The following is a 57,671-nucleotide window of genomic DNA, read 5'->3' on the forward strand; positions in this document are numbered from 1 at the left end:
CGACATTTGAGACTTCCCAGATGGCTTTAAAAGCTACCCGCAAAATTAGAGTAAAGTCAGCCAGAAATATGCTGTCATTTGCTCACTATCGATTTCAACAATTTCTTAAGCATAAAGCTTTTGAGACTGGTAAATTAGTCCTTGATGTCTGTGAAGCCTACACCAGTAAAACAGTTAGCTGGACTGGAGAAATTGTCAACGTGGGTGGTTCTAAGTTAATCAAATCAAAAATAGATGGTCGTGTGATGGACAGAGACATAAATGGCGCACGAGGTATTTTTCTTCGTGCTTTGGTAGATATACCCTGGATGCAACAACATCTTGCATTTGTTAATGAAAGTTAGCAAAAAAGTATCGGCAACTATATAATGTAAAAGACAATTGATAGTACACTTGCACTCAATCAGCCATCGTGTTTGTTCTTCCTGGCTATGAATACTTTCTAGGCTTCCTGATTATCTGTAGCCTAGTTCCCGTTCTCGCTCTTGGTACATCCAAGCTCGTCCGTCCCAAAAGCCGAAGTGGCGCCCGACGCACCACCTATGAGTCGGGTTGTGAACCCATCGGAGGGGCTTGGATTCAGTTCAATATTCGCTACTATATGTTTGCCCTGGTGTTTGTCATTTTTGACGTAGAGACGGTGTTTCTTTACCCCTGGGCTGTAGCCTTCCACAAGTTGGGATTATTAGCGTTTATCGAGGCTTTGATTTTTATCACCATTCTTGTGATTGCCTTAGTTTATGCGTGGCGTAAAGGCGCGTTGGAATGGTCTTAAGTCGTTAGAATCACACAGAAATTATGACAAGCCAGAGTATTACCCCGGAAACCGGAAAAATCATTAATCCCATTGAGCGACCCCAAGTTACTCAAGAACTGTCAGAAAACGTTGTCTTAACGACCGTTGATGACTTGTACAACTGGGCGAGACTGTCGAGTTTGTGGCCGTTGCTATATGGTACGGCTTGCTGCTTTATCGAATTTGCTGCTTTAATTGGTTCTCGCTTCGACTTTGATCGCTTTGGTTTGGTGCCGCGTTCGAGTCCTCGTCAAGCGGATCTGTTGATCACTGCCGGAACCATCACGATGAAATATGCCCCTGTGTTAGTGCGGTTGTACGAACAAATGCCCGAACCCAAGTATGTAATTGCAATGGGGGCTTGCACCATTACGGGCGGGATGTTTAGTATGGACTCGACGACGGCGGTGAGGGGTGTAGATAAATTAATCCCGGTAGATGTCTATATTCCCGGTTGTCCTCCTCGTCCAGAAGCCATCATTGATGCGATCATCAAACTGCGGAAGAAAATTGCCAATGATTCCCTACAAGAACGGGGAAACCTCCAACAAACTCATCGCTACTATACCCGTTCTCATCAGATGAAGGTGGTTGAACCGATTTTGACGGGTCAATATTTACAATCTCAAACTCGTCAAGTTCCACCCAAACAATTAACGGAAGCAATGGGAATGCCCGTACCCCCGGCAATGCTAATCGAACAAACCAAGGAGGAACAGCGTGGCTGAGACGGAAGAAGCAGCAATTGTTGAAGCTGGCCCAATTTCTCAATGGCTGAGTCAAAATGGATTTGAACATGAATCGTTAGAACGAAATCACTCGGGAGTAGAGATCATTAAGGTCAGTCGAGATTACTTGATTCCCTTATCTACAGCCCTCTACGCCAAAGGATTTAACTGTCTACGATGTCAATGTGCCTATGACCTTGGCCCGGGCGAAGATCTCGTCAGTGTCTATCATTTGGTAAAAATTGACGATGATGTGGAACAACCCGAGGAAGTTTGCGTCAAGGTATTCGTTCCAAGAGATGATCCCAGGGTTCCGTCAGTGTACTGGATTTGGAAGGCTGCCGACTACCAAGAACGGGAGTCTTATGATATGTACGGTATCGTTTACGAAGGTCATCCTAATCTGAAGCGAATTTTAATGCCAGAAGATTGGGTGGGCTGGCCGTTGCGAAAAGACTATATCTCTCCTGATTTCCATGAGTTGCAAGATGCCTATTAATGATTGTCGGGTCAGATTGATGACTGATTAATACAAACGGCACTCCTGTCAATTTGAGGGAGTGCTGATTACAATCTAAAGAAAATAGGCAAAAGCAATCTACGCTGGGATGGAGGCAGCCCAAACGCATTGCCAGATTTCGGAAAAGTCTGGTATAGTTGCCTACGATTAGGTAGCATTTATGTCTAGCCTAAGCTTCGTTATTTTTAGCCGCAGGGCTTGCGGTGTCAGCCTGTGGAGCGAGTGTAAGACCTGAAAGATTTCTAAGTCTAGAGGGCATCTGCATTGAAGCAGGAACCTAAATCGTCAGGTTTAGGAATCTTCTCCCTTCAGGGAGGAAAGGATGCCAAGAGAGCGCATATGTACGATACCATTTAGGTTGCAACATTATACAGTCCTGCGGGACTTGTCTTCGTACAATACTTTGGTGGAGGAGTTTAATTGTGAGTACTATTCGAGGATCAGTATTTCAGGATCTTAACGGTAACGCTATTTTTGATTTGGGAGAAGGTCTTCCCAACGTTACTGTATTTTTGGATGATAATGGGGATGGTTTACCCACCGATCTCGAACAGGTCAGGCTGACCGATTTCAACGGTGAATACACATTTGCTGATTTACCCGCAGGAACCTTTGTTCTCGATCAGGTTACACCCCCAGGCTTCAATGAACCTCTAGGAGTTCCCATCTCCCTAGCAACAACGGGCGATGTAAACGAACGGATTGATGTCAACATCCTTAATGTCAATCCCGTCCCACCTGTCAATCCGGTTCCAACAACCACAACTCTTAGCGGTGCGGTTTATATAGATAACAACAGAAATGGAATCTACGAACCGTTTGGAGAATTGGGTGAACCCACGTTAGCGGAAGGGTTTCCCAACGCAGCTATCTACATTGACCTCAACAACAGTGGTTTCTTTGAACTCAGCGAACCCTCAGCAATCCCGAACGAAGCTGGATTCTATATCTTTGAGGGCTTACCCCCGGGTTCCTATCTGCTGAGAGCTGATCTCCCGAGTGGATTTGAGTTAATCGATGACGATAGCTCGATTGACGATAACTCAATTGTTGCTAATGTCAATTTTGGTATCAATCAATTTGATATCGGGGTGATTAACCCGAACAGTGTCTACGGTCGTGTAATCCGTGATCTCAATGGTGATGGTATACCCAATCCTAATGAACCTCCACAGGAGAATATAGACGTTACAATCGTTAACCGGAACACCGATGACATTGAAACAGCTACGACAGATAATAACGGGTTTTACATCATTGATGGTTTAGATACCGCGATTGACGGAGAAGATGATCCCCAAAACCCCTTTGCAAACTACATTGCCAGAACTGAACCTGAACGGTTTGCCAACGCATTTGAGATAGAGTTTGGTACGCCTTCAAGTAGTTATGTGTTTACTTCTCCGGTTCCTCCCGTGGGTGCGTTTCCAGGGGAAATCGGCCTCACACTCGTTCAAGGGGAGAGCCTGCAAGTCAACGCTACACTGGTGTTTAATCCTGCGGGATCGTCTTTATTGCTGCCCAATAGTATTGCCGGTGTCGTCTTTAATGACCGCAATGCCAACTCCCTGCTTGACTTTGACCCAGTGACGGGTCTAGCAGATGATCTGGTCACAGATGCGACCCTGTTTATTGATCTCGATGATGATGGTGTCCGTGGGGACGATGAACCGACCACCACAACGGACTTTAACGGAAACTTTGCCTTTACCAATTTACTACCCACACCGAATATTGATCCGATCACAGGTCTTGCTGCGATCGAAGATACCTATGTCGTTCGAGTTGAGCCAACAGACGATCTGGGGAACTTAACCACTCCAATTGCTGCGATCACTCTAGGTGCTGGCGAAGCTGCTCAATTAACCTTCGGACTTTCGGGTGTAGTTCCCTTCCCGCCCGAAAACCAATTTGCTCAAGTGGGCGGTGGTATCGACGCCGATGCTCTGATTCCCGTCAGAGGCTTCACTCCCACAGTCGCGACATTCCCAGTTGTCTAATTCGGATTTACAACTCGACGGTTTAATGAGAAGTCGTTAAGTTTTTTGTATTGAGTCATCCCTAGAAAGATCAAGGTGAATTTGATCAACCTTCATCCTTTTCTGGGGTGATTTTTTTTGTAGATTTTCAGCATTATATCAAAAAATGTATCAAGATACTCAGATCATCAACAGAGAAAACGATATTATGAAATAATTAGGAAAAAATTAAGTTAAGTTTAACTTCAATCAAATTGTATCAACAGCAAACGGCTTTAAAGTTTCCTGCCAGTATCTTTCGATTAGACAACGGATTAACCATTATTCATCAGGAGATCTCTGCAACTCCAGTGGTCGTAGTCGATGTTTGGGTTAGAGCTGGAGCTGTGCAGGAGCCTGATCATTGGTCAGGTATGGCTCATTTCCTAGAACACATGATTTTTAAAGGGACAGACAAAATCGCTCCCGGAATCTTTGACCAAGTGATCGAAAGTCGAGGGGGAGTCACGAATGCCGCTACAAGTCACGACTACGCCCACTTCTACATCACAACCGCCGAGCAGTACCTCGAAGATACCCTAACCCCTTTGGGAGAATTGCTCTTACAAGCGAAGATTCCTGATGATGAATTTATCCGAGAGCGGGATGTAGTCCTCGAAGAAATTCGTCAAGCGCAAGATGATGTAGACTCCATTGAGTTTCAGTTGATAATGGAAAATATCTATAGTCATCATCCCTACGGGCGTCCGGTGCTGGGAACTCCTGAGAAATTAATGCAGCGATCGCCAGAAGAAATGCGCTGTTTTCATCAATGTCATTACCAACCGGACAATATGGCGGTTGTGATCGTTGGGGGAGTCAAACAAAATCGGGCGATTAATGCGATCAAACAGGCTTTTGATTCCTTTCCCTCTCCTCAAAACTGTCCTTGTATCGGGTTAACGCCTGAACCAAAAATTAGAGAAATTCGTCGCCAGGAACTGCAATTACCAAATGCTGAACAAGCCCGATTAACTTTAGCTTGGCTTGGCCCGGATGTCAAACAGTTGCGAGAGGCCTATGGCTTAGATTTGCTTTCGGTGATCCTCGCCGAAGGACGAACTTCTCGTTTAGTGCGGATGTTGCGGGAGGAATTGCAACTGGTTGATCATGTGATGAGTAACTTTTCTTTGCAACAACAATCGAGCTTGCTGACGATTAGTGCTTTGTTAGATACACAGCATATTGAAACCGTTGAAACGCTAATTCGTGATTGTATTTCCTCACTGCAAAGCGAACCGATTTCTGAACTCGAACTGAAACGGAGTCAACGTTTACTCTGTAATGATTACGCTTTTTCCACAGAAACACCCGATCAGTTAGCGGGTTTGTATGGCTATTACTTTACGGTTGCCGAACCCGAGTTATCGATGATTTATCCCACTGAAATTCAATCTTTTGAACCTGATGATTTGCAAGAACTAGCGCGAAAATACTTAAGTTTAGATTGCCATGCCGTGACGGTGATTCTACCGGGTTAGAAATACAGATTCAATCACACAGACAGGTCATGGCACTTCTCTAAAGTTAGGACTCTAGACGATAAACATCCGCCAGCAATTCATTCGCTTTGAGCCTTCTTTCTGGAGCGGGAGCATCATAGATAATCAATATAGAATTAGATTCTCCTAAACAGGGAAAATGAGCAATACCTTCGGCGTTATCGGCTCCTACTTTAATCGGCAAATCAAACATCACTTCTAAATGTTTGGAGTCCTGCCAATAAATCATTTCTTCAGTTCGCTTCTCAATATTTTTTAAGCGAAAGATTCGCATTGCCCCATTTAGATCCATTGTGGGGCCGGCGAGAATAATTAAATCTCCATCATGTAAATAAAGTTCTCGAATTCCTAATCCATCCAAGTCAATAAAATGTTTTCGATAGAGTTCTCCCTCTTTTTCCATCGGTTTAAGCATGAGAACACCCGGTTTTTTTTCGGCAACTTCGATCTCTAAAATAATCGCTAAACCTCGCAAAACAGGCCCTCTTAACCCTAAGAAAATCCGATCACCATGAATGGCTAACCCCTCAATATCAAGTCCGTTATCTTTTGAGGGTAAACCACTGGAAACAATGGCACCAATATGAGGATCTTTTTTGAGACTTTCAACTAAAATATTACCTTCTTTTGTTGTTTCTAAACGAGCGGCTGTCAGTTTTTTCTCAGGATCATCTTTCAACGTACAAGACTTAACCAAATTTCCATCAATAACAGGAATACGAGCAATTAAATAACGATTCGCCTCCGATGTCACCTGAGATAACCGCTCAACATCTTTTTGGGGATCTTTTCCCTTGGGTTTTTTGCGTTTGGTACTGTGAGAACCCATCACCCATAAGTAACCCTGAGAATAATCTAAACCTTCGATATCAATTTCATCCTCAGTATTGGGGAGTTCAAGAAAATCCGAAAGAGGAAAATGCTGATGATTGCCAAAAACCAACGGTTCAACTGGGGAAAGTCGCTCGACTCCCAACAACTCATCAGAACCCACCCACAAACTACCATCGGGTGTCATCACTGCGGCTGAGAGTTCACCGACTAAATCATCGGAACCATTTTCAAAGCGTAGTAATACTCGACTCAGTAAAAAACCTTCTGACATTGGCTTGATTAATCACAGTTGTCTTTGATGTTGTGATCTTACTCGATTTTTGGCTTAGGTGGTTTTAAACTGACAATAACGAGCTTGTACAATCATATAAATTCCATAGGCAACCAAACCTAAAGCCACTATTGCCAGTAAAATTTTACCATAGGGCTGCTGTGCTAAGGTTTGTAACGCTCCCTCGAGTCCCTCAACTTGACTGGGATCAAATTGTCGAGCGGCTTGAATTAAAAAGAAACCTAACATCATAAAAATAACGCCTCTCGCGGCAATTCCAAAGCGACAGACGTTTATAATTAATTTTTTTTGTTTATAATCAAGTTCTGCTAAATTCAACTTCTTCTGAAACTTCGTCTGATAGGCTTGATAAATAAAATATAAACCTAGTCCCATAATAAGCAGACCCAGAGTTCCGACTAACCACTGACCAAAGGGTTGTGAGAGTACACGAGCCGTCCAAGTTTGTTGGCTATTACCTCCACCAATACTCGATCCAATTGCTAATAAAGCGGCATTGAAGGCTAAACTGGCATAGATTAAACCACTAAGAATATAACCCAGCCTTGTGGCAATTCCTTTAGCATCTGTCCCTTTATTTTCAGGATCTTTGATGGCTTCTACAAATCGCCAGATGACATATCCTACTAAACCAACTGCGACTAAAATTAATAAAATTTGTCCAAAAGGTTGAGCAGCAATGGTTCGGAAAGCACCGTTGATATCGGTTGTTTTTCCGTTGGAATTACCAAAGGCTGCCATGACTGCTAATAAACCAATCAACCCATAAACAGCTCCTTTTGTTGCATATCCAAAACGAGCTAATCTTTCCACCCACATGATTCATTTACTCCACCAATTAAAAAGAGTTATAAAAACCAGTAACTAGAAGTTAGTACAGCGATCAAAGAGTTCTTGATACTGTTGCTGATGTTGGGGATTATCGAGAACTAATTCAACTCTCACTTTAGCGCATCCATGATCATCTTCTAGAGCAATCGTTTGTAATAAATCACTGGCTGCTTTTAAAGAAGCAAATTCCCCTTTAACGCTGACTTGATGAGGTCTAAGTTTGGTTGATTCTAGTTCAACTCCCGTTATTTTTCCTTGTGATAAATCAATTTCAGCTAGGGGTTTTCCAGGCGATCCAACTTGTTCTACAATTAATTTTTCTCGTCGAACTGGAACTTCAACGATTTCAGTTTCCACTGTTTTACGAACGATCACTTCACCAATTTTTCGCCGTTCGTGCTTCACCGATAATCGTTCAGAAAGTAGACGAATTGTTTCATGATCTAGGGTCTTTGTAAAGGATTCATCTGCCCAATTAGTAAGATCATCGTTATCATCATTTTCTGAATCATCAACCGATTCAATCTTTTTCTCTTCGGTTACATTTTCAATCAAATGAGCTGAATATTGATTCAACTTTTCTCGCATTTTATCCGTTAATTCGATAAAAAATCGATGATCATCTAAATCTACTTTTAGGATCGACTTTTGATGAACTCTAAACAAAGGCTTTGATTGTCCAGGCAGAGAAAAAAGAATCTGAATTGGGTCAGACTCATTTTTTAATACTCGTTCGACTTGACCGATTAATTCTCCTTGTTCATCGACAACCGAATAGGTCTGAACATCTTGAAGATTTAATGAATTATCAGGAGAAGAAACAGTAGGATAACGCTCTTGAGTAGTCATATTATGATGTTGATATAAGTTGATTCGCTAAAAAATTAAGTTTTTATTGAGTTAAAATTGAATAGAGGCGTTAGGTGGCTGGTGTTAGAAATAATCTAAGACCAGAAAAACCACCTAAGACCCAAACTCAACCTAACTATCACGGCTTTTGATCAACCCGGTTTTATCGTTTAACAACGGGTTTTCCATCTTTATCAACCCGCAATTCTTCACGACGGAGGGTTTCTTCAGCCGTTACAATATCGCGATCAACTTCTTTGCGGACATTCACTTCTTCACGCACATAAGCTTCCTTGTGAATATCTGCGGTTTCTTCGTAAATATCCATACGAGCGACTTCACCTTCTTTAAAATTCGCAGTACCCGGTGTTACCACTTCTCCGGCATTTGAAGGAGTCGTTCGTTCAATAACTACACGCTCTTTTTCAATCGGAACAGAAGCCTGAGCTTTCTCTGTTTCTACGGTTTTTCCGATAACAACTTCTCCCGCTTTATGACGATCTTTATTCGCAATTAAGCGTTCTTCATAGAGCTTGAGTGTACCATGATCGCGCTCGTTGAGCTCAAATAATTCTTGATCGTTATCATCGCGGTAGTTAGTACCATTACCATTCGCTACAGGTTGACGAGTGCGATAACTTTGGCGAACCCGTTCTTCGTAGTCATAGTCTACAGTCATATTGCCATCATACTGTGGTAAAGCCTCAGCTTGTTCTCTGCTGGTTAAACCCAAAGCATATAGCTTACGATCATTAAAATCAATCCGAGAACGACCGACAGGTAATAAGACCTTCTTACCAAAAATCCAGAAACCTGTGTCAATTACAAAATAACGAATTCGACCTGCTTCATCAACTAAAGCATCATCAACTGAACCGATTTTTTCGTTACTGGTTCCCGCATAAACGGTATAACCTTTGAAGTCGTTTCCTTTAAACAACTCATCCACGTAGTTGGGATAGTATTCTTTAATTCTTACTAATGTCATAATTTATTGTGTTTTTGTTTCAACTACACTTACCATATTAGAAAATGAGCGAGTGTAATCAATCCCCCCACCGGGAGATTTAAAAGCTATGTCGGGGGATGGATGATAAAAATAGAGAAAAATTTAGATACTTAAGAAAACAAAGATAAAAATTATCTTAACCTTTCTAAAGATTCAAGAAAGGGCTATTGAAATTGAGAAAATTAGAGAGTAAGAGGGTAAAAATATGACAAGAGCAGCAACAGACTACAAACGAGGAGTTGGAGTTTTTCAAACACGGAGACAGGTAGAACAAGCACTGGATCAATTACGCGATCGCAATTTTGATCTCAAACAAGTTTCTGTGATTGCGCCGGACTCCGATAGAGACTCAGAAGTTGAAGTTTATACTCATTCTCAAGGAAATCACGCGGATACAGGGGCGGTTTCCGGTGCGATCGCCGGAGGGACGCTCGGTATCATCACTGGATTATTAGTCGGTTTGGGAGCGGTGGCAATTCCCGGAATTGGGCCGATTTTATTAGCAGGTGCCGAAGCAACCGCGTTGGCGACAACCTTAGCGGGAACGGCGATAGGTGGCACATCCGGCGGAATTATCGGGGCTTTAATTGGTTTAGGGATACCTGAAGATCAGGCGAAAGTTTATAATGATCGACTCTCCCAACATCAATATATTGTCATCGTAACCGGAACACCCCGAACGGTTGATCAAGCAGAAGACATCCTTCGCCATCAAGGAATGGAACAATGGCACGTTTATGATGCTTTGCAAGTCGAAGTTACACCGATGATCGATGATGAGGTTTCCAGTTCTTCCTTTGAAGATCAAGAAAGAGCGATCATTACTCCCCCCGAAATCCAACGAAAAGTCGGACATCCAGAACATTCTGAACGGATCGAACGAGAAGAAAGAACAATTATTACCCCTCGTGTTGAGACAAAAAACTCTATTGAATACGATGGCAGACCGGAAGTGATTGAGTATCAACAACGTCAACAAACCGTCACTACCACTCCGTCAGAAGTCAAACAAAACGTTGTACATCAAGGAGATCCCAAAATGATGAAACGTCAAGAAAGATCCAATGTAAACCCTCGCGTCGAGGCTAAAAACTCTGTTGAATATGAGCAGCCACTAGAGATAGAAAATCCTGTTGAATCTAATCGACGAGTTGAGACACAACATCCTGTTGAATACGATCAACAACGTCAAGAAAGAGTGAATTCACTGGAGAATCTCAAAAAAGAGGATCGCCAAACGATGGAGGGTAAAAAACTATCAGATAATCCAGAAGTCATCGTAGTAATTGATCGACGGGATGCTCAATACAAATCCCCGGAAAAACGTCAGTAAAAACTTCATATTATTCAAAAATTAAATAGGAGTAAACAACATGAAAAAGTTAACATCTTTAATGATTGGGAGCCTAGTTTTATTAGGTGCGGCTGGATGTGATGTTGCTCGTACCAGTGCTGACGCTCCCACCTCTATCGACGGTGAAGTTAAAAATCCCCGAATGATAGAAGAAACAAAACAAGACGCGGATAAAAATATTCGTCAAGCGCAATTAAACTCAGATATTCGGGCGCGAGAAGAACGTAATAATTGGTCTGGAGATCGACAAGAACGTTCGGATTCGGATCTTGAAAGCGAAGTTCGTGCTAAATTAGAAGCGAATATTCAGGGAAGTAAACTAACCGTTCAAGCCGAAGATGGTGCAGTAATAATCGCTGGAACCGTACCCACTCAACGAGCATATGAAACGATTGAACCGTTATCCAAAGAAATTCTTGGGGTTGATTCGGTTGATATTAGTAGGGTCGAAGTCGTAGAACCTATAGAATCTTAGTAAGCGGTTCACTCAACTCAGTTAAGAGCAACTTTTGATGTAAAAAAGATGGGTTTTGAAACCTTCTCAATTTTCGGGCTTGATCGGGGTGGCTTGGGTGTTTTATTAACGGGTAGTTGATTGAGTCGATGGAAAATTTGAGTCACTAGCTTGTATAATCAGAACGAAGTCTGTTTAACAGCGATTACTGATTTTACTTCAACATCTCCCATGAGTCGTTCTCCAAAAACGGGTACAAAAATTGTCTTATTTACGATGGGAATTGCCCTGATTATTATCGCCGTGATTGTGGTCTTAAGGGGTTTAGGTATTTTATCCGCTATTCCCGACTTTATCATTTGGGCGTTGGTTCTTCTAACGCTGGGGATAGGCATCATAGGAGGGCTATTAAGCCAGGGAAATTAAGCATTAGATTGAAGCACAATTGCTCACTGTTAGTGTATCTGAGTCCGAATAATAATGGACTCTACCCAAAGGTAGAGTTAAAAATTATATCTCTCAGCAGAAGCCATTTGCTTTGTATCGTGTTATCCTATTAGTCTCGATCCTAAAGGGAAACCGAAATAAACGTAATGTTAGAGCGAACAGCCCAGTTAAAACAGGCGTTAGTTGATTTTGTCTATGATGCAGAGGGAGACTTAGCGGTTGCCTTTGAACAGTATGTCGCCACTCATGGGAGTCGAGATCGTCAAGATATTCGTCTGCAAAACTTGGTTGTAGATATGTTTTTAAATGCAGGCGAAGTTAGGGATCAGACTCCCATTGATCTATTCTTGGCGAGTCAGTCTGACTTGACTGCAAGCGATCGCGATCTGCTAAAAAATTGGCAGCAAACCTTCACAGGCTTATTTGAAATCATAGAGATTCAGCCCGAAAGTTTCAAGTTAATGAACTGGTTAACAGCTAAATATTATACTGTTTTTCCGAGTCCAGAAATTTCTCAGTCAGACATGGATAAATGGAAACCGGGTGATATTTTGCTGAGTCGTATTGCTCCTTTACCGGATGGAAACTGGATGTTTTCTGGGGCTTGTATTCCCAAAGGGAAACTGGGTAAACCTAAACTTGCTGTTGTTATTGGTGAATTTAAGGATAACTATCCAAATCAACTCTATGGAGATGCACCTGATCTTTTAGAAAAAGCCTGGGAGTCTGTGCTTAAATATCATCAAGAATTTGTTGATTGTTTGGGGAGTGATCGTATTTTATTACCGGGATATCAGCTTAACAAAAAAATTACTGAATTGCAAGAAAGATTAAGCAAAAAACAATTAGAAGCGGCAGGAATTGATAGTTCAAAATCTCTCAAACAGATTATTCAAGAAGCGGGAGTCGATGAGACTGAAATCAAAGCTTCAGCCACAGAAGCGGGTGTCGATGAGAAATCAGTTGAACAAGTGTTAGGAAATAATGACTCTCCGATGCTTTTTCCCAAAGTACAACTTCCCGATGAAATCAAACGGGCGGAACAAGTCATGGCTTTTTCTCATCCTCGTTGGGGTCAAATGTTCGTTCCAACTTATCCTAAATTTGTGAGTGTACTTGAAGCAGAAGATCCGGTTACTCAACCCAATTCTGATAAATTGGTGCGAAAGTATTTAGAAGATAAAGAGATTAATACTTTTATTTGGCAACAACTGAAAGAAGAATATCCAACTCAACTAGAAACTCTCTTAAAAGCAGTATTAGAACGTCCCGATTTTAACTTAGAACGAGATTTTGAACCGATGCTCAAACAATACAATAAATCTCTAGAACCTCAACTTCCAGAAATTGCGAGTGTTCCTCAACATCTGCATCAGTTATTTGAGGAAGCCGTTGCTCAGGTACAGTCCAAATCTAAAAGTAGTAAGAAGAAAAAGAAAGGCAAGGGTTTTCAAGAAGCTTAAGGAATGGTGATTTATAGAGGAGTTGTAATAGAATTCTGTTTGCTCATCATAAAAAACAGAGCCTATTACAGCTCCGCTCAAGAATCGTTCTACTGTCTTACCTGTCCCTATGCACCTTGTTCATACAGTCAAACTCTGAAAAAAAAGAGTTTAGTTTAATTTTTGTATTTAGTTCAGTTTAGGCGTGTCTTGCAACTAATCCCCAGATAAAGATCAAAAGCATTGCACCTAATACTGCAAAGATAATACTTGGAATTGTTAATGCTCCGGCTGAGGCGGCGGCGGCACCGCTACTTCCCAATAAAGTTTTACCCAGATAACCACCAACCAATGCACCTAAGATTCCTAGTCCTAATGTGGCAAAAATACCGCCTCCTTGATTACCCGGGTAAATTAGTTTTGCAAGCGCACCTGCAATCAAACCCAAAGCTAACCAAGCTAAAATACCCATAATTTTTTTCCTCAAATTTTTTTCTTGATGTTCTTATCCTATCGCTTTCAGCAGTAGAGCGTCTTCTACCAATAGAAGGAACATATTTAGAGTCCATAGAAAGAGGAAGTGTTAATAATTCTCTATCTGGAGAAATAGCTTTTTATTCACAAGCTCATCACTCAGAGAGATGATTTAACGTCTCATTTAATTCTATATTTAAGTCTAATGAAGTTCCCAATGAACAGGAATAAAAGAGATGAATTTACTGATGAATGCTGGCATAGATGCCGCTCCTCATTTTCCAGTTTCAGCCGTAGTTGTAGGAGTTGTTGGCTTTCTTGCAGCCACTTCAATTGGTTCTATTGCCTGGTACAATTCTAAACGACCTCCGGGTTGGGAAGATAAAGAACGTCCTGATTTTGTTCCCAATGTGGATAAGTCAGAAGATCCCGGTCTAGGTTAATAGATCACTAAAATTCCTAGCATTTTGAATGTTTTTAAATAAGCTAGATCATGCTATAACTCATTTTAAACGATTTAGCTTTCACTTGTACTTTATCTCTTTTAATAAGGAGGATATTATGGCAGATACTCATAAGAAAACGGGTGGCGATGAAGGTCATTATGATCGTAACATTCAACCTGCTGAAGTTGGCGCTCGTCAGGATAGAGAGGGTGATCAATATAAAAAGTTGCCTGAAAAAGAAGGCGGAATTGATACGACTAAAGGCTACACCGTTGATCAAGAAGGGTTAATGAATAATTACGCCATTGAACCTGAAATGTACGTTAATACACCTGGAGATTTACGGGAAGAAGAGGAAGCTGAAAAACAAGAACGAGTGGAAGAGTTAAAAGAGGTTCAAAAACACGGTCAAAAAGGTCAGGGTGTGATCTAATCTAGGCTTTATCTCCAAAAAAGATAGATAGGAGCTTTATCTCCCGCAAAGGTTTGCCCAATCTTGCAAACTTCAATAGCGGGAGTTTTTTAGATATAAATTTTCAAAAATATTAAGCTGTAAAAATATTGTTATCAAAATCAGTCTTTTGACGGATTAGTTTATATCAATTTTTGTTTAAATTATAAATATAGAGATTAAAAACGCTCTAAAAATTGTTCAAGAATAGGAGATATTTAATCATGTCTACTGAAGATAAAGCAAAAGCAACAGCTAAAAATATCGAAGGGAAAGCTCAAGAAGCTATGGGTAAAGTAACGGGCGATCCCGAGGATCAAGCTGAAGGTAAAATGAAGCAAGGACAAGCTCAAGCTCAACACACTGTTGAAAATGCCAAAGATAAAGTAAAGAAAGCAGTTGACTAATAAAATCTAAATTTGTTGAGGTTTAGTTTCTAGTTACTATGAGGTTCAGATGAACCTCTTTTTTTTTAGAATATAAAAACCCGATTTCTCCAAGAGATCGGGTTTTTGCAAGGGATTCTATTGAATAAAACTAGGAAAAATCTGCATCAACAGATCCACCCGGTTCGTGAGCGATTAAAATTTGACGGTTTCCCAAGTCTGTAGTCCGTTTTTCTGAGTTGGGTTGTAACTCATTGGGATCTTCTGATTTAAAATACTCTTCAAGTTCAACAGCAGGGTCAACACCGGGATCTACATCAGAATCTATTGCGCGATCGCGATCTGATGGTTGTTGATTATTCATAATCATGTTCAAATTATCCTTTGATCTGACAAATAACATCTGATTGATCTCTAGATTAACGATAATTTTAATAGGTTGACCTCTTGCTAATGAAATAAATTAATGAACTTTTTTAATATAGGTTTAGGGGCGCAAGCCTTATACCCCTAGCAAATACAAAATTTTTATTTCTAGTGTTTAAATGACTAATGAATCTGAATGCACAGACTAACCTGGCACTCAGTTCTTAGAGTCGATACTTCAACCAGATTGAGGTCACAGTCCCAATAAAGTGAGCCGCAACACCATTCAAATTAGCAACGAGAATCAAAACATCCAGCGCTCGCACCGCTTCGCTGGCATCGGTTAGCGTCGTTCCTGGAGGTTGGGAAATAGTTTTAGCAACTAACACGGCGGCTGTTAAACCGGAACCGATTAAAGTCACAAAAATTCCCCCTAAACCGATGATTAATCCGAGATTTATCAGTCGAATTAAATCTGATTTAGGAGGGGGTTTAGTGGAGTCAGCTTTTCGCAAACGTTGACCAACTCGCGTATACCAAAATGACAAAACAATACTCGCTCCGGCTGCTAAAATTCCACAGACTGCCAAAAATATTCCCCCTCCCATTGCTGGATTCGTTTGTGCGGAAACCTGACGACCTGTAATTACAAATAACAAAGAAATTCCCGAAACCAAAACTCCCACGAGTTGTAGCCAGAAGCAACTCCATCCAGTCAAACGTAGGTTCAATGCTTTCTTCTTTAATGTGGTAGAAACGGACGAACTATTCATCTTGAAATTTTGCTATTGGGTTTTTAAAACGTTTGATAAAGCTGACATTATTTAGCCTCAATTTTCAACAAAATCCAACTATAAAGCTGATGAAACTTTTCTCAAAATCCTGTTTATATTCAGCAATACATGAGGATATTCACTGCATCTTTCAGCTTCTAGGATTTTAACGAGGGTTGAGATTGTCGGCGATAAACTGAACTGAGCAACACATCTAATACACCTGCCTGTCTTGCTCTGAAGACAGCTTGATGAGTAATCAAATCACCAACATCGAGAATAATTTGACCTTGTTCATCTCGAATGATGCGCTTAATTGGACGGCCTAGAGCTGCCTTAATTTCCTTGTCTTGTGTGATTTGAGCGATTTGTTCTTCAGAGAGTTTAACATCTTTTGGCTTCTCTTTGCTTCTTCCTCCTCCGGGTGATCCCATCTGAACTTGTTTTAGATAACTCGGTACTATCACTTGTTATAACCTCCTGTTTGGTTTTTGGATTGAACGCCATTTTAGTTGAAAATGTAGGTTTTAAAAAACTATATTTTAAAAATTTGCCCCACTTCTAATATAGTTAGAATCTCCTCTAAGTTTTATCTCCCATAGGTCATAAGTTTAGCGTTAAAGGGCATTGTCATCAAAAATAGAGTCCTTCAACTCCATTGAGAACCGTCCCCAAAAATACCCAGAGTCTCAAAGTTTGTTATTTTAGCAAAGGAAAATACCAGACTGACCCAAATCAGATTAAATCATTCTAAAAATTATGAAAATTCTAAACAATATTCACCTTGATCAAAACAACTCTTTAGATTTGACAATCTCAGGCTGAAGTTTGCAAAACAGTCAACGTTGCTCCGAGCAATAGTGTACAAGTTTAGAATTTCCCCACTAAATTTTTGGCAAATTAACGGCAAACAGGGGTAATTGTTAACTGGTCACGGGCCACTGACTGCACCTCCTGATGGTAATTTCTGTCCGATTGCAGTGATTAATCCGTCTTAGGTTAGAGGAAATTTGATCTATATTTATATATCTTAAAGATATTGGTGTAAAATCGGAAAGTTTGACCCTAAATCCAACGGTAAGGCGAGCATTGCCTCAGTTAAATCATCTGAAATTAGATGGATTAATCAGACAGTAGAGGGAACGATCATCATGGATATTACAACCGTTTGGGAAGAACTCGCCTGGGAACGAGGCGGCAAAATTATATATATTATTATCGATGGGGTTGGAGGGCTTCCTCACCCCGAAAAAGGCGGCACTGAACTGCAAATTGCTCACACTCCCAACCTCGATCAAATTGCTCAACAGTCGAGTTGTGGATTGTTAGAAATTGTCGGCCCGGGAATTACACCCGGAAGCGGCCCGGGTCATTTAAGTTTGTTTGGTTACGACCCTCTGATTTATGATGTGGGTCGGGGAATTTTATCGGCTTTGGGGATTGAATTTGACCTACAACCGGGAGATGTTGCCGCACGGGTTAACTTCGCAACTGTTGATGAACAAGGAAACGTTTCAGACCGTCGTGCAGGTCGCATTGACACTGATTTGAACCGTCGTTTATGTAAAAAAATTAACGAAAAAGTTACCCTAGATTTTGAGGGTGAATATTTTTTTGAAACCGTTAGTCAACATCGAGCGGTGTTTGTATTACGAGGAAAAGAATTAGATGGTCAGTTGGAAGATACCGACCCTCAAGTGACGGGAATTTCGCCAAAAGATCCTAAACCGTCGTCAGAAGAATCGGAAGTAACAGCCGAGTTAGTGAGGTCTTTTATCGCCCAAGTTAATCAAGTTCTCGCGGATGAACAACCTGCGAATAGCATTTTAATGCGAGGATTTGATCGTTATGTTCCTTTTCCGTCTTTAAGCGATCGTTTTGGCTTAAATGGGGTTTGTATCGCTGATTATCCCATGTATCGAGGGGTGAGTCGTTTGGTGGGAATGGACGTTTTACCGCGTCCGGGTGGCATGAAACAACGCTTTCAAGTGTTAGAATCTTGCTACGGTGATGATTATAATTTCTATTTTCTTCATGTTAAACATTCTGATAGTCGCGGCGAAGATGAAGACTTTGATGCTAAAGTTCAGGTGATTGAAGAAGTCGATCAATTGATGCCGATTGTTACTCAATTAAATCCCGATGTATTAGTCGTCAGTGCGGATCATTCTACACCTGCAATTCTGGGCTGTCATAGTTGGCATCCGGTTCCCGTAATGATGCGAGCAAAAACAGCAAGAATTGATGAGGTGGCGACGTTCGATGAATATGCTTGTTTGCACGGTGCGTTGGGAACAAGACCCGGTGTTCATTTAATCGGATTGGCATTGGCTCATGCTCAACGATTGCGAAAATTCGGGGCTTAATTTTGGTATATTTTTTATTAGTTATTTGGAGTCATTTTATGGGATTTAAGAAAATTTTTCGGCTACTAAAAGAAACATTTAAAGAATGGCAAGAGGATAAGTCTTCTAGTTTGGCGGCTGCTTTGGCTTATTACACTGTTTTTTCATTGGCACCGTTATTAATTATTGTGATTGCGATCGCCGGAGCTATTTTTGGAGAAGAAGCGGCTCGGGGTGAAATTGTTGGTCAAATTCAAGGGTTAGTCGGAAAACAGGGTGCAACGGTTATAGAAGAAGCAATTCAAAATGCAGATCAACCTCAAATTAGTAGTATTGCTTCAATTTTTAGCATTATTTTTCTGTTGATGGGTGCGTCTGGAGTATTTCTTCATTTGCAGGAATCTCTCAATGCCATCTGGAATGTGAAAGCCCAGCCTAAAAACGGTATTGCCGGATTTATTAGAAAGCGCATTTTATCATTTTCTGCGGTTCTCGGAATTGGATTTTTACTATTAGTTTCTCTAATTCTCAGTGCTGCTATTTCAGCGATGAGTAATTATTTGAGTGGTCTAATTCCCGGTGCAGATTTCTTGTGGCAAATTCTCAACTTTGTGGTTTCTTTTGGGGTGATTACTCTGTTATTTGCCTTAATGTTTAAGTTCTTACCCGATGCTAAAATTCAGTGGAGTGACGTTTGGATTGGTTCGCTGATTACGGCTTTCTTATTTACGATTGGGAAATTTGCCCTCGGACTCTATCTCGGACGGGGCAGCTTTGGTTCAACCTATGGCGCTGCGGGTTCTCTGGTGATTATTTTGGCCTGGGTTTACTACTCCGCTCAAATTCTATTTTTTGGCGCAGAATTTACTCAAGTTTATGCGAGAAAATATGGCTCTCGAATTGTTCCCGATGAACACGCGATCCGAGTTTAATTTACGAGAAAAAACCGTTTGTTATCAAGGAATTTTTGTATAAAAATAGATGGAGTGAAGCCCAGAAAAGACCAAAAGTTAAACAGTTGAAATTAGGGATTTTCAGAGCAACACTCGATCTATAAATGTAAAATTTATTCTTGAAAAGATTCTATGAAGGTAACTTCACCATTTCTCTAACGTTCCCTTCTACACTGCCAACTCCCCGCATAAATTCCCGATCTTGTGGACAGACTTTCATTTGCATTCCAAATTTGGGTTTAATGGAAATAAAACCGCCGCGATCTATTTTTTGCACTGGAAGATATTCCCATCGGAAACGTTGCAATAACATCGCCAAAACGATTTTAATTTCCATCATCGCAAAAGCCGCACCCAAACATAAACGGGGGCCTGCACTAAACGGATTATATTCATAGATGGAAGGATTAAGATTCTCCCACCGTTGGGGATTAAAAGCTTCCGGAGCGGGATAAATTTCGGGCATATGATGGGTGTGATAAATACTGACAAAAACCTCGGTTCCTTTGGGGAGGATATAACCTCCTAATTCCGTGGTCTGGGAAGTCACCCGTCCATTCCAGGGAACAGAAGTGATTACTCGCAAACTTTCCTTAATTACTCTTTCTAATAAAGGTAATTGCTGTAATTGTTCGACTGTTGGGGAGTTGCCATGCAGGGTATTTTCGAGTTCATCCAGAAGATCTGCACAGACTTGAGGATGTTGGGAAAGCAATAATAAAGTCCAAGTTAGAGCGTTGGCTGTGGTTTCGTGTCCGGCGAGAAAAATAACTCCGGTATGAGCGATTAATTCATCTTCTGTTAAAGGATGACCCGTATCTTCATAACGGGCTTTGATTAACATTGAAAGTACATCTGGGTCGGGAGTTGCTTTGGCTTTTTTTTCAGCTATAATCCCTTTCATTTGCGTTTCAAATAGGCTCAAGTAATTGAGATAGCGATGAAAACTCAAGCCGGGTAAATCCAGGGGTAAAAGTTTTGTTAGAGGGTTGATTTGAAAATTAATAATCTCTTGCAGTAAACTTCCTGCACTGCGATCTTTTTCGGTAACATCTTCGCCAAATAAACTTTTAGTGGCAATTCTTAACGTTAAGATTTTCATCAATTGGTTAATTTCACAAGGCTCATTCACCTTGATTTGTTCGAGTTCCGACTGCGTGATGTCAACCATATCATTTCGATAAGAACGAAGTTGTTGATGATGAAAAGCTGGCATCATTAATTTTCGTTGCTGCAAGTGAGTCTCGTCATTGACTCCAAATAGTCCAACACCATAATTTTTTAAGGGTTTAGTTCGTTCTGAAACATCTTTGTAACGATAAAGTGTTCCCGATAAAGGTGCTTTATGATAAATATGACTTTCAGTGGCAACTTGACGAACAATTTCCGGCCCGTAAGCAATAACACTACCCGGACAGTCAGAAGCAGGAGAATAAAGATTTGTTCCCCCTCCCGCCACTAAAGAAGCAACTTTACCATAGGTTTTGAACAGTTCATTACTGTAGGCAATTGAGTCTTTGGCGAAGCTGATCGTATTAATTGTACGCCCGAGTAAGGGTAAGGAACTGGGGCCTGGAATTGTCCAGGTGTTTTGATTGGCGATCGCAGTCATCTTTCTTTCTCCCCGATCTCTAAATTTGCTTTTATATCTGTTCAAATTAACATAAAGATCTATAAATTGCAAAAGTTTTATTCTGAATGTTCCTAATGATTGTAGAATACTAAAAGCTTGGCTCTAACGTTTACTAAAATTTGTCTCCCTATGCAAAATCTAGGCTATTTATCGGAGAGCGGAATTTTGGATTGGGTCTTCGTGTTTGGATATCTGGGGATTACCGTTTTTATCATGTGGCAAGTGTTTAATACAAAACCCCGATAACATCAACAAAAAAGTACCCCTACTCCTGGGTACTTATCATATAACTCTAGCTCATCCTGATTCAATGACGTTTCATCCAAATCAACTTTAGGAGTTGGGTTGATTACTTGATTTTAAATCCGCATTAGACAGAAGCAATTACCTGTATAAGTATTGTTCTGTTCTAGATTTCTCAAACTGAATTCTGAAGTCAGTTATCTGTCTGGATGAAACCCTGATTAGCTCATATCCATCTTCTCAGTCATGGGTTGGGAAAATTACCGTGAACTTTCTTGAGTTTGTATGATTTTGTTTGAAAAAGTATGATGCTGAAAACATCAAGTGATTTATAGCAATGAGCAGGTTAATGTTTACAACTTCTTTGTGTCTTTGTGTCTTGGTGGTAACATTCAAGGCTTGACCCTTGTAAACAAGCCAGCGCGACCTGCTATAATTTGCTCAAACCCCTCCCCTCTAAGGATTTCAAAGAGATTGTTATTGAGGGAAAAGAACAGATAGAATAAATCTAATTCTAATAAAACCTCCCTAAGACAGAACTTTAGCGAGATAAAAAAAGATAAAGTAAGTTTAGCTTCATACGCATAGTTCCAGGGGATCGGGTTGGCTTGCGTTTCTGATCCCCATTTTTGATTTGCACTCTATCAACTCTGCAATAACAGATTATTGTTCTGGATAAAGTTTAGATGATGATCTCTATTTTTAGACGATGTATTTTCCGAGAAGTTCAATTCATTGAAGACTTAAATAAGTTGGGTTTCGCAACCCAACCTACACTGTCACAAATACAGGCAAAATCAACTCAATTTTTCAATTAATTTTTCAACTCTTTCCTTGACTTCTTCTCGTACACGGGGAAAGATTTCCGGTTGTTCGGCAGGGTCATCAAGTTGCCAATCTTCAAACACTTCTCTTGTTACCCATTCAGGCGGTAAATTCACCCCACAACCACACAAAGAAATCACCGCATCATAATCTTCCGAGTTAAATTCACTTAAGGCGTTAGAAGTTTGATCGCTAATATCAATTCCTACTTCTGACATTGCCTTAATTGCATGAGGATTTACTTCGCTGGCTTCTAAACCTGAACTGGTTACAGCAATTTTTCCCTCACCTAATTTTTTAGCAAATCCTTCCGCCATTTGAGAACGAGAAGAATTTTTCTTGCAAACAAACATGACTCGCTTCATCAGAATTACTCCCTATTTTGTCTAAAATTGACCGAATTATTGTGCTAGTTTTTGCAGAAAATCAATTTGAGCTTCTCGTAATTCAACTTCTGGGTTTGCCTGCAAAATTGTTTGAATTGCATCATTAGAAGATGAACCAGAACCAATTAAATAAGCAGCTAAAACAGTACCCGTTCGGCGTCTACCACTGGTACAATGAACTGCAACAGCATTCCCCAAAGAATTTTGACTGTTAATAAACGCCTGTAATTCTTTAATTTGTTCCTCAGTTGGAGCGGTTCCTCCAGTCACAGGAACCCACAAATAAGGGATATTTGCCTGTTGATAAAGGTCTAGGTTTGATGGGTCATCCATCACCGAAATAATAGCGTTAATTCCTGCGGCTTGAAGTTCTGATAACTCCTCTGCGGTTGGTTTCCGAACTCCAGCGAGTTTTCCGGGAATTACCCACCACAAATTTTCGGTAATTGGCTGATTAAGTTGCTGTTCCATCTTGTGAGAATTAGTTCGATTTTTCTTTGCGTTCGCTGTAACGATCAGTCAGATAATCAACCTGATCTCGCAACAGTAACGTGAACTTATAAAGTTCCTCCATGACATCAACAACGCGATCGCGATAGGGTGAATCTTTCATCGTTCCATCTTCGTTAAATTCTTGATAGGCTTTCGCCACAGAAGATTGATTAGGAATGGTAAACATTCGCATCCATCGACCCAAAATTCGCATGGTATTTACAGCGTTAAAAGATTGGGAACCTCCACTCACTTGCATCACAGCTAATGTTTTTCCTTGAGTGGGTCGAACGGCACCAATTTCTAATGGAATCCAGTCAATTTGATTCTTGAGAATCCCAGTAATATTACCGTGCATTTCGGGAGATGACCAGACTTGACCTTCAGACCATTGACTCAGTTCTCGAAGTTCTTGAACGAGAGGATGAGATTCTTCAACCCTCCCCCGCAGTGGTAAGTCATGGGGGTGAAAAAACTTAACTTCAGCTCCCATTTCTGTAATAATTTTCGCGGCTTCTTCTGCTAAAAAACGACTATAAGAGCGTTCTCGCAAGGAACCATACAAAAAGAGAATTCTGGGGGGATGATCGAATTTTTCCATCGGTGTTAACGTGAGGATTGATGACTATTTACAGCAAGAAGATTTAACCGTTTCAGCAGCTTCTGAGCGGGTCGTGAATAAATTCTCTTCTGGGGTTGTATCTGCAACTTTGACAACAAAGATTTCCCAACGATTTCCATCTGGGTCAGTCACCCAAACTTTATCTTGAATGGCATAACAACAGTCGGTATTGTGTTCTTCAAACGTTGCCAGTTTTGCCTGTTGAAATCGTTGAATCGCCGCTTGTACGGTTTCTGAACTGTCAACTTGAATTCCTAAGTGAGATAACGTTCCACCCGGTTGAATTTCTTCGGCTAAATTCAGCGTTAGATTGAGCGGAGGATTGGTCACATCAAACTTAGCATAATCAGCCTTATATTTGACAGGTTCAACTCCAAATAAAGTCTGATAAAAGCTAACTGACTGTTCTAAGTTAGTGACAATTAATGCGACATGAGTTTGAAAGACAGACATAATTCACCTCTAATTTAAAGAAGAATTCAGAAGTCAGAATTCAGGAGTCAGTAATCTGATCAATTGAAGGTCGATTTAAACCCCAAGACGAGTCCGCCAGTCGCACAGAATTAAATTCTGAATTCTGTCTCCTGACTCCTGACTACTTTATTGTTAACACTTCAAACAACGGGGATCAAGTAAGGTTGCTTTTTCGGGTTCACGGGGAAACCAAGAAGCCGTTCGTTTACAAACTTCTACCAACATTAACATCACCGGAACTTCTATTAAAACCCCGACAACTGTTGCTAATGCGGCTCCTGAATTTAAACCAAATAATGTCACTGCTGTCGCAATTGCTACTTCAAAATGATTACTTGCCCCAATTAAAGCAGCAGGTGCAGCATCTTCATAGTACAAATTCATCTTTAATCCAGCAACATAAGAAATCAAAAAGATGAAGTTGGTTTGAAGAAACAAAGGAATTGCAATCAACACAATATGCAGGGGATTTTCAACAATCAATTCTCCCTTGAAAGCAAACAGTAACACCAAGGTAATCAATAAAGCGGACGTCGCAACGGGACTTAAATACTTCAAGAACCTGCGTTCAAACCAAGCTTTGCCTTTATGTTTGAAAATCCAATAGCGACTATACATCCCGGCTGCTAACGGTAATCCCACATAGATTAATACCGATAAAACAATCGTTTCCCAAGGCACCGTTAAATCATTTGCTGAGAGTAACCAACGCCCTAAAGGAGCATATAAAAACAGCATGGCTAAGGAATTAATCGCCACCATAACTAACGTATGTCCTTGGTTACTGTAGGAGAGATATCCCCACATCAAAACCATCGCCGTACAAGGAGCAATTCCGAGTAAAATTGTACCCGCAATATAAGAATCAGCCAGTTGAACTTCTGTTCCTCTTAAGACCTCCGTCGCACTCAGCAAGGGACGAAATAACCACCCCAAAAAAAACTGAGAAAAGGCGACCATTGTAAAGGGTTTAATCAGCCAGTTCACAACCAACGTTAGGATAACAGGTTTGGGTGCTTGTACGGCTTGACGAGCCTGGGTGAAATCAATTTTCACCATGATGGGATACATCATAAAAAACAGGCAGATTGCGATGGGAATTGACACCTGATAAACGCTCATGGAATCAAGTGTAACTGCCACACCGGGAAACAATCTTCCTAAGACAATCCCAGCAATAATACACAAAAATACCCAAACGGTGAGATATTTTTCAAAAACGCTCAGTTGACCGCCTGCCTGTACGGCAGACTCATTAACTTGAGGTGAATTAACACTCATTTAAATTCCTCAAAAATACAGCAAAATTGACTACCATTCTGTGAATTTAGTCAACACTTCATCAATCGTCATTGAGAATTCAGATTCACCTCCAAACACCGTCCCCACTTTGGTTTTGTGGTAGTTCCGATAAAGTTTAGTATAGTCATCTTCCTCGAAGGGAATATAACCCACTAAACTGACAAAATCCGGTGCTTTTTGCAGATAAAAATCGATAAATTCATTCATCAAGGGGTTATTTTGAGCGGAGACTGCGTTAACATAAATAAACAACGGCCGCGCCAAAGGTCTATAGTTATTTCCTTGCACCGCTTCGAGAGAGGGAGTCACCGCAGAACCCCTACCATTATCAATTCCTAACGGCTTTAATTTGTCTTTATTTGCATCATAGTAGGCATAGCCAAAATAACCTAAAGCGTTGGGATTTGCAGCGACTCCCTGCACTAAAATATCATCATCTTCACTAGCCGTATAATCAGTCCGAGAAGCGCCAGATTGACCGACAATTGCTTCTGTAAAATAATCAAAAGTTCCTGAATCTGTTCCCGGTCCAAACAACACTAAAGGTCTATCTGGCCAAGACGAACGAACTTGATTCCATTTCGTAATTTTTCCTTGCGCCCCTGGTTCCCAAATTCTCTTTAACTCCTCAACAGTTATGTCAGAAGCCCAAGTATTTTGGGGATGAACCACAACGGTTAGCGCATCAAACGCCACTGGAAGTTCAATATAAGAAATTTTGTTTTGTTTGCAGGTTTCCATCTCGTTTTTGAGAATGGGGCGAGAAGCATTGCTGATATCGGTTTCCCCGGCACAGAATTTTTTAAAACCGCCTCCGGTTCCCGAAAAGTTTGCGGTTACATCAACATCTTTTGCATTCTCGGCGTTAAATTGTTGGACAATTTTTTCCGTAATCGGATAAACCGTACTGGAACCATCAATTTTTATGGGTTGGTTTTGCTGGGACTGACTCGAACCACAAGCAGACAAGAGGATAGTTGCACTCAAGGCTAAACTGGCTGTTTTAAAGGTGTTTAGCCTGTTTTTAGAGGTTGTACTCATCGCTTTCTCCTCCTTTGCGGAGTTGAAGGTATACTGTTACTATATCAAAAAATTTTGATGAGTCAAGTAAAGTTACATAAAGATTTTCTCCACAAGCATAGTTTAGAAGTAAAAATTTTGATGAGTCCTGGTTAATCGCATTTACGACTCGGCCAAATGGGGCTGAAGCGGCGAAATTCCGACAGGTACTCCTCTAGGGCGATGAACTGGGCGAGGTTGAGGCGATAATAAATCCATCGTCCTTCTGCGCGAGATTGGATTAAACCTGCATTTTTGAGGATTTTCAGGTGAAACGAGAGTTTAGACTGAGCCAGGTCAAGCTGTTCACAGAGTTCACAAACGCACAACTCCGCCTCTCGCAACTGGGCTATAATCTCCATCCGCAGGGGGTCAGATAGGGCGTGGAATCCAGCAGCAAATAAAGTTGATGATTCAGTAGACGTTGCTTTCATCAAAATTTGTTGATACCATTACTTCTCTAGTATATTACGATGCCCCATCCAGTAACCAGTCACCCCTGTTGTAGGCCAGGGCTGTTTCATTCTCGGTTCAAAAATGCGATCGCCAAATCTTAAAAGCCTTTCTCTGTAAAGAAAAGGAGGATTATTTCAACAGTTTTGATATTTTCTGTTTAAATAGAGCCTAAAACTTGCCCCCCATCAAAGGTTTAGCGATCGCCAAATTTTAGAACGAAACGGCCCTGCCTTTCAAAGGGGGGATCAAGGGGGGATAGAGAGGGGTTGGGGGAGAGGTTCTAAGCAAATGTTTATCGACTTTGAAACGGCCCTGCCCTTAAAAAGGGGGGTGGGTTTATTAACCGATACGTCCACGTAAATAGTCTTCCGTTTGGCTGTGAGAAGGGTTACTAAACACTTCTGAAGTTGTACCAAATTCTAACATTTCACCTAAGTACATAAACGCCGTAAAATCTGAAAATCGCGCCGCTTGCTGCATACTGTGAGTTACAATCAAAATCGTCACGTGTTGTTTTAATTGACTCATCAATTCTTCAATACTAGCGGTGGCAATAGGGTCTAAAGCAGAAGTCGGTTCATCAAATAAAATAATCTCAGGATTAGCAACTAACGCTCTGGCAATACACAAACGTTGCTGTTGACCACCTGACAGGTTTAACGCCATCTCATTTAAACGGTCTTTGACTTCATGCCAAAGGGCTGCTTCTTTGAGGGCTTGTTCTACTTTTTCATCAATTAAACTGCGTTTTTTCTCCCCTCTGACTCGCAACCCATAGGCGACATTTTCATAGATAGATTTTGGGAAAGGATTCGGTTTTTGAAACACCATACTCACCCGCATTCTGACTTCAATCGGGTCAATCTCTCGATCTAAAATATTTTCAGAATCCAGGAATATTTGACCTTCGTAGCGATTTCCTGGATAAAGATCGTGCATTCGATTAAAACACCGTAATAAGGTAGTTTTCCCACAGCCAGACGGCCCAATTAAAGCGGTAACTTGTCGTTCAGGAACCGTGAGATTAACATTTTTAACCGCATGAAACGAACCATAATAAAAGTTGAGATTTCGGGCTTCTGCTTTGGATTTAACACTAATTAACTCTTTCATGTTCTAGCTTACTGAAACAACCTCAAAATTAAACTTTACCACTTGATGCCCCGACGGAACAAATAACGCAGATAAACGGCTATCGTATTCATTGCCAAAGTCATCACAATTAACACCGTACCTGCTGCCGAAGCATTGACAATAAATTCGGGTTCCGGTCGAGATACCCAGTTAAACATTTGAATCGGCATAACGGTAAAAGGTGCTTTCAACCAATCAAAAGAAAGAAACGGAAATTCACTCTTAAAAGGAGAATCCGGTAAAAAGGCAATAAAGGTTAATGCCCCAATCGTAATAACGGGGGCTGTTTCTCCAATTGCCCGTGATAAACCGATGATTACACCTGTTAAAATACTCCCCGCAGAATAGGGCAGAATATGATCCCAAATCATTTGCCATTTCGTCGCACCCAGGGCATAAGCGGCTTCTCGCAAACTATTCGGAATTGCCCGTAATGCTTCGCGAGTGGTTACAATCACAATCGGCAGAATTAATAAGGCTAATGTTAAACCTGCGGCTAAAACACTCTCTCCGAGATTGAGGATATACACAAACAAACCCAGGGCTAATAATCCATAAACAATGGAAGGAACACCCGCTAGGTTCGTGACGTTTATTTCAATTAAATCGGCGATCCAATTTTTGCGGCTATATTCTTCGAGATAAATACCAGAAGCGACCCCTAAAGGAACAGCAATAATAGTCGTCACAAACATCACTAAAGTCGTTCCCACCCAAGCGGAAAGAATCCCTGCTTCTTCGGGTTTACGACTGGGAAAACTGAAAAAGAACTGTGGGGTAATCCGGCTGATACCCGCAATTGCCATTTGCAGCGTTAACCCCAACAAAATCAAAATAGAAACAACAATCACCAACAAACCGATAGTCGCAAAAATTCTATCAATTAGTTTTCTTCTGTTGAGTTCAGCACGGATTTCAGAGAAGTTTTGCTCAGTCATTTTTATCAATTGAGTTGAGTTAGAGTTAGTAGATTTCTCGATAGCGTTTTGCTAGAAAATGACCGATAATATTTAAGACGAGGGTCATCAAAACTAGCGTTAATCCTGCCGCAAAAATGGTATGATATTCTAGTGTACCATGCGGAATATCTCCTAAACTCACCTGCACAATATAGGCAGTAATTGTTGCCCCTTGTTCAAAAGGATTCCAAGTGAGTTGAGGTTGTAAACCGGCTGCAACGGCTACAATCATTGTTTCCCCAACAGCACGAGAAATTGCCAGAATATAGGCGGCACTAATCCCAGAAAATGCGGCGGGAAAGACTACTTTTAACGCAGTTTGTAGACGAGTTGCACCCATCGCATAGGAACCTTCTCGTAGTCCGACAGGAACGGAACGCATCGCATCTTCACTAATCGAACTAACAAACGGAATAATCATTAATCCCATGACTAAACCCGCACTCAGCATATTAAATCCGGGAAGCATCGGAAAGATCATTTGTAGCAGTGGTGTAACCGCTAATAGTGCAAAATAGCCATAAACTACTGTGGGAATAGCCGCTAAAACTTCTAGCCAGGGTTTAATAATTTCGCGGATTTGCGGATGAGCGAATTCACTTAAATAAATAGCCGCAATTGTTCCCAAGGGAATGGCAACAAACATCGCTACGGTTGAGGTTACAAGGGTTCCCGATAGTAACGGTAAAATCCCATAGTGAGCGTCTTCAAATAAGGGAGTCCATTGAGTCCCCGTAAGAAATTCTACAATTGAAACTTCTTGAAAAAATAAAAAAGATTCATCAACGAGAATGAATAAAATGGCTACTGTTGTGGCGACGGAAGAAAATGCAGCGAGAAACAAGATAAATTCTATCACTTGTTCCCGCAAATCCCGAATTTGCTTCGCTGATAATTTTTTGTTCTTTGATAGTTGCAGTTTGCTTTCACTCATTCGTCAATTTTTTCCTGATCGACTCAAGGTTGTTTAATTTTTACCAAGATAGGGATTAGAGACATTTGCTAGGGTGATAGCATTCTCCAATCCCTTCAAAATAAACGTTCAATTTTGGAGAGGGAAAATCACAGGAATTCCTGTATGATTCCTGAACATAAAATTAGTCATCCATTTTACTGAGCCGCAGAACCTAACGTCCGGTTTTGAAAACGGCTAACCGCTTGTTGCTGCATTTGACTCGGCAGAGGAACGTAACCGACTTCTTTAGAAAGTTTGCCACCATTTTGTAGGTAATATTCTACAAATGCTTTGACCTCGGGACGACCCAAAGATTTAGAATTAACGTAAATAAAGATGGGTCTAGAAAGCGGTTTGTAGGTGCCATTGTTTACGTTGGCTAGAGAAGGCTGAACACCATTAACCGACAACGCTTTGATCTTACTTTTGTTGTTTTCGTAGTAAGCAAAACCAAAGTATCCTAACGCATTAGGATCACGAGAAACCCCTTGTACTAAAACGTTATCATCTTCACTAGGAGTATAGTCAGTGCGGCTCGCTTGCGCTTTACCGTTGATTTCTTCCGTAAAGTAATCAAACGTTCCTGAATCTGCACCCGGTCCGTATAATTTTAATGCCTTATCCGGCCAGCTTGAGTTCACCTGATTCCACTTCATTATTTTACCTTGGGCGGCAGGTTCCCACATCTTTTTCAGTTCAGCAGGAGTAATATTTGTGATGGGGTTACTCGGGTGAACAACAACGGTTAAAGCATCATAAGCAACCGGAAGTTCGATATAAGTAATCCCTGCACTTTTACAAGCATCAGCTTCAGAACTTTTGATCGGACGAGAGGCATTAGAAATATCGGTTTGTCCAGCACAAAATTTCTTGAAACCACCCCCTGTTCCTGAGATACCAACCGTAACTCGCATCGCGCCTTGTTTGGCTTTTTGGAATTCTTCGGCTACCGCTTCAGTGATCGGATAAACGGTACTGGAACCATCGATCTTAACCGTTGGAGTGCCTTGGGAATGAACCGCAGGGATAGCGAGTGCAACCGTCGCTGCGATCGCCGTAAAAGCACCTGCCACTGTCCAACGATTTTGTTTAAACTGCATTCCTTTTATTTGCATAATTTTGTTTGAGATGAAGCTTATTTTTAGAACAAAGGTCTGTCTAGTTGATTCCTAATTCTTGGGAACAGAGAGACTAGGAGTTGGCGATGAACAGTTCTTAGGTTAAGATAAAATTGCTATATCTAATTTAAGCTTTGTTTAAATTTAGGTTAAATATAACTTTTAAAGATTTTTGCTCTCAAAATTCAAGCGAACTCTGCGATTGCCGTCAGTTAACAATCAGCCTGTATTCATCCCAAAATTTACGAAAAATACCCTAAATTGACAGATCTGCTCTTTCAAATTACGCTTATTGTTTTAAGACTAGGGGAACAAAAATCAGCGCCGAGCTGTGACAATTGATCAATTGTCCTATGTTAGCGCGTCAAGCTCAAGATTGCTGAACCCCCGAAAAACACTCATAAATATCAATTTTCGCTTGAATAAACAGGATATCACGATCAATAATCCGAGCGATTTTAGGATTAGCACAACCCCTCTTGTTAGAGTCTCCAAGCCGCTTTAAACTGAATGAAATCCTCAATCAGAAGTAAGTTTTTGTTATGGATACTCTCAGTGCGTCACTCTTTCCTGTCGTTGTATCACTCACCGTTGCGAGTGGTGCGGTTTGGATTAGCCTCGATAGCCGTGAAGAAATCGTCTGTGTGTTCACAACAGGGATTGCATTACTCAGTCTGTTATTGGCTTTAAGCTTTACCCCTTGGTTTATCCTGCTGCTATTGGTTGCTGTGTTACTGTGCTTAAAAATTCCCGCTATTGAACAATCTACGCGCTAAAATTTTCAATTCCAACCTAAATATTAAATAAAGTTCGCATTCGTTTCCGAATCCAAATTAACGGATTATTTTCTAAATCATCATCATCGGATAAACCCAACTCTTTTTTACGGGCGATAAATTCCTGTTTTCGCTCAACTAACTTTTCAGCAATTTGATTCGCTAACTGCGGATAACTCGATAGAAAACTCTGAAAAATATTACGATTTACCACAAAGACAATCGTTGTTTCTTTGGCTCGTACTCCGGCTGATCGACGAATTCCCATCAATAAAGACAACTCTCCAAAAAAGTCACCCGCATAAAGATCCCGAATATGCTTATTCGTTTTTTCGGCGATAATTTCTACCGAACCTGACAGAATAATATGAAAAGCATCTCCGGGATCACCTTCATGGAAAATAAACTGTTCACTCGAATAGGTTTGGCGATACCCTTTTTCAATTAAACTCAAAAGTTCCAAATCACTAAATTTTTCAAAATAGACAACCTTTTTTAATAAATCTCGTAAAGATAGATTTTCAGGAGAGTATAACGGCTCTTTATCTTTACTCAGATTGATGCGAGATGCTTTGTCTCCCCCTTCTCCATGTTTATTGAAATTCAAAGATTCAAAAACTGATTTTAAATCTTCTGGGTTCCTCAGCCATAAATCTCGTTGAGAAACGGGAATTCGGATATTTTTTGAATACAACTCATTGTGAATAATAAAGTTTAAAGAACTCTGAATCGGTAATCTAAAACGGGGTTTGTCAATCCAAACCAGCAATTCAAAATTCATCGAATCTTCACCAAAAGTCCTCAACCAAACTTGCGGAGGCGGATAAGATAAAATCCGAGATTCTCTCTGGGTAGCGGCTAAAAGAGCTTCTGTTACTAATACCGGATCACTTCCATAAGCAACGCGCACTGGAATATGAATCCGACTATTCATATTTTCATAACTCCAGTTAATAATCTGATGATTGACTAAATCCGAATTCGGAACAATAATCGAAATTCCATCATTCGTCACAATAATTGTAGAGCGAATCGAAATTTTCCGAATCGTTCCTTCTAAATTTCCTAATTCAATATAATCACCGACTTGAACGGGTTGTTCAAAGACTAAAATTAAACCACTGACAAAGTTTTGTGCTAATCCTTGAAATCCAAACCCAATCCCAATCCCTAAACCTCCCGCTAAAAAGGCTAACGAACTCAAGTCTAAACCCGCCGCTTGGGGAACAATAATAAACGCCAACATAATCGTAAAATAACGAAAAATTGTGGCGATCGCTTCCCGAGTTCCCTCTTGAAAACCCAATCGAGTTAACAGATGATCTCTCAGCCAGTTACTTAAATAGCGAGAACCCACAATTACCGCAAAAAAAGCAACCAGTATGGTAAAAATTAAGCTAATCGAAACCGAAATTCCACCCAGGGAAATCGGTTGTGTAAAAACTTGATACAAAAACTGGACAATATTCTCAAGGACTTTCATTCAAAGTTGAGGACCAGTAAAAAGGATTAAGTTAGAATCATTACTTCTCGGTCAGACAGTGATAAACTGCAACAGAGACTCTAGTATTTAGGATAACAGAATGAACCCAGTTGTTCATCTTTTAAAAGCAAATTGTCAAACCGTTCATTTAGGGGGATTTTCCGACAAACTCCCACCCGCTTTAACCATCAACTCTGGCGATCGCATTATCATTGAAACCTACACCGGATTCAAAATTTGCGATCAAGCGCCCGACGCCTTTCTCACTCCAGAATTACTCGAAATTTATCGCCATTTACCCCCAGAACGTATCGTGGGAGATGGCCCTCACTTACTAACTGGGCCAATTTATGTGCAGGATGCTCAACCCGGAGATGTATTAGAAATTCGCCTAGAAGCCATTTCTCCCCGTGTAGCGATGGGATTTAACGCCATTCGTTCCGGTTGGGGTGCTTTACCCGAAGAATTTCCTGAACCTCGACTGCGGTTTATTCCCCTCGATTTAGAGAAAAATATTGCAGAATTTCCTCCCAAAAGTGAAATATATATTCCCCTGCGTCCCTTTTTTGGAATATTAGGTGTCGCGACTCCTGAAACCAACCGTTCATCGATTCCCCCTGGAATTTATGGCGGTAATCTTGATAACTCAGAATTACAAGTCGGTTCCCGTTTATTTTTACCAATTTTTGTTCCCGGTGCATTATTTTCAATCGGCGATGGACACTCAGCCCAAGGCGAAGGCGAAGTCAATGCGACTGCAATTGAAACCTCTATGAATGGCACCATTGTATTAAATATACATCAAAATTTATCCATCACTGCGCCGATTGCAGAAACCCCAACTGATATCATTACAATGGGATGGGGTTCAACGTTAGATGAAGCCTTTGAATCAGCACTCAAACAGATGATTCAATTTCTCGAAAAATTTATCGGATTAGATGCAGAAGATGCGTATGTTTTGTGTTCTCTCGCGGCTAATTTTCGGATTACCCAAGTGGTTAATCGTCCACAAAAAGGGGTTCATGGTATGATCTCGAAATCGATCTTACCTCAAACCTTTAAATTTATCCGGGATGACCATTTCTGAATTACTCATTCTAGCCGGTAGCGGAATTTTTGCTGGAGTTTTAGCGGGATTTTTAGGCATTGGTGGCGGAACTGTTTTGGTTCCAATCATGCTAGCATTGGGATACGAACCTGTGAATGCAGTCGCCACCAGTACCTTATCGATTATGATTACTTCCATTTCCGGTAGTCTTCAGAATTGGCGCATGGGTTATCTCAGTTTTAATCGGGTCTTTGGCATTGGATTTCCGGCTTTAATTACGGCTCAAATCGGCGCTTATCTTGCTAATCTTTTTTCGGCAAAAATATTACTCATTTTGTTTGGACTATTGTTATGGCTGAATATTTATTTAGTTGAAGTCCGTAAAAAAGTGACTCAGCAAAAGAAACAACAGGAAGAAAATCAAAATTCACCCCAGTTAGAAGTCCCTTCTCAAAACTCAACTTCTAAGAAGTTTATTCCTGAAATTCTCTTTCCCATTACACCTCATCCCCTCTCTTTAGTCTTTGAATATCAGCACAACTATAAACAGCTTCAATATCAACAAATCGCCCGAATTATCACCGGAAGTTTAGCCGGATTACTGGCGGGAATATTTGGAATTGGTGGCGGAGTAATCATGGTTCCTATGCAAATTTTACTCCTGAATGAAACGATTAAAACTTCGATTCAAACCAGTTTAGGTGTGATTGTAATTACCGCTTTTTCAGCTTGTTTAGGACACGCTTTTCAAGGAAACGTCATCTGGGTTTCCGGTACAATCTTAGGATTAGGGGGTTTATTCAGCGCTCAAATTAGCACTCAGTTTTTACCCAACTTATCTGAAAAAACGGTAAGTTTGGCGTTCAGAAGTTTACTGTTTATCCTCTCTATTTACGTTTTTTGGAAAGCGTTTCAATGATTGATCATACCTACTAATTTATAATAAAAACCACGAAGACACAAAGAACACCAAGAACAAACCTTCGTATATTCGTGTCTTTGTGGTGAGTTAAACATGAAACAGTTAGGAGAGATAAAATAACAATCTATTGAGGATTGCTATACTTTTTAAGAAGTAACTCTAACTCCTGCATTCGTTCAGGTGGAACTTGATCTAATGGCGTTAAAATAGCATATTTTAATGCAGAATGGGCTTCAGATTCAGGAAGATTTTCACTTAAGCGTTTAACCGTTTCTTGAATGACTTTTTGAGCGTTTACTGCATTGCGGTGTAAATTTCCAACCACCATTTCCACTGTTACGCTATCATGGTCAGGGTGCCAACAATCATAGTCTGTTACTAAGGCTAATGTCCCATAAGCGATTTCGGCTTCTCGGGCTAATTTGGCTTCCGGTAAATTCGTCATTCCGATAATTGTTCCGCCCCAACTGCGATATAAATTTGATTCTGCTTTTGTCGAAAATGCAGGCCCTTCCATACAGACATAAGTTCCACTAGAATGTAAAGTAATATCCGGTAAATTTAGCGCAGAAATGGAATCAGTTAACACTTTGGCTAACTTTGAACAAATCGGATCACCGAAGGTAATATGAGCAACAATTCCATTCCCAAAAAACGTTGATATTCGGGAACGAGTGCGATCAATAAACTGATCGGGAACAACCATATCCAACGGTTTTACATCTTCTTTGAGAGAACCCACCGCAGACGCCGAAATAATATATTCAACCCCTAAACTTTTCAACGCATAAATATTAGCACGATAGGGTAAATCCGTCGGTAATAAATGGTGAGTGCGTCCATGTCGCGCCAAAAAAGCCACCCGCATCCCTTCTAACGTCCCTACAATAATACGATCTGAGGGTGAACCGAAGGGAGTATTGACTTCAACTTCTTCAATATTTTGTAGCGCATCCATCTTGTACAGACCGCTACCGCCAATAATTCCTATCTTAGCTTGAGTCATCTGAGCATCCCTTAGCATATTGTCACTCAGGGTATTTTAGCAGCGAATAGGCTCAAAAATCTCCTCCGTGAACCGTTAACTCTTTTTTAAACCTCAGAGTAATAGTATCGAAACCGAAAGTAAAGACTCCCACTGAGAATTGCTGCAAAAAAACACCAAACCGAAACAAAAGTAATAAAGTAAAAGGCTTGAGACAATAAAAACGAAATTGAAATGATTAACCCAAAATAACGCAGCCAATTCTGACTGGACAAGAAAAAAGGCGTAACAATAATGAACAGATAGAAATATTTAATAAATTCATAAAAGGGCAGAAATTGTAAATCATAGAGAATATGACCCGAAAAAACTTGAGGATCAACCCCGTGAATTATACTAAATCCAAATAAATAACTCCCGAAGAAAAATCCTAATCCAGCTATTGTTAATATGAATTTTCTTTTTGTTGAAGGTTTTTCTAAACAGTAAATTGCCATTGGACTGAGGACTAACCAGAGGGCTGTTGCAAACAACAAAAAACCATAGGTTGCAGACTCATTGATCCAAAGAAAAGCATCTGACTTTAAACTCAACCAAACCCAACCTTCAAACCCTTGCTGAATGGCAAATAAAACCGGAAAAAGACTGAGCAGAAGTTCTTGTTTGGAAGGCGTTTGTCTGAGTGTTGCAATGCCTAAAATAGAGAGTGTCGCCGCCGCAGTAAAACTAACAGATGCAGAAAAACACATATTAGACAATCAATAGGTAACTAAAAGTCTACTCTAAAAAAATGCCCCAACTTCTACAAAATAAAGTTGAAGCCACTCAGATCGCTAAAACAAGTCAAGCCGAAGCGATCGCATAGAAATAATTACCCAGACAGTAGAGGAACAGATGCGATCGCATGATTGAAGCTCTATCTAAATAGACACTACCAGTGCCAACCCTTGGCTTGCCTCTTGAGAGCTAATCCACTTGAAGCTAAAGCCATAATACTTCCTCAGCTTCAAATCAAGCTTCTAGCTGCGGGGGGTTGTCAGTAAACCATTTTTGGGGTATTGAGGGGTTGAACGTTCAACGAACCACTGCTATTTCTATCGTTAGAGTCTCATCTATTTTGATAGGATAAGATCGACTCCGATCAATACAACAATCTTTTTTTGCTCTCAATTTCTCTGCTAGCCGATTATAAAAGATTGGAATTTCTCCTCTGAGTATACACAGCCGTTCGGGAGCCAGCGCAATTTCTTCTTTGAAGATCTGAATAATCGCCTCTTGTCTAGCCTTGACTGGCTCTGTACATGATCCATAGTACCCTCCAGAGGTGAGCCAGGTATAAACTCCTGTCGTATCCTCAACAATGGAAAACGCTTTTGTGTCGAGAGAAGTCGTTTCTTTCATCTATTTTTTCTTGATCCAACTTCAAACAGCATATCATCTCGCATCTACCAAAAGGAATAAATTTGATACAGATTGAAAATCACCACAAAGGAACAAAGTCACGAAGATCTTCTCTCTTTGTGTCTGGTGTGTCTTGGTGGTTTTTCAAAATCCTTGATTTTATTGAAGTTCAACCGCACCTAACGCTTTCAGGGTATATTTTTGAGCATCTATTAAACCCATTGCATCTAGGCGGTGTCGGTAGCGATACCTTTATATTGGGTGATGAAACAGGCAAGTTTTATACCGCAGTCGGGGATCAAGATTTCGCCGTGATTACTGATTTGGACTTCACTCAAGATGTGATTCAACTCAACGGAACAGCCCTTCAATCCTTCTTTAATTAAAGCACTTTTTACTGTATCGTGAAAGCGATCTTTAGCGGATATAGGTTATAGGAAATCCGTTTAATCAATTATCAATTGTTAGGGTGTGTCCGAGTTTTTCAGTTTATTAGATCTTACAGTCTACAAGCCTCGACATGAGAGAAGAATACCACCGACCACACCACGAATCTTTAGACCGAAATTCCTCCCACAATCCCTCATCATACCTAACTGGGAGGTGTCCCTTTGGTGCTGAGATATCAAAAGTCAATTTGGAGTCGCTAACCCATCGGCCATTCACTCGCCATCCAACTTTTTGACGGAAATTATTCCAAATTTGATTTCCTGGATACTTTCCATCAAATTTCCCTCCACAATCTCTGTAAATTTGCTTTTGAATGGCAAAACCAAAGCGTCCTTTACTGTAGTTAAACCAAAGTTCATCAATAATGCGGAGGTCTTCACAAGGAAAATTTTTCATGTCTTTTACTCTCAGCCAACCATCTTTTTCCCGTCCTGCAACTTCCACCATACGGCGTCCGGTTTCCTTGTTAGCTTCTTGCCATTTTCTTGCTTTTAGCAGTGTCTCTAAGTGTTGATAACGGGAGGGAGTTTTAGGAGGTTTAGGAGGTTCTGTCCGAGGAGTTGTAGAAGAACCAGAAGGAGTTTTAGGAGGTTTAGGAGGTTCTGTCCGAGGAGTTGTAGAAGGTTTTAAATCTGCTAAAACTTCTTCTGCTGACTGATAACGTTGCTTGGGTTTTGGTTCAACTAAACGGTCTAAAATTTGACCCAATTTGTCACTAACAAAATTCCCTTTTAAAAAATTTCGCCATCTCCATTCTGATTCCATCACATCGTACAATTCAAACGGACTCATATCCGTTAATAAATGCAAACAAGTCACGCCTAAACTGTACAAATCGCTGATAAATAGGGGTTTTCCCACCGACTGTTCAGGCGCCCAATATTCCGGTGTACCGATAATTGTTCCTGTTACTGTTCGCCGTGCAGGTTCGATATATTTTGCCGCCCCAAAATCTACTAATACTAATTTTTTATCTGTATTTCGTCGAATAACATTTTCAGGTTTAATATCCCGATGAATTACTTGATTTCGATGAACAAATTGTAGTACAATTAGTAAATCTTGCAATAATTCCCGAATTTGGCTTTCTTTGAAAATGCCATTTTGTTCTAATTCCTGCTGTAAAGTTTGCCCATGAATATATTCTTGTACCAGATATTGACGATTTTCAAACGTAAAATAAGCTAATAACTCAGGAATTTGAGGATGTTTAGGATGTTTACCCAATTCTTCTAAACGTTTGGCTTCTTGTGCAAACAATTCAGAGGCTTTTTGAACGTTTTCTGTTCCTTGTGCTTGCGGGAGAAACTGTTTAATCACACAAGGGGGTTTTGAGGGTTTGTCCTCATCAACCGCCAAGAACGTTCGCCCAAAGCCACCCTGTCCTAAAATCTTGGTCGCCCAATAACGTTCCCTGAGTAACAATTTATTGCCACATTTTTGACAAAACTGACTATTGTCTGGGTTGGGATAAAGACAATCGGGGTTAAGACACTGACGCATAAATATTTTACATTTTATTCTAAGTGCTGTTCGTCGGTTTTTTCTGACTGATTTAGAGGTACAAGCTTAATTTCTACAGCATACCCTACACTAGCCGCGATCGCAGCAATTGTTTCTAACCTTGGTGATTGTTTACCCGACTCAATTAGAGCAAGCTGAGGTTGTTTAATACCCGCTTTTTCAGCTAATTCTCGCTGAGTTAGTGCTAATTTACGTCGAATAGCGATGATTGCTTTAGCCACATCAAATTCGGGTTTGATTTCCTCGTAATAGGCTTTGACAGTGGGATCGCTAAGAAGTTTTGATCTGAGAGTCTCTAAGCTCATAATTTAGAATTTATAGAATTAAATTAATATAATATTAGGATTAGATATAACTGAACAACACTGCTAGTTGCTAACATTACATTACTGCTCTCAGATATAACTTTTAAAAGATTAAACCTTTTATTTTAAATATGTTTTTTGTTGAATAAAAATACTTTTTCTTTTTCTAATAATTTTCATATATCTTTTAGGCCAGTCATTTCTTTTCTTCTGGATACCACGCAGGAGATAACAAGTTGAATTGTTCCAGAAGTAGGCTATTCGGTATTGTCCGACTCGGATTTCCCAGATTCCATCACGCAAAAATTTTATTTTTGTATTAGGAAGTTTTTCCCGTGCCGACAATGGGCCAAATTCTTCAAAGGTTTCGAGAACCTTCAGTATGATAGCCTGATAACGTTGATCTACCTCTTTGGTCAGCCAGTCTTCAATCAATTCAGATTGAATTTTAAAGCGTTCCGCCATATAGGGACTCCACTCATATAGATTTAACATTCTAACGAGAGCAGGTAATGTTATGACGCCAAACCTAGCAGTGTATTCAGTTTTCAAGGTACGCAGTTCAACCTTAGCACGACGGGATATGGCTGTCAAGGTTTGAGGAGTCAGAGTCAGCATCAGGTAAGGAAAAGCTGAACTCTCAAGCTGTTGAGAAATATGAAGCTGTCAGAAATCTTGAGAAACTCTTGTAAGCCTGATCTGTTACAGTTAGAAAACTGTTGACCTGAAACACTTATCCAGCAAGGGAGACGCTTGCACTACTAAAAAGATTGTAGTTAATTTTGTTTTTCCTTTTTGCAGACTGTAGGGGCGGGTTTAGCCGAAATGTATGCTTCTCGCAAATAACCAATATAAACTTTTGCAGACTGTAGGGGCGGGTTTAGCCGAAATGTATGTTTCTCGAAAATAACCAATATAAACCCGCCCATTTTAGAGGCTATTAGAAAATAGTTGAAGTCCTCGAAAAAAGTACATTTAACAATTAAATAATCGGTTTATGACTTTCAACTAAATGTTGATCGATCCCCGCAAACAAAGCCCCAAAAGTTTCTGCTAACACACTCACGACTCGATAACAAGCCACAGCAGTTAGTAAAAGTCCTGCTGAAAAATGGGAGTCTAAAAGAGTCAGGGTTGTTGCTTCAAATACACCCAAACCTCCAGGCGCACCGGGAATAATTAAACCCAATAACCAAGCTAAACTATAAGCACTCACTAATAACGGAATTTGCTGAGGTGTAAACGGCATCAACGCTAAAGCTGTTAATAAAAAGCCAATTCCTCGCAGTCCCACAAACCCCATTTCTCCTAACAAGGGTCGCAAGGGATAACGTTCTAACTGATAGCAAAATTCTGAAGTATTCTCAGAAGAACTCACTTTCCACTTAATTTTTCTTAAGTGATTGACAATGGGATTTAAAATCCGAGGATGAACCCCTGTTAACACAACTAATAAGCAGAGAATCTGCAAACCCCAATATTTTTGTTGTGCAGTAATCAGGGCAATTAACAACGCCGCAGACGCCATCAAAAGCGGTTCAAGTAAAACGCTGAGTGTGGCAGGCCCTAGAGAAACACCTGCTTTATTAACGGCTGTAATTCTACCGTAAAAATGCCAGATATTTCCCGGTAAATACTTAGCAATATTCGTTTTGAGATAAATTTGTAATCCTGAACGTTGTTTAATCGTTTGCTTAAATTCTCGCAAAATCAGTAACCAAACCCATCCCGACCAAAAATGAGCCGTTATTGTCACCAAAAAAGCCAATGCTAGACATAACCATCCGCTACTGGTAATCTGAATTTCCGCAATTTCTTGCCAGTTCGTTTTCAAGGTATGAACGAGAAAAAATGCTGTTAATCCAAGAATTAACCACCGCAGATAAGGCTTCAGGCTAGACATCAACTTTTTCATGGAATTTTTACCTCAGTTAACAGACCGGATTTTCTTCGTTTTCAAATCATCCGAATCGCATAAATACTCTGACAGTACATTCAAACAGCATAGATGCTAAGAGCGTAGATAATTGTGATTTAACCCTCAAAGTCAAACTTTTCGCAATAAGTTTTTCTCGTTTCATCTCCTGAGGGCGAAGATAGATTTAGTCCCTGACTGATAACCGTTAACAACTCTGCCTGCACCCCGTAATTGCTGATAGTATCCCTGACTTACAATATCTCCTTTATCTGATATAACATCAATTCCGATACCATTTCGACCTTTTTCTCGGCCAGAACTGTGAATATAACGCCCTTCTCCCAGATATAATCCGACGTGTGTTGCCTTAGTTGAAGTTCCAAAAAAAATCAGATCTCCTACTTTTAAACAAGATAGCATGAGCTGACTTTTGTCAAGTGAAATCCTGTGGGTGAAAGCCTCCTGCTGATAGGCATCTCGAGGCAACCAAATTCCCTGGGAGGCAAAAGCTGCTTGTATCAATCCTGAACAATCATAATGGGGTTCAACTGTTCCGCCCCATAGATAATGATTGGGAGTATTCATCGCCTCCAGAGTAAACGCAATCACAGCCGACAATCTCTGTTGAATATCAGCCTCACCTAGCCGTTGAGATTGATAAACCGTTGAGGCGGGTTCAATCAGATCCCAATCGGCGATCGCCAACCAACCCGGATAGTCATCCTCACAGAGTTCAACCTCAATGGCTTGGCGAGGGTTTTCCAAGTCTAGCCGACAAACTCGCAACTGTCGCCCTGTGGCTGCTTGCGTCGCCAACTGTTGACAGTCGCTCGAATCATACAGATTCAGATTTGCTTTGCAGCGATATTCTACAATGTCTGATAATGGGTCAATCATCATGGGTTGGTGGTGCCGTTGACTCTGGGGACATCCAGGGTGAATTGTGTACAATGGCCAATGATACCTTAGAAAAACTGACATCTTTAGGTCGGAAAATATAACAAACTTTAGTCACTACCCAATTTTTGATTCTGATTCCTTATTTTTTATCCTCTGCTATGACATTTTTTCATCTAGACGAACAACTCGAAAATTTAGGCAAAGCCATTATAGAGGCAACTTGTGCTAAATTTGCAGCACTAGCCCCCGATCAAATTGCGATGACTTGGGTTGTTTATGATCCTCCAATTCCCGTCAATACAGGAGGGGCGTTAACTCCAGTAGAATTTTGGAAATATCCGGTTCGGGGCTTTGCCTATCGGGGTATTGAACGGATTTACCCCGCCAGTATAGTCAAATTGTTTTACTTAGTCGCCTTGTATGAATGGATAGAAAAAGGCATGATTGCCACATCTGGTGAGTTAGAACGAGCCACACATGATATGATAGTTAATTCGAGTAACGACGCCACCAGTCTAGTGGTTGATATGTTAACCGGAACTACCAGTGGCCCGGAATTATCATCAGGGCCGTTTGAGACGTGGAAAACTCAACGAAACATCATTAACCGCTACTTTCAATCTCTCAATTGGCCGGAACTTAAATCGATTAATGTCAATCAAAAAACTTGGTGCGATGGCGCCTATGGTCGAGAACGAATTTTCTTGGGAGAATTGATGGAAAATCGCAATATGTTGACGACAAACGCGACAGCCCGTTTACTTCATAGTATTGTTGGTGGAGTGGCGGCTTCTCCTCAAACCTCGCAAACTATGATGAAGTTGATGAAACGTAGTCTCGACCCAGCCGAATTAGCAGAAAACCCAGAAAATCAAGTCAGTGAATTTTTAGGGCGGGGTTTACCTTTAAATGCTAAATTGTGGTCAAAAGCCGGACAGACAAGCAAAGTTCGTCACGATGCGGCTTATATCGAAATTCCGGGTTTATATCCTTATTTACTGGTCGTTTTTACAGAAGGAAAAACCCAAAGCAAAAACACTGAACTTTTACCGTTTGTTTCTCAAAAAGTGGTAGAAGCGATGAACATCCTTGCTTCTAAATAGGAGTAATAATCCATCACTCAGTTGTGAGAATTCAGAATGTTAACTCATCAAATTCTTATCCTCATTTCGGGTTTGATTTCTGTCAGTGCGATCGCCACATCTGTCACTGCTACACCGCCTCCCACACCCGATCAAGAAGTCGTTTGTGACATTTTAATAATAGGCGGAGGGTTAGCCGGATCAGCCACCGCCTATGAAGCCTTACTCGCCGGACGAACAGTTTGTTTGACCGAAATTACTGACTGGGTTGGAGGTCAAATTTCTTCCCAAGGTACCTCCGCCCTAGATGAACGAGAAACTCAGCGATCGCTGCTTTATTTCCCTCGGGGTTATCTAGAATTACGCAAACGAATTGAAGAAAAATATGGTCGGTTAAATCCTGGGGCTTGTTGGGTCAGTCAAGCTTGTTTTATGCCCTACGACGGTCATCAACTCCTCTTTCAAATGTTACAAGATGCCGCAAAAAAAGGCAAGGGAAATCTTCAATGGTTTCCTTCAACGGTTGTTAAAGATCTAGAAATTTCCGAGGGTCAAATTACCACTGTTACCGCCATTCAACATCAACCCGCCCCTGGAACACCGCCCCTGAATACTGAACCTTTATCCCAAATTATTGATGATGCTTATCGTTATGAAGATTCTCCCCGTTTAAATAAAACAATTATTCGTTTTAATCCCCCCTCACCCCCCTTAGAAAGGGGGGAAATTGATCCCTCCAGTCCCCCCTTAGAAAGCAGGGTGAGGTGGTACGTTATTGAAGCGACAGAAACCGGAGAAATATTAGGTTTAACAGATGTTCCCTATCGCTTAGGCGTTGATCAACGAACACCCTTTGAACCGACATCTTCGAGTATATCCGGTGCGCCCTACTGTACACAAGGATTTACTTACACCTTTGCGATGGAAGCCACCGCCGAACCGCAAGCCCACAAACTCCCCTCATTCTATCAAAAATATTCCCCCTATTACAGTTATGAATTAGAACGATTGGCTAATTTTAATCTCGTTTATACTTATCGCAGAATTCACAGCATGAACCCCGACGAACCCCGTCCCGGAAATGTCCGAGAATGGCCGATTTATCCCGGTGATATTTCCATGCAAAACTGGACGTGGGGAAATGACTATCGCCCCGGAAATCCCGAAGATAATTTTATTTTTACTCGCAACCAACTGCAAACAATGGGTCAGTTAGAAGCGGGAGAATGGATGGGCGGACTCCGAACAGAAGCCTTACGACAAGGTGAAGAAAATGCTATTGGTTATTTTTATTGGTTAGTCGTCGGAACTACAGATTCTCAACTGGGAGATGGCGTTAAAAAACCCTATCCCAATCATCGTTATGTTACCGGGTTAGACTCACCGATGGGAACGGTTCATGGGTTATCAAAATATCCCTATATTCGCGAAGGGAGACGGGTAATTGGTCGTCCGAGTTGGGGCTTTCCAGAGGGGTTTGAAATCACCGAAATCGATATTTCTCGCAATGATTTTAGCAAGGAATTCTATCAAGATAATTTATCCTCAGAAGATTATCGGGCTTTATGGGCGGGGTTAGCAGGATTAGAACTTCCGGCGTTATTAAGTGGAATGCAAACGGTTGAAGGAACAAATCCAAAATCACGGGCGACTATTTATCCCGATACTGTTGGAATTGGTCACTATGCAATTGATTTTCATCCCTGCATGACGAAAAGCCCTCCAGAAGCGCCAGGAAATACCGAAAGACAAGGCGAAAGACTCGGACAAGGGGCGGCTTATCCCTTTCAAATTCCCTTGCGGGCGATGATTCCTCAAGAAATTGATAACTTATTAGTGGTCGGGAAAAGTATTGCAACCAGTCATGTTGCAGCAGCAGCTTATCGGGTTCATTCCTTTGAATGGTCGTCGGGAGTTGCAGCCGGAATTACCGCAGATTTTGCCTTAGAAACGGGGATTAAACCCTATGAATTAGTCGATGATTTACCCTTGCATGAACCGCAGTTGGAGGTGTTGCAACGAAGAATTCAAGACACCGATAATCCGATTTATTTCCCGCAAACTTCTATTTTTAACCGTTCTTGGGAAAATTGGAAATAAAGACTGTTTTAGTCCGACTCCTCTAGTCCTAACAACGGCATTAATAACTTGCGTTCCTCAATTGGAAGTCCGAGTAAAACTCGCCGATCTCCTTTTTTTTGTCGATAGCGAACGGCAGCTTCTAGCAGGCGTAAAGGAATTTGAAAGTCAATGTGATCGCCTACTGTTTCTTTCCAGAGTTCTAGCCAAGCTTGTGCTGCTTTTTCGCTAACCATTGCTGATTGTAGTATAGGTATACTTTCTACCACTCCTTTTCCTAAGGTAGCAGCAACTTCATGTTTGTCGTATACTTCAATTAATGCTTTTACACGCGCTTTCCAGATTGTTACTTCATAGGTACTTTGGAAAAGATATCGGGTAATTGCTTCTGTATCACCTGTATCTGGTTCGTCAGCATGAGCAAAACGTTCAAGCGCATTGTCTAAAGCTACAATACCTTCATCCCAGCGATTTAAAGCTAGTAATGACTCTACACGATTAAAGAAGATATATGAATCTTGTTCGCCAAGTTCTATTGCTTTATTAGATGATTCTAGAGCTTCCTGATGGCGTCTCAAACTTTCCAATACATACGCACGTCCTCCCCAGGCTAATTCATTACTTGGCTCTAGCTCAATTACTTTATCATAGGACGCTAAAGCTTTTTCATGGCAATCCATTTCATCTAATATATACCCTTGATTGATCCAAGCTGATGTATTATTAGGATCGAGTTCAATTACTTTCTTGAAAGATTTAAGAGCCTCTTCATAATACTCTAGTTCTTGAAGTATCTCACCTCGTATATTCCAAGCATAAATATCCTTTGAATCAAGTTCAATTACTTGATCAAATAATATCAAAGCTTCTTTATAATTTTCCTGTTTGTATAAAATTAAGCCTTGATTAAACCTAGCTGAAATATCATCTGGATCAAGCTTAATTACTTTTTGATAGGCTTGCAAAGCTTCTTCATAGCGTCCTAGTTCCTCTAGTGTCCAGCCTCGCTGAAACCAAGCATATACAAAGTTTTTATCAAGCTCAATTACTTGTTCAAAGCAAACTAATGCTTCTGGATATAATTTAAGTTTATTCAAAACCTCTCCTTTTCTAAACCAAGCTAGTTTATACTTTGAGTCTATTTCAATTGCTTTTGTGTAAGAAACTAATGCTTCTTGATAACGTTTTAGTTTTTGCAATATTATGCCTTGTATGAACCAAATAAGTCCTTGATCTGGCTCATCAATTTCTATAATTTTGTTACAACAAGCTAATGCTTCATCATCTTCGTTAAGATTTTGAAGAAGTAAGCATTTGGAGAACCAGACAATTAGATTTTTTGGTTCTATTTCTACGGCTTTATTAAAACACTCTAAAGCACGATCGTATTGTTTTAGTATTGTAAGACAGGCTCCCTGTTTCCACCAATCTACTGGTGCATAACCTTGACTTCCTACTCGCTTCTCTATTTTCTGTAAAACCTCTATAATTTTATGTTCTTTCAATTTATTGTCATCCAAAAATATCATAAACTTTTCTATATCTTCTGGATGCCCAAAAGATTTCATAGATGGTGGAAAATGTTTAATTTTAAAATTTTCTTGATCTAGAGCTTGTAAAATATCAAGTAAACGCTTTCGGGTTCCATCATCTTGAAGTTGCTGTAATCGTTGCTGTAGTTCTATTGGTGTATACCAAAGTAGTAAAAAAGATATAATTAACTTAATCGGTTCACCTTGCTGTTTCTTAACTTCCAAGCAAAAACGCATCATTGTCTCTTTAACTTCATAATATGATTCACGTCCAACAGCTTCTGAACACACATAACCCATTTCTGACAACTTTTTAAGCTGACTAGATGCGGTTTGATGAGTCATAAAGCAGCGTTGAGAAATTTCTTTAACGGGAACAGCAGTGCGAGTCTTACACAAAAACTCAATAATTTTTCGTTGTTGAGGTGAAATAGACCTCATTCTATCTTGATAATAAGGCGTGAGATCATCTAAGATTCGCATAAAAGCTTCAACTAATTGATCGAGAGAATTCCGATGAGTTAAAAATTCTGAAAAAATAACATACAGGCGATGATTTCCACCAGCCAGATGATAAACAGCTTGAATACGATTATATCCAATTGGGGTTTTAATAAAATCCTCCAATTCTTTATTGCCCTTGAGCTTGGCAATGTTGGCGAGTAAGTCTCTCGCATCTTCCAACTTTAATTCTTCTAACTCTTGGTGGTTAAAAAACTGATAAAATGTTGAACTCTTGCGTTTAACCGCATTGGGTAAACTTGATGCTGTGGCTAACATAACACAGGAATTTTCTTCAATAAAGCTACGCAGTTGCTTTTGTTCCTCACTGTCCAACCCGTTTAACAATTCATCCAAGTTTTCTACTATTAATAGTAAAGTGCGATCGCCAATAAATTCTTTGAGAAGAACTAAAGTTTCTTTCTCCATCGCATCGACAGACATTTCATAAAGTGACTCTATCGACGGGGGAGAAGGTTGATCTGTTTTGGTAGACTCAACTTGCAAGGTATTAAAGATACAGATCAAAAAGTCCAGAAAAGAAGTAATACTCCATTCTTCCTCACTCAACCATGCAATAAATAGTTGTTTCTGAAGTTCCTCTCTCTCTCGAATACGGTGATAAATGAGCGAGACGAGATGAGTTTTCCCGATACCACGCGAACCCGTCAACAAAATGTGCTGTTTTTCACGACTGACAACGCTGCTGCGGATGCTTTCTATCAGTTCCTCGACTTGCGAGTGACGCTGGACAAAAATCTCCTCTAACACGCTGTGTTCCATCATTCTGGGGGTGTACCGCGAGAGTAAAGGTGCGTTCATGTCAGTGATTGGGTTATGTACACCAATATTATCGTATATTTTATAAAGGTACGTTATTTTTGTGTTGACATTGCTGAAATTCTGCTCTATCCTTACCATAGAAGCAATTGAACCTCCCTAGCGGCAACTAGAGAGGCTCTCAATCGCTTTAAATTGTAAACGAGTTACTGGTTGGAGCCAGTTGACTCATTTAGTGGTCTTTATAGACCAAAGGAATTTTCATGTATAAAAATGATAACACCAATCAGCTAATTTTGTTCAATCAAGCTGTAGAAGTGTTAGTGGAAGCTGATTGTAGTGTTAAACGTGCAGCAGAGTTAGTCGAATGTTCGGAAACGACTATTTACCAGAAAATACGCCAAAATCAATCCTATCAGCGTGAAGTTCCAACCGGGACATGGCGTGTCTACAAACCCGAGAAAAAAGATGGTTTGATTTTAGTCAATGTTGGGTTTGTTTTTTCTCCGTTAGATAAACATTGGCGACTAGCTGGACTCAGCTAGTTTTTATTTTTTCGGTTTAATTGTGAGTGGTGCGTTATGTTTGGTTAACGCCCACTTTGCTACAATTTTGAAGATTTTTAAAATTAACAAATTATATGAGATAAAAAAGGAGATTAAAATGCGCTATGCAATTGTGATTGAAAAAGCGAAGGATAACTATTCGGCTTATGTTCCTGATTTACCCAGATGTGTAGCAACCGGAAGAACGATTTCTGAAACAAAAAAGCAAATTGAAGAAGCCATAGAGTTTCATTTAGAAGGATTAAAAATCGAAGGTTTACCGATTCCTGAAGCGACAACTATTTGTGATTATGTTGAATGTTTTTAGTCAAAGTAAACGATAATCTAAATTTTTGAATTGGGTGGATCTCGGACAAAAAACACTCCAATTTTTGAATTAGATGGGTATTGCCCACCTAACTCATACTTCCAGAGTAAAACACGTTTAAATGTCAGGTTCTATTCCTGCGGCTTTTAACTGTGCTGCTAATCGTTCTGCCCGGTTTTCAGCAAGTTCTGCACGGTTTTCAGCAAGTTCTGCACGGTTTTCAGCAAGTTCCGCTCGTTCATCTCCAGTTAATAATAAATTCCCTTGATTATCCCACCACCGCAACCAGGGAACGGTTGAATTTTGATATTGACCTTCCCAAATTCCCAGTTCAACTTCTAAGGGTGCGATCGCATAGTGACCCCGTTCATTGGGAGTCAACAATTCATAATGATCCTCAAACAGATGATAAACTTCTACACTTGCTTTTTTGACCTCATAAATTCCATAGAAAGCCGGACGAATCACCTGTTCATAAACCCAAAACTTACCCGGTTTTTGATTGCTAGAATTGAGGCGATAAAGGGGCGTTTTATCTCGTTCTTCTCTGCCATCTCCTGAGACGAATTCTAAGACAATTAAAGGAGGAACCAATTCTTGCCACAACACATAAGAACGACGAAATTCACCGTCTAAAGTGGGAGGGACATTGGGAACATAAAACCAGTCTGGTGCTTCTGCCCCCCGTTCGGGAGGATCTGTCATTCGCCAGTAAATCCCACTATCTTGACCAATACAATATTGTCCGTCGGGGTGTCGTCTTTCTAGAACAGGTTTAATAGAATCAGTCAGCAGAATGCTTTGAGGATGCTCTTGGAAGTTTTTCACAAACGTACCATCCGACTCTGGCAGTTGAGTATGGTCAGGAAAAGCCGTGAGTTCGTTGACTTTAGAAGTCATAGTCTTTTCAACGTTTTGTAATCCTGTCAGTATAAACAAATTTTAATTCAAAATTGGTGTAAAATAGACAGGGTTTCTAAAAGTTGAATGCTACCGTGTCAGAGTCTCCCTCTTTTTTACCTGCATCTTTATCGAACTTACCGAACCAACGATGGCACATTTTCCCCCCCCAACCTGAAAAAGCACAACAACTCGCTGAAGCCACCCAACTTTCACCGCTATTAGCACAAGTGTTGATTAATCGAGGGTTCGACACGGTTGAAGAAGCGACTGTTTTTTTAGATCCAGAGTCTCAGGCTTTACCAGCGCCCATTAATGAACTTCCAGACCTAGCAAAAAGTGTAGAATTTTTACATAATGCGATTATTCAAAACCAAAAAATAGCCATTTGTGGAGACTATGACGCCGATGGAATGACGAGTACCGCTTTATTAATGCGATCGCTTTCTATGTTAGGTGCAGATGTCAGTTATGCCATTCCCAGCCGCATGAAAGAAGGCTATGGGATTAATAATCGCATTATTGAAGAGTTTCATCAAGAGGGAATTAGCTTAGTTTTAACGGTTGATAATGGCATTTCTGCTTACGAACCGATTGCTAAAGCGCGAGAATTAGGCTTAACGGTGATTATTACGGATCACCATGATCTCCCCCCAGAACTTCCGCCCGCCCATGCGATTCTTAACCCTAAACTGATTCCTGAAACGTCTCATTATCGGGGTTTAGCAGGGGTTGGTGTGGCTTATGTGTTAGCGATTTCTCTGGCGCAAAAAATGGGTAAAGTTCAGGGTTTAGTGAATCCTTTATTAGAACTGTTTACATTAGGAACAATAGCAGATTTAGCTGCTTTAACCGGGGTGAATCGTCGTTGGGTGAAACGGGGATTACAGCGATTAATGCGTTCGGAAATTCAGGGAGTTCAGGCGTTAATTGAAGTGGCAGGATTAAGCGGTTCAACTCGAACTATATCCGAAAATACAGATAATTTATCCTCAAATGAACAAACTAAAAAAGTTATTAAACCCGAAGATATTGGCTTTCGTTTAGGGCCAAGAATTAACGCCGTTGGACGCATTGCCGATCCGCAAATTGTGATCGAATTACTCACCACAGAAAACATGGGAATTGCCCTAGAACGGGCGATGCAATGCGAACAAATTAACCAACAGCGTCAACAACTTTGTGAAAAAATCGAACAGGAAGCGATCGCTTGGTGTGAGAACAGCAAAATAGATCTTAAAAAAGAGCGAGTTTTAGTTGTTGTTCAACCCGAATGGCATCATGGAGTAATTGGAATTGTCGCGTCTCGCTTAGTTGATCGTTATGGGGTTCCGGTATTTATTGGCACCTATGAAGAAGAAAAAGAAGACGAAGAAAATTTATCAGAAAAACCCTCTAAAAAAATTCGCGGTTCAGCCCGAGGAATTCCCGAATTTCATGTATTTGATGCCTTACAATCTTGTGCCGATTTACTGGGTAAATTTGGCGGACATAAAGCCGCAGGGGGATTTTCTTTGGTTGCTGAAAACCTAGATGAATTTCGCCAACGTTTGAGTCAGTTTGCTCATCAATGCCTAGAAATTGAACATTTAAAACCATTGATAAAAATTGATGTTCAAGCTAATCTTAAACAGATTAATTTTGCTCTCTATCATCAAATTGATCAACTCCATCCCTGTGGAATCGAAAATGATTCTCCTATTTTTTGGACTCCTAACGTTAGAATTGTTAAACAACAACTAGCCGGAAAAGAACATCTTAAACTCACGCTTTCTCAAGATTGTAGATCAGAAAATAAAATTACAGCACTACCGAGTTTAGACGCAATTGCATGGCGTTGGGGGGAATATTTTCCCTTACCCACTCAGTTAGATATCGCCTATAAACTCAGAACAAATGATTGGCAAGGTCAAACTTCACTGCAACTAGAAATTGTTGGGGTGCGACTTCCTCAAACCCCTACAGTTATAACACCCAAAACACAGAAAGTAGCTGAATTTTACTACAAAGATCGCAAATATACTTGTAGCCTCTGCGATAGCGGTTCACTGACAGAACTAAGAATTCGCAATGCTGAAGGAAAAGTTCTTGCGATTCAGCAGGGACAAAAAACAGGTTTACTCGGAAAAAATCGACAGGAAGCGAAAATTGTTGATATTTCTGAACCTTTCTTTCACCACTTAATTCGAGCAGCTTGTCATGCTTTAGGAATGGGGGATGAATAGAAAACATAAGTTATTCTTCAGCTTTCGTTATCTTCATCGACTCTCAGACGATCACCTTGACCTATTTCCTCATTGATTTCTCGGCTTTCGGCTTCCATTCTCCTCTGTTCTTCTCTGCCAATCTCCTGATTGATCTCCCGTCGTTCTGCTGCTATTTCTGTTTGATTTTCCTCGGGAATAGTGATTTCTGAAATACGATTTTCAGACGGATTAAAAGGTTCTTCATCCATTGAAAATTCAGTGGCTTCTACTGGCTGATTGATCGGATCAAGAGCTTCAGATTCCGATTCAGGTTCAACTTGATGAATTTGAATTTGCTCAATACGTGGCCCTTCTGCTGAAACAACAGTAAATTCCAGATTTTGATAACGCAGTGTTTCCCCGACAGTCGGAATTTTTTGCAGTTGATAGATCAGAAAACCGCCTAAAGTCTGATATTCTTCAGTAATCGGAAGATCTAAGTCAACCAGTTCATTAACTTCTTCAATATCTAACTGAGCTTGAACTAAAAAAGTTTGCTCATCAATATATTGAAGTGTAATTTCTTCTGTTTCTGTCGGTTCTGAACTATCTCCAATAATTTCTGCAATCAAATCATTAATCGTCACTAATCCAGCCGTTCCACCAAATTCATCAACAATAATCACCATTTCTAGATGCGATCGCTGCATCAACGGTAACAATTCACTCAACAGCATTTGTTCAGAGACAAATCGAGCAGGGCGAATCCAAGATTCTAGCGAAGTTTCTGGAGAGAGCCGTCTTTCAGCTAAGGGTTTTGCTAAGTCTCTAAAGTCAATAATTCCCAAAATATCATCTAAAGATTCCCGCATAACGGGATAACGAGAATGATCCGAAACAGCCATTTCATCAAGCAAATTTTGAAAAGTCGCAGTGCTTGAAATTGCGATAATATTGGTTCGGGGAATCATTACTTCTTCCGCTAAAACATCCCCAAATTCAAACACATTATTGAGGAGTTCTCTGGCTTCAGCTTCTAACCCCATCGACTCACTAGATGTTGTAATAATCAGTTGTAATTCTTCTGGGGTAACTCTTGTATAAGGTTGTCCGGTATATTCAATTCCACCGAGTTTTAAAAGCCAACGAGTGGATTGATTTAAGCCCCAAACAAACGGACTAAAAAAACGAGCGATCGCTAAACTTGGAGGGGCTAATAAACGCGAAAGTTGTTCAGGATACAGCAGAGCCAACGACTTCGGACATAGCTCACCCAGAACAATTTGCAAATAAGCAATTAACATAAACGTCAAGATAGGAATTGCTAGAGAATGAGCAATAATATCTTGAAAAACGAGAGGTAAACGAAGCGAAATGATTAATGATCGAATCGCCACTGCTAGCGTTCCCTCTCCGATCCAACCCAACGCTAAACTTGATAGCGTAATTCCAAACTGAGTCGTAGAGAGCAAAAGATCAATCCGTCGCTGAAGCCGTTGAACCGCCCTCGCCGGACGATCTCCTTCATCTACAAGTTGACTAATCCGCGATCGGCGGACAGAAACCATCGAGAACTCAGCAGTGACAAAAAAAGCGTTGATTGCAATCAGCAGAAATACTGACAACAATCGCACCAGCAAATCCTGGGAAGTCAGCGTCATTGTAGAAAAGTCACCCACATGAGTTCTATTAAAAAAAGTCGCACAAACATTAAAACTTATTTATCTCACAATTGGAATTCCAGACATTTTTAGCTCTAGTTTCTGATCGGGATAATCCGTCAAACTGATGGCTAATTCTTTAGCATTATCGAGCAGTGCGGTGGGAATACTCACCGTTCCGACATAGGTTTGGCTATCAGGAGGTAACTGTCCCGGTAAGTCATCAACACTCGCACTTAAAGCACGACCTTTATCATCCGTTACGTTCAAGAAACTATAGAGAAATCTAACCGAACTATCGCTTTCATTTTTAAGCTGTACGTTCAAAAGCAGCGAACTTCCAGTTTGACTCGCTGAAGTCACCTCTAGCGTTACCCCCTCATCCCGACTGACAATCGGAAAAGTAGATGAAGCGGCTTGCTGTTGGGGTTTCTGTTCAGGTTTTTGTTCGGCTTTCTGTTCAGGTTTTTGTTCAGGTTTTTGTTCAGGTTTTTGTTCGGCTTTCTGTTCGGTTTGCTGTTGGGGTTTATCACTGGCGGGAGCAGAAGCTGTTGTCTCATCATCTTTCCCTTCCATTCTCTTCTTCACATTCGCCAGAATGTCACCTTCTTTGAGCATTTTCACGCCATCAGTTTTGCGTTCGGTTTCTTCCTTTTTACCCGTTAGATTACTTGGACGTACATCAGGCTGAGTAATCTCTTTCAAAGCTTCCCGACCCAGTTTGTACCCCCAAGCCGAACTAAAAAACCCGGCTCCAAACATAAGCACAAGTAAAACGACGGTCATTATTACGGTTGAGTTCAATCCCATCTCCTGTAAGTGTCAGTGTGAGTGATCGTGATTGAGATTAGTTTCAATAGGATATAGTAGCAGTCTACAGCCTGAATGATACGGCAACCTCAAAGAGAAATGATCTCAACTTCCAATCCAATACCTTAACCTAACTGACTAGGAGTGGAGCGGGTTTGTCCCCAGATACCAGACTTTTTAGCGATCGCCTGTACTAAACAGCTATGTTAAACTAGGAAGCGAAAAAAAGAGTCGCTTAATGTCTACTTTCGTGTTAACCTAGACAATAAAGCGCCCTTGGCCGATTGGGGAGGCAGCGAACTCATAATTCGCCTTCAGGCTGGTTCGATCCCAGCAGGGCGCACTATTGATATTCCTTGAATCTGTTGTGGTACATCAGTTAATTGTTGGTTATCAGTAACTGAGTTGCGTTGCTGTAACCGATTAAATGTCTGCGTCAAAAATTAAATGTAGTTCAGTTACCAGTAACAAATTGTTGTCGCTTTTTTTCGGTGTTCTAGCCCGGATCAAAGCTTTTCCTCATCAATTTCCTCAAAATCCAGAGAATTCCTTTCTTTCTCATCTTGTTTCCTCAATTCAAGCTCACGTCATCGGACAATAATTGAAGGCTATAATCGGGAAACAAGTTTTTGAAAGTTAGCTAACTGTTCGTTGACTACGATCTATTTTCTACCCTAAGAAATCTAGGTGGCCATTGCCGGGTAAACATCTTGAAAACAAAGAAAATCTTGTTCTGTTGCTGAGTTCTGCATGATAACAGGGTTCCTACTTGCCCCTTAACCCGATTTTGCTTGATTCTATGTTTATGTCCATTGTTAACTTACCGAGTTTCAATTGCTATTGTATATTAGACTAAGGGGCAATCTTAGCAATGTATAGAAGTGAAGAGATTGACAAACTGGCTTCATCGCCCCGATTGAGTACAACTTACCCTGATTGGCAATCGTAGCCCCTGTCATCAGGGAGGGTTAGTGACTGGGGTGTATAGGATGCAGACTCTATGGCAGACCCAAACTATTATAGGTTCGACCCAGTTTGGCGAGGTATAGCACAAACTCGCTACTGCTTTGTGCATCAAAAATTTCTGCAAATTGAGCCTCGCCTGAGTCTCCTGAGACTAATTCCCCATTTTTGTAATCACAATAGCTTGATTCTGCTGAGTTTTTGGGTGGTTCAACCCTGGAGTTCTCACACAAGTAATTCAAATCGGAAAGTACATCGATTAACCGACTGTCAGTTTTGGGTGAATTGGATAAAAAGTCGGAATTTCGCTTGGGCTAACATCTCTGTTTTACCGCTTCAATGGACTTTACTTCTGCCTCTTGAGCAAGGGAATTTGCTAGGGTTAGCAAACTGGATTTCCCTGGGACAGTATGTGCTTGTTGCAGGCGATACTAGCTGAAGCTTTTGCTTGAGAACGTTTAGGGATTAGATGGTCAATCCCTGAAAAACGGTTAAACGGTCTGAGGTGAGTTGAATTTAACCATTGACCGATGTAGCTGAGTATCGTCGTCCTCCGTCAATTTGTTTCATAACGAGTGAACCTTAAGTTCACACGTAGTTCTGAGCAACTGCTTTTCAATTGAGTTCCTAGAGAACTTGTACTCTCGACAGATTACAGTAAATAATTCATTTTGTATGAAGGCTAGTGAAATTTTCAGTGCGAATAAACTGTTAACGCGATATGCCAAAGGGGAACGTAACTTTAGCGAGACTAACCTCATAGCAGCCCAGTTAAGTCAAGCTAATCTGAATCGGATTGATCTGCGTAATGCTAATCTCACTGCTGCTAACTTGACCCACTCTCGTCTGATTTGTGCAAACTTGAGTGGGGCTGACTTGAGTCGGACGAATCTCAGTGGAGCTATCTTGATTGAAGCCACTTTAACCGGAGCAAGTCTGACTCGAACCCTACTGGTTCAAGCTGACTTGACTGGCGCTCTTCTGAGTGGAAGTATTTTTTCTCAAACTGATCTCAGTGGAGCGAATTTGACAGGAGCCAGTTTAATCGGTGCTTCCTTGCTCAATGGCTCTAAGTTGACCGAAGCCACTTTAATTGGTGCGACCCTTTCACGGGCTACCCTAAGCGCGATTGACCTCAGTCGGGTTAACCTCACTAGAGCTATTTTAAGTGAAGTTGACCTGAGTGGAGCCAACTTAAGTTCCGCTTGTCTGATTCGGGCTTATTTGAATCACAGTAATCTCAGTGGCGCTAATCTCATGGCAGCCGACTTGAGCGAAGCGAGTTTACGCAATGCTAATCTTTGTGTTGCCAACTTAACGGGAGCAGATTTGCAAGGGGCTAATTTGGAAGGTGCGAATCTCAATGGTGCCAAATTGAGTGGGGCGAACCTCAAGAGTACCAATTTGAAAAATGCCAATCTTAATGGCTTGATTTTGCATGAAGCTGACTTGAGACTCGCTGATTTGAGTCAAGCCAACTTGCGAGGCGCAAACCTGAGTGGGGCAAATTTGGCGGGTGCAAGTTTGCTAGAAGCGGATTTACGGGGGGCGAACTTGAGTCACGCCAACCTCACAGGAGCGGGATTGTTATTGACGTCCCTCAAAGGCGCGAATTTGAGAGGCGCGAATTTATGTCAAGCTAATTTAATTGGTGCTAGTTT

59 protein-coding genes and 1 tRNA gene (1 of these 60 running past the window's edge) are annotated in these 57,671 nt (G+C 40.7%); 27 read left to right on the plus strand and 33 right to left on the minus strand.

Going from position 1 to position 57,671, the window contains the following annotated elements; translation table 11 throughout:
• From VB836_RS09340 to VB836_RS09365, 6 genes are all read left to right on the plus strand, one after another.
• Positions 1-344, plus strand: a 344-nt coding sequence (locus VB836_RS09340; RefSeq protein WP_323219111.1) for a zinc ribbon domain-containing protein, incomplete at its 5' end; no start/stop codon positions are given.
• A gap of 68 nt (positions 345-412) precedes the next feature.
• Positions 413-775, plus strand: coding sequence for a photosynthetic/respiratory NAD(P)H-quinone oxidoreductase subunit C (gene ndhC / locus VB836_RS09345; protein ID WP_046281725.1), 363 nt, complete (start codon positions 413-415; stop codon positions 773-775).
• Between the two features lie 23 nt (positions 776-798).
• On the plus strand, positions 799-1,524 hold the full coding sequence (gene ndhK / locus VB836_RS09350; protein WP_323219112.1) for a photosynthetic/respiratory NAD(P)H-quinone oxidoreductase subunit K: 726 nt from the start codon (positions 799-801) through the stop codon (positions 1,522-1,524).
• Complete coding sequence (locus VB836_RS09355) at positions 1,517-2,023, plus strand: NAD(P)H-quinone oxidoreductase subunit J (protein WP_046281723.1); 507 nt, start codon at positions 1,517-1,519, stop codon at positions 2,021-2,023. The genes ndhK and VB836_RS09355 overlap by 8 nt, the downstream gene beginning before the upstream one ends.
• A gap of 443 nt (positions 2,024-2,466) precedes the next feature.
• Entirely contained in the window at positions 2,467-4,044 is a 1,578-nt protein-coding gene (locus tag VB836_RS09360; RefSeq protein ID WP_323219113.1) for an SdrD B-like domain-containing protein, read from the plus strand.
• Positions 4,045-4,277: 233 nt separating this feature from the next.
• Positions 4,278-5,543 carry a M16 family metallopeptidase gene (locus tag VB836_RS09365; protein ID WP_046281721.1) on the plus strand — a complete coding sequence of 422 codons (1,266 nt, stop codon included), beginning with the start codon at positions 4,278-4,280 and terminating at the stop codon, positions 5,541-5,543.
• A gap of 46 nt (positions 5,544-5,589) precedes the next feature.
• Here VB836_RS09365 and VB836_RS09370 read toward each other — a convergent pair whose 3' ends face one another.
• The 4 genes from VB836_RS09370 to VB836_RS09385 form a co-directional block, all read right to left on the minus strand.
• Complete coding sequence (locus VB836_RS09370; protein WP_323219114.1) at positions 5,590-6,669, minus strand: DUF3616 domain-containing protein; 1,080 nt, start codon at positions 6,667-6,669, stop codon at positions 5,590-5,592.
• 54 nt (positions 6,670-6,723) lie between these two features.
• Positions 6,724-7,509 (minus strand): DUF1206 domain-containing protein, encoded by a 786-nt coding sequence (locus VB836_RS09375; protein WP_323219115.1) that lies wholly within the window; start codon positions 7,507-7,509, stop codon positions 6,724-6,726.
• Between the two features lie 45 nt (positions 7,510-7,554).
• Positions 7,555-8,370 (minus strand): DUF2382 domain-containing protein, encoded by an 816-nt coding sequence (locus VB836_RS09380; protein ID WP_323219116.1) that lies wholly within the window; start codon positions 8,368-8,370, stop codon positions 7,555-7,557.
• Positions 8,371-8,533: 163 nt separating this feature from the next.
• Entirely contained in the window at positions 8,534-9,358 is an 825-nt protein-coding gene (locus tag VB836_RS09385; RefSeq protein ID WP_323219117.1) for a DUF2382 domain-containing protein, read from the minus strand.
• Between the two features lie 226 nt (positions 9,359-9,584).
• On the opposite strand from VB836_RS09385, the gene VB836_RS09390 reads away from it, so the two are divergent.
• The 4 genes from VB836_RS09390 to VB836_RS09405 all read left to right on the plus strand — a co-directional run bounded on the left by VB836_RS09390 (position 9,585) and on the right by VB836_RS09405 (position 13,097).
• Positions 9,585-10,712, plus strand: coding sequence for a general stress protein (locus tag VB836_RS09390; protein ID WP_323219118.1), 1,128 nt, complete (start codon positions 9,585-9,587; stop codon positions 10,710-10,712).
• A gap of 40 nt (positions 10,713-10,752) precedes the next feature.
• Entirely contained in the window at positions 10,753-11,208 is a 456-nt protein-coding gene (locus VB836_RS09395) for a BON domain-containing protein (RefSeq protein WP_323219119.1), read from the plus strand.
• A 210-nt stretch (positions 11,209-11,418) separates the two neighbouring features.
• The gene (locus VB836_RS09400) at positions 11,419-11,613 is read left to right on the plus strand and encodes a hypothetical protein (protein WP_323219120.1); all 195 of its coding nucleotides are present in this window, start codon (positions 11,419-11,421) and stop codon (positions 11,611-11,613) included.
• Positions 11,614-11,780: 167 nt separating this feature from the next.
• A complete protein-coding gene (locus VB836_RS09405) occupies positions 11,781-13,097 on the plus strand; it encodes a hypothetical protein (protein WP_323219121.1) in 1,317 nt (438 codons plus the stop codon).
• Positions 13,098-13,275: 178 nt separating this feature from the next.
• On the opposite strand, the gene VB836_RS09410 is transcribed toward VB836_RS09405, so the two are convergent.
• Positions 13,276-13,548, minus strand: coding sequence for a GlsB/YeaQ/YmgE family stress response membrane protein (locus VB836_RS09410; protein WP_323219122.1), 273 nt, complete (start codon positions 13,546-13,548; stop codon positions 13,276-13,278).
• Between the two features lie 250 nt (positions 13,549-13,798).
• Between VB836_RS09410 and psb35 the strand changes: the two genes are divergently transcribed.
• The 3 genes from psb35 (at position 13,799) to VB836_RS09425 (ending at position 14,854) form a co-directional block, all read left to right on the plus strand.
• A complete protein-coding gene (psb35, locus tag VB836_RS09415; RefSeq protein WP_407659613.1) occupies positions 13,799-13,993 on the plus strand; it encodes a photosystem II assembly protein Psb35 in 195 nt (64 codons plus the stop codon).
• Between the two features lie 118 nt (positions 13,994-14,111).
• The gene (locus VB836_RS09420; protein ID WP_323219124.1) at positions 14,112-14,429 is read left to right on the plus strand and encodes a hypothetical protein; all 318 of its coding nucleotides are present in this window, start codon (positions 14,112-14,114) and stop codon (positions 14,427-14,429) included.
• A gap of 242 nt (positions 14,430-14,671) precedes the next feature.
• Positions 14,672-14,854, plus strand: a complete 183-nt coding sequence (locus tag VB836_RS09425) for a CsbD family protein (RefSeq protein ID WP_323219125.1) — start codon at positions 14,672-14,674, stop codon at positions 14,852-14,854.
• Positions 14,855-14,984: 130 nt separating this feature from the next.
• Here VB836_RS09425 and VB836_RS09430 read toward each other — a convergent pair whose 3' ends face one another.
• The 3 genes from VB836_RS09430 to VB836_RS09440 form a co-directional block, all read right to left on the minus strand.
• Positions 14,985-15,203 carry a hypothetical protein gene (locus VB836_RS09430; RefSeq protein ID WP_323219126.1) on the minus strand — a complete coding sequence of 73 codons (219 nt, stop codon included), beginning with the start codon at positions 15,201-15,203 and terminating at the stop codon, positions 14,985-14,987.
• Positions 15,204-15,423: 220 nt separating this feature from the next.
• Positions 15,424-15,972, minus strand: coding sequence for a DUF3611 family protein (locus VB836_RS09435; protein WP_323219127.1), 549 nt, complete (start codon positions 15,970-15,972; stop codon positions 15,424-15,426).
• 158 nt (positions 15,973-16,130) lie between these two features.
• Positions 16,131-16,439: a hypothetical protein gene (locus tag VB836_RS09440; protein ID WP_323219129.1), complete on the minus strand. Its 309-nt coding sequence runs from the start codon at positions 16,437-16,439 to the stop codon at positions 16,131-16,133.
• Between the two features lie 684 nt (positions 16,440-17,123).
• Between VB836_RS09440 and VB836_RS09445 the strand changes: the two genes are divergently transcribed.
• Positions 17,124-18,338 carry a 2,3-bisphosphoglycerate-independent phosphoglycerate mutase gene (locus VB836_RS09445; protein WP_323219130.1) on the plus strand — a complete coding sequence of 405 codons (1,215 nt, stop codon included), beginning with the start codon at positions 17,124-17,126 and terminating at the stop codon, positions 18,336-18,338.
• 38 nt (positions 18,339-18,376) lie between these two features.
• The gene (locus VB836_RS09450; RefSeq protein ID WP_323219132.1) at positions 18,377-19,249 is read left to right on the plus strand and encodes a YihY/virulence factor BrkB family protein; all 873 of its coding nucleotides are present in this window, start codon (positions 18,377-18,379) and stop codon (positions 19,247-19,249) included.
• A 151-nt stretch (positions 19,250-19,400) separates the two neighbouring features.
• Here VB836_RS09450 and VB836_RS09455 read toward each other — a convergent pair whose 3' ends face one another.
• The 12 genes from VB836_RS09455 to VB836_RS09510 all read right to left on the minus strand — a co-directional run bounded on the left by VB836_RS09455 (position 19,401) and on the right by VB836_RS09510 (position 30,925).
• Positions 19,401-20,882, minus strand: coding sequence for a cytochrome P450 (locus tag VB836_RS09455; RefSeq protein WP_046280964.1), 1,482 nt, complete (start codon positions 20,880-20,882; stop codon positions 19,401-19,403).
• Between the two features lie 1,061 nt (positions 20,883-21,943).
• Positions 21,944-22,336 (minus strand): arsenate reductase, glutathione/glutaredoxin type, encoded by a 393-nt coding sequence (gene arsC / locus VB836_RS09460; protein ID WP_046280965.1) that lies wholly within the window; start codon positions 22,334-22,336, stop codon positions 21,944-21,946.
• Positions 22,337-22,372: 36 nt separating this feature from the next.
• Positions 22,373-22,828, minus strand: coding sequence for a phosphatase domain-containing putative toxin (locus VB836_RS09465; protein WP_323219133.1), 456 nt, complete (start codon positions 22,826-22,828; stop codon positions 22,373-22,375).
• A gap of 10 nt (positions 22,829-22,838) precedes the next feature.
• Positions 22,839-23,450: an arsenical resistance protein ArsH gene (gene arsH / locus VB836_RS09470; RefSeq protein WP_046280967.1), complete on the minus strand. Its 612-nt coding sequence runs from the start codon at positions 23,448-23,450 to the stop codon at positions 22,839-22,841.
• A 24-nt stretch (positions 23,451-23,474) separates the two neighbouring features.
• Entirely contained in the window at positions 23,475-23,924 is a 450-nt protein-coding gene (locus tag VB836_RS09475) for an ArsI/CadI family heavy metal resistance metalloenzyme (RefSeq protein ID WP_323219134.1), read from the minus strand.
• A gap of 153 nt (positions 23,925-24,077) precedes the next feature.
• On the minus strand, positions 24,078-25,226 hold the full coding sequence (gene arsB / locus VB836_RS09480; protein WP_323219135.1) for an ACR3 family arsenite efflux transporter: 1,149 nt from the start codon (positions 25,224-25,226) through the stop codon (positions 24,078-24,080).
• 30 nt (positions 25,227-25,256) lie between these two features.
• On the minus strand, positions 25,257-26,288 hold the full coding sequence (locus tag VB836_RS09485; RefSeq protein ID WP_323219136.1) for a PstS family phosphate ABC transporter substrate-binding protein: 1,032 nt from the start codon (positions 26,286-26,288) through the stop codon (positions 25,257-25,259).
• Between the two features lie 131 nt (positions 26,289-26,419).
• Positions 26,420-26,740, minus strand: coding sequence for an ArsR/SmtB family transcription factor (locus VB836_RS09490; protein WP_323219138.1), 321 nt, complete (start codon positions 26,738-26,740; stop codon positions 26,420-26,422).
• A gap of 361 nt (positions 26,741-27,101) precedes the next feature.
• Positions 27,102-27,875, minus strand: coding sequence for a phosphate ABC transporter ATP-binding protein PstB (gene pstB / locus VB836_RS09495; protein WP_049558211.1), 774 nt, complete (start codon positions 27,873-27,875; stop codon positions 27,102-27,104).
• Positions 27,876-27,910: 35 nt separating this feature from the next.
• A complete protein-coding gene (gene pstA / locus VB836_RS09500) occupies positions 27,911-28,834 on the minus strand; it encodes a phosphate ABC transporter permease PstA (protein ID WP_323219140.1) in 924 nt (307 codons plus the stop codon).
• A gap of 25 nt (positions 28,835-28,859) precedes the next feature.
• A complete protein-coding gene (gene pstC, locus VB836_RS09505) occupies positions 28,860-29,789 on the minus strand; it encodes a phosphate ABC transporter permease subunit PstC (protein WP_323219141.1) in 930 nt (309 codons plus the stop codon).
• Between the two features lie 176 nt (positions 29,790-29,965).
• Complete coding sequence (locus VB836_RS09510) at positions 29,966-30,925, minus strand: PstS family phosphate ABC transporter substrate-binding protein (RefSeq protein ID WP_323219142.1); 960 nt, start codon at positions 30,923-30,925, stop codon at positions 29,966-29,968.
• Positions 30,926-31,470: 545 nt separating this feature from the next.
• Here VB836_RS09510 and VB836_RS09515 point away from each other — a divergent pair.
• On the plus strand, positions 31,471-31,704 hold the full coding sequence (locus tag VB836_RS09515; protein WP_323219143.1) for a hypothetical protein: 234 nt from the start codon (positions 31,471-31,473) through the stop codon (positions 31,702-31,704).
• A gap of 16 nt (positions 31,705-31,720) precedes the next feature.
• On the opposite strand, the gene VB836_RS09520 is transcribed toward VB836_RS09515, so the two are convergent.
• A complete protein-coding gene (locus VB836_RS09520; RefSeq protein WP_323219144.1) occupies positions 31,721-33,187 on the minus strand; it encodes a mechanosensitive ion channel domain-containing protein in 1,467 nt (488 codons plus the stop codon).
• Positions 33,188-33,287: 100 nt separating this feature from the next.
• Between VB836_RS09520 and VB836_RS09525 the strand changes: the two genes are divergently transcribed.
• A complete protein-coding gene (locus VB836_RS09525; protein ID WP_323219145.1) occupies positions 33,288-34,277 on the plus strand; it encodes an acetamidase/formamidase family protein in 990 nt (329 codons plus the stop codon).
• The gene (locus tag VB836_RS09530; RefSeq protein ID WP_323219146.1) at positions 34,264-35,157 is read left to right on the plus strand and encodes a sulfite exporter TauE/SafE family protein; all 894 of its coding nucleotides are present in this window, start codon (positions 34,264-34,266) and stop codon (positions 35,155-35,157) included. The genes VB836_RS09525 and VB836_RS09530 overlap by 14 nt, the downstream gene beginning before the upstream one ends.
• A 127-nt stretch (positions 35,158-35,284) precedes the next feature.
• On the opposite strand, the gene VB836_RS09535 is transcribed toward VB836_RS09530, so the two are convergent.
• The 3 genes from VB836_RS09535 to VB836_RS09545 all read right to left on the minus strand — a co-directional run bounded on the left by VB836_RS09535 (position 35,285) and on the right by VB836_RS09545 (position 37,546).
• Entirely contained in the window at positions 35,285-36,166 is an 882-nt protein-coding gene (locus tag VB836_RS09535; RefSeq protein ID WP_323219147.1) for an S-methyl-5'-thioadenosine phosphorylase, read from the minus strand.
• Positions 36,167-36,252: 86 nt separating this feature from the next.
• Entirely contained in the window at positions 36,253-36,894 is a 642-nt protein-coding gene (locus VB836_RS09540) for a DUF6629 family protein (protein WP_323219148.1), read from the minus strand.
• 325 nt (positions 36,895-37,219) lie between these two features.
• A complete protein-coding gene (locus tag VB836_RS09545; RefSeq protein WP_049558174.1) occupies positions 37,220-37,546 on the minus strand; it encodes a hypothetical protein in 327 nt (108 codons plus the stop codon).
• Positions 37,547-37,665: 119 nt separating this feature from the next.
• Between VB836_RS09545 and VB836_RS09550 the strand changes: the two genes are divergently transcribed.
• The gene (locus tag VB836_RS09550; protein ID WP_323219149.1) at positions 37,666-37,932 is read left to right on the plus strand and encodes a hypothetical protein; all 267 of its coding nucleotides are present in this window, start codon (positions 37,666-37,668) and stop codon (positions 37,930-37,932) included.
• Positions 37,933-38,038: 106 nt separating this feature from the next.
• Here the strand turns inward: VB836_RS09550 and VB836_RS09555 are convergent, their stop codons facing one another.
• The 5 genes from VB836_RS09555 to VB836_RS09575 form a co-directional block, all read right to left on the minus strand.
• On the minus strand, positions 38,039-39,499 hold the full coding sequence (locus VB836_RS09555) for a GUN4 domain-containing protein (RefSeq protein ID WP_323219150.1): 1,461 nt from the start codon (positions 39,497-39,499) through the stop codon (positions 38,039-38,041).
• A 14-nt stretch (positions 39,500-39,513) separates the two neighbouring features.
• Entirely contained in the window at positions 39,514-39,825 is a 312-nt protein-coding gene (locus VB836_RS09560) for a helix-turn-helix domain-containing protein (protein WP_323219151.1), read from the minus strand.
• Between the two features lie 120 nt (positions 39,826-39,945).
• On the minus strand, positions 39,946-40,443 hold the full coding sequence (locus VB836_RS09565; RefSeq protein ID WP_323219152.1) for a type II toxin-antitoxin system RelE/ParE family toxin: 498 nt from the start codon (positions 40,441-40,443) through the stop codon (positions 39,946-39,948).
• Positions 40,444-40,807: 364 nt separating this feature from the next.
• Entirely contained in the window at positions 40,808-41,740 is a 933-nt protein-coding gene (locus VB836_RS09570; protein WP_049558167.1) for a lysylphosphatidylglycerol synthase transmembrane domain-containing protein, read from the minus strand.
• Between the two features lie 162 nt (positions 41,741-41,902).
• Positions 41,903-42,643, minus strand: a complete 741-nt coding sequence (locus VB836_RS09575) for a C40 family peptidase (protein ID WP_323219153.1) — start codon at positions 42,641-42,643, stop codon at positions 41,903-41,905.
• Positions 42,644-42,801: 158 nt separating this feature from the next.
• Here VB836_RS09575 and VB836_RS09580 point away from each other — a divergent pair, with 158 nt between their 5' ends.
• Both VB836_RS09580 and VB836_RS09585 read left to right on the plus strand, forming a co-directional pair.
• On the plus strand, positions 42,802-43,746 hold the full coding sequence (locus VB836_RS09580) for a serine hydrolase (RefSeq protein WP_323219154.1): 945 nt from the start codon (positions 42,802-42,804) through the stop codon (positions 43,744-43,746).
• A 36-nt stretch (positions 43,747-43,782) separates the two neighbouring features.
• Positions 43,783-45,825 carry an FAD-dependent oxidoreductase gene (locus VB836_RS09585; RefSeq protein ID WP_323219155.1) on the plus strand — a complete coding sequence of 681 codons (2,043 nt, stop codon included), beginning with the start codon at positions 43,783-43,785 and terminating at the stop codon, positions 45,823-45,825.
• Positions 45,826-45,833: 8 nt separating this feature from the next.
• Here VB836_RS09585 and VB836_RS09590 read toward each other — a convergent pair whose 3' ends face one another.
• The gene (locus VB836_RS09590) at positions 45,834-48,659 is read right to left on the minus strand and encodes a tetratricopeptide repeat protein (RefSeq protein ID WP_323219157.1); all 2,826 of its coding nucleotides are present in this window, start codon (positions 48,657-48,659) and stop codon (positions 45,834-45,836) included.
• Positions 48,660-48,880: 221 nt separating this feature from the next.
• Here VB836_RS09590 and VB836_RS09595 point away from each other — a divergent pair, with 221 nt between their 5' ends.
• Entirely contained in the window at positions 48,881-49,162 is a 282-nt protein-coding gene (locus VB836_RS09595; protein ID WP_046276522.1) for a hypothetical protein, read from the plus strand.
• A 118-nt stretch (positions 49,163-49,280) separates the two neighbouring features.
• The gene (locus VB836_RS09600; RefSeq protein WP_323219158.1) at positions 49,281-49,490 is read left to right on the plus strand and encodes a type II toxin-antitoxin system HicB family antitoxin; all 210 of its coding nucleotides are present in this window, start codon (positions 49,281-49,283) and stop codon (positions 49,488-49,490) included.
• A gap of 117 nt (positions 49,491-49,607) precedes the next feature.
• Here the strand turns inward: VB836_RS09600 and VB836_RS09605 are convergent, their stop codons facing one another.
• Positions 49,608-50,390 carry a Uma2 family endonuclease gene (locus VB836_RS09605; protein ID WP_046276521.1) on the minus strand — a complete coding sequence of 261 codons (783 nt, stop codon included), beginning with the start codon at positions 50,388-50,390 and terminating at the stop codon, positions 49,608-49,610.
• A gap of 95 nt (positions 50,391-50,485) precedes the next feature.
• On the opposite strand from VB836_RS09605, the gene recJ reads away from it, so the two are divergent.
• Positions 50,486-52,615, plus strand: coding sequence for a single-stranded-DNA-specific exonuclease RecJ (recJ, locus tag VB836_RS09610; RefSeq protein WP_323219159.1), 2,130 nt, complete (start codon positions 50,486-50,488; stop codon positions 52,613-52,615).
• Between the two features lie 17 nt (positions 52,616-52,632).
• On the opposite strand, the gene VB836_RS09615 is transcribed toward recJ, so the two are convergent.
• Complete coding sequence (locus tag VB836_RS09615) at positions 52,633-54,237, minus strand: hemolysin family protein (protein ID WP_046276520.1); 1,605 nt, start codon at positions 54,235-54,237, stop codon at positions 52,633-52,635.
• Between the two features lie 60 nt (positions 54,238-54,297).
• On the minus strand, positions 54,298-55,023 hold the full coding sequence (locus VB836_RS09620; protein WP_323307032.1) for a hypothetical protein: 726 nt from the start codon (positions 55,021-55,023) through the stop codon (positions 54,298-54,300).
• A 294-nt stretch (positions 55,024-55,317) separates the two neighbouring features.
• Between VB836_RS09620 and VB836_RS09625 the strand changes: the two genes are divergently transcribed.
• From VB836_RS09625 to VB836_RS09635, 3 genes are all read left to right on the plus strand, one after another.
• Positions 55,318-55,390, plus strand: a tRNA-Ile gene (locus tag VB836_RS09625).
• Positions 55,391-56,047: 657 nt separating this feature from the next.
• The gene (locus VB836_RS09630) at positions 56,048-56,449 is read left to right on the plus strand and encodes a hypothetical protein (RefSeq protein ID WP_323219161.1); all 402 of its coding nucleotides are present in this window, start codon (positions 56,048-56,050) and stop codon (positions 56,447-56,449) included.
• A 236-nt stretch (positions 56,450-56,685) separates the two neighbouring features.
• Positions 56,686-57,671, plus strand: partial view of a pentapeptide repeat-containing protein gene (locus VB836_RS09635; RefSeq protein ID WP_046278560.1) — the 5' portion only. Its footprint extends 70 nt past the window's final position; only the first 986 of its 1,056 coding nucleotides appear in the window; its start codon is at positions 56,686-56,688; its stop codon lies off the right edge, out of view.

It is taken from the genome of Limnoraphis robusta BA-68 BA1 (assembly GCF_034932365.1).
In the GTDB taxonomy this organism is placed as follows: domain Bacteria; phylum Cyanobacteriota; class Cyanobacteriia; order Cyanobacteriales; family Microcoleaceae; genus Capilliphycus; species Capilliphycus robustus.

Coding starts and splice junctions, on each gene's coding strand:
- ndhK (WP_323219112.1), top strand. CDS start 799: ATGACAAGCCAGAGTATTACCCCGGAAACCGGAAAAATCATTAATCCC.
- VB836_RS09370 (WP_323219114.1), bottom strand. CDS start 6,669: ATGTCAGAAGGTTTTTTACTGAGTCGAGTATTACTACGCTTTGAAAAT.
- VB836_RS09375 (WP_323219115.1), bottom strand. CDS start 7,509: ATGTGGGTGGAAAGATTAGCTCGTTTTGGATATGCAACAAAAGGAGCT.
- VB836_RS09380 (WP_323219116.1), bottom strand. CDS start 8,370: ATGACTACTCAAGAGCGTTATCCTACTGTTTCTTCTCCTGATAATTCA.
- VB836_RS09385 (WP_323219117.1), bottom strand. CDS start 9,358: ATGACATTAGTAAGAATTAAAGAATACTATCCCAACTACGTGGATGAG.
- VB836_RS09390 (WP_323219118.1), top strand. CDS start 9,585: ATGACAAGAGCAGCAACAGACTACAAACGAGGAGTTGGAGTTTTTCAA.
- VB836_RS09395 (WP_323219119.1), top strand. CDS start 10,753: ATGAAAAAGTTAACATCTTTAATGATTGGGAGCCTAGTTTTATTAGGT.
- VB836_RS09400 (WP_323219120.1), top strand. CDS start 11,419: ATGAGTCGTTCTCCAAAAACGGGTACAAAAATTGTCTTATTTACGATG.
- VB836_RS09405 (WP_323219121.1), top strand. CDS start 11,781: ATGTTAGAGCGAACAGCCCAGTTAAAACAGGCGTTAGTTGATTTTGTC.
- VB836_RS09410 (WP_323219122.1), bottom strand. CDS start 13,548: ATGGGTATTTTAGCTTGGTTAGCTTTGGGTTTGATTGCAGGTGCGCTT.
- psb35 (WP_407659613.1), top strand. CDS start 13,799: ATGAATGCTGGCATAGATGCCGCTCCTCATTTTCCAGTTTCAGCCGTA.
- VB836_RS09420 (WP_323219124.1), top strand. CDS start 14,112: ATGGCAGATACTCATAAGAAAACGGGTGGCGATGAAGGTCATTATGAT.
- VB836_RS09425 (WP_323219125.1), top strand. CDS start 14,672: ATGTCTACTGAAGATAAAGCAAAAGCAACAGCTAAAAATATCGAAGGG.
- VB836_RS09430 (WP_323219126.1), bottom strand. CDS start 15,203: ATGATTATGAATAATCAACAACCATCAGATCGCGATCGCGCAATAGAT.
- VB836_RS09435 (WP_323219127.1), bottom strand. CDS start 15,972: ATGAATAGTTCGTCCGTTTCTACCACATTAAAGAAGAAAGCATTGAAC.
- VB836_RS09445 (WP_323219130.1), top strand. CDS start 17,124: ATGGATATTACAACCGTTTGGGAAGAACTCGCCTGGGAACGAGGCGGC.
- VB836_RS09450 (WP_323219132.1), top strand. CDS start 18,377: ATGGGATTTAAGAAAATTTTTCGGCTACTAAAAGAAACATTTAAAGAA.
- VB836_RS09455 (WP_046280964.1), bottom strand. CDS start 20,882: ATGACTGCGATCGCCAATCAAAACACCTGGACAATTCCAGGCCCCAGT.
- arsC (WP_046280965.1), bottom strand. CDS start 22,336: ATGAAGCGAGTCATGTTTGTTTGCAAGAAAAATTCTTCTCGTTCTCAA.
- VB836_RS09465 (WP_323219133.1), bottom strand. CDS start 22,828: ATGGAACAGCAACTTAATCAGCCAATTACCGAAAATTTGTGGTGGGTA.
- arsH (WP_046280967.1), bottom strand. CDS start 23,450: ATGGAAAAATTCGATCATCCCCCCAGAATTCTCTTTTTGTATGGTTCC.
- VB836_RS09475 (WP_323219134.1), bottom strand. CDS start 23,924: ATGTCTGTCTTTCAAACTCATGTCGCATTAATTGTCACTAACTTAGAA.
- arsB (WP_323219135.1), bottom strand. CDS start 25,226: ATGAGTGTTAATTCACCTCAAGTTAATGAGTCTGCCGTACAGGCAGGC.
- VB836_RS09485 (WP_323219136.1), bottom strand. CDS start 26,288: ATGAGTACAACCTCTAAAAACAGGCTAAACACCTTTAAAACAGCCAGT.
- VB836_RS09490 (WP_323219138.1), bottom strand. CDS start 26,740: ATGAAAGCAACGTCTACTGAATCATCAACTTTATTTGCTGCTGGATTC.
- pstB (WP_049558211.1), bottom strand. CDS start 27,875: ATGAAAGAGTTAATTAGTGTTAAATCCAAAGCAGAAGCCCGAAATCTC.
- pstA (WP_323219140.1), bottom strand. CDS start 28,834: ATGACTGAGCAAAACTTCTCTGAAATCCGTGCTGAACTCAACAGAAGA.
- pstC (WP_323219141.1), bottom strand. CDS start 29,789: ATGAGTGAAAGCAAACTGCAACTATCAAAGAACAAAAAATTATCAGCG.
- VB836_RS09510 (WP_323219142.1), bottom strand. CDS start 30,925: ATGCAAATAAAAGGAATGCAGTTTAAACAAAATCGTTGGACAGTGGCA.
- VB836_RS09515 (WP_323219143.1), top strand. CDS start 31,471: ATGGATACTCTCAGTGCGTCACTCTTTCCTGTCGTTGTATCACTCACC.
- VB836_RS09520 (WP_323219144.1), bottom strand. CDS start 33,187: ATGAAAGTCCTTGAGAATATTGTCCAGTTTTTGTATCAAGTTTTTACA.
- VB836_RS09525 (WP_323219145.1), top strand. CDS start 33,288: ATGAACCCAGTTGTTCATCTTTTAAAAGCAAATTGTCAAACCGTTCAT.
- VB836_RS09530 (WP_323219146.1), top strand. CDS start 34,264: ATGACCATTTCTGAATTACTCATTCTAGCCGGTAGCGGAATTTTTGCT.
- VB836_RS09535 (WP_323219147.1), bottom strand. CDS start 36,166: ATGACTCAAGCTAAGATAGGAATTATTGGCGGTAGCGGTCTGTACAAG.
- VB836_RS09540 (WP_323219148.1), bottom strand. CDS start 36,894: ATGTGTTTTTCTGCATCTGTTAGTTTTACTGCGGCGGCGACACTCTCT.
- VB836_RS09545 (WP_049558174.1), bottom strand. CDS start 37,546: ATGAAAGAAACGACTTCTCTCGACACAAAAGCGTTTTCCATTGTTGAG.
- VB836_RS09555 (WP_323219150.1), bottom strand. CDS start 39,499: ATGCGTCAGTGTCTTAACCCCGATTGTCTTTATCCCAACCCAGACAAT.
- VB836_RS09560 (WP_323219151.1), bottom strand. CDS start 39,825: ATGAGCTTAGAGACTCTCAGATCAAAACTTCTTAGCGATCCCACTGTC.
- VB836_RS09565 (WP_323219152.1), bottom strand. CDS start 40,443: ATGCTGACTCTGACTCCTCAAACCTTGACAGCCATATCCCGTCGTGCT.
- VB836_RS09570 (WP_049558167.1), bottom strand. CDS start 41,740: ATGAAAAAGTTGATGTCTAGCCTGAAGCCTTATCTGCGGTGGTTAATT.
- VB836_RS09575 (WP_323219153.1), bottom strand. CDS start 42,643: ATGATGATTGACCCATTATCAGACATTGTAGAATATCGCTGCAAAGCA.
- VB836_RS09580 (WP_323219154.1), top strand. CDS start 42,802: ATGACATTTTTTCATCTAGACGAACAACTCGAAAATTTAGGCAAAGCC.
- VB836_RS09585 (WP_323219155.1), top strand. CDS start 43,783: ATGTTAACTCATCAAATTCTTATCCTCATTTCGGGTTTGATTTCTGTC.
- VB836_RS09590 (WP_323219157.1), bottom strand. CDS start 48,659: ATGAACGCACCTTTACTCTCGCGGTACACCCCCAGAATGATGGAACAC.
- VB836_RS09595 (WP_046276522.1), top strand. CDS start 48,881: ATGTATAAAAATGATAACACCAATCAGCTAATTTTGTTCAATCAAGCT.
- VB836_RS09600 (WP_323219158.1), top strand. CDS start 49,281: ATGCGCTATGCAATTGTGATTGAAAAAGCGAAGGATAACTATTCGGCT.
- VB836_RS09605 (WP_046276521.1), bottom strand. CDS start 50,390: ATGACTTCTAAAGTCAACGAACTCACGGCTTTTCCTGACCATACTCAA.
- VB836_RS09615 (WP_046276520.1), bottom strand. CDS start 54,237: ATGACGCTGACTTCCCAGGATTTGCTGGTGCGATTGTTGTCAGTATTT.
- VB836_RS09620 (WP_323307032.1), bottom strand. CDS start 55,023: ATGACCGTCGTTTTACTTGTGCTTATGTTTGGAGCCGGGTTTTTTAGT.
- VB836_RS09630 (WP_323219161.1), top strand. CDS start 56,048: ATGGCAGACCCAAACTATTATAGGTTCGACCCAGTTTGGCGAGGTATA.